The following is a 50,761-nucleotide window of genomic DNA, read 5'->3' as shown; positions in this document are numbered from 1 at the left end:
GGCTCTGATTATGCCGAGGTGCCGCATGGCGGATGGCCGAAAAACAAGTCCTAGCCAACGCCATGCGGCATAATCAGGGTTACGGCATTATGCCCTTTATGCCGATATCGGCATAAGACCCACTGGTCGGGCCATTCCAGCCGACTCGCACGGACCTTCGGCAAGCGCTTCGGCGACAAGGCCTATGCGTTCGAAGAACTGGTCGCCGAGATCGGGGCGGGGCTCTGCTGTGCTGACCTTGGTCTGCCCAACGTCCTCCATGACAGTCATGCGAGCTATGTGGCGCATTGGCTCGGTATCCTCCGCGGCGACAAGACCGCGATCATCCACGCTGCCGCCAAGGCTGAACAGGCTTTCGCGTATCTCAAAAGCTTCGGCGCGGCGAGCAAGGCGCAGCCGGCAGCCGACCGGATGCACGTCCATCGGGGCCACCCCCACGCCGAGGTTCAGTATTTCAGGCCGGTATCACAAAGCACCGTTGCCACGACGGCATCAGCCGTCAACCGCCCCGATGCCAGCAGCTTTGCCGCGGCGCAGACGTTCGCAGCGGCAGAATAGCCGACGTACAGGCCCTCGCGATGGGCCAGAGTACGCCGCCACTCTTCAGCTTCATCATCGCTGATGCCGACACTCATATCCATCAGCGACGGATCCCAGTGCGGCGGAACCGTGCCATAACCGATGCCCTGGAGTTTATGCCGGGCGTCGAGCACCGGTTCTCCGGCCAGCGGCCGCGCGTTCAGCGGTTCGACAGCGGCGCAGACCGTACCGGGATTGGCGCGCTTCAACGCCTTTGCAACGCCCACGAAGGTGCAGCCCGTGCCGACCGCTGCAACCCATCCGTCGACCGGGCCACCGAACTGCGCCAGGATCTCCGGGCCTGTCGTGGTCTCGTGCGCTGCGATCCCCTCTGCAGCGTTGAACTGATCGACGTAGAAACCGTCACGCGCCCGGGCGATCGCGCAAGCCGCCTGTGCGGCAGCATTGACATCGGAACCCGTCACCTGGCCCGGGCTTCCATCCACCTGGGCGATGAGCACCACTTCGGCGCCGAGTCCTTCGAGCATCTTCGCTCGCGCCGGACTGTTGCCTGCCGACATCGTGACGACGAGGGGATGGCCGAGCGCGGCGCATGCCACCGCCAGTCCGGCGCCCATGTTTCCGCTCGTCATTTCCACGACCGGCATTCCCGGCTTCAGCCGGCCATCCTCTCTTGCGGCAAGCAGGATCGCCTTGGCGGCACGGTCCTTCACACTTCCCCCGGGCAGCAGGAACTCGGCCTTGGCGATGATGCGACCAGGACCCGTGTAGATGCGATCCAGTGCGATCAAAGGCGTGCCGCCGATTATCTCAATGGCCGACGCGGCGAGCATGACTTCTCCGACAATGACGGGTGCGGAAGGTCACATCCGCACGACATGAAAATACTGCGACTTTGATACGCGGGCGTTCGCCTGCTGACCAGCGCTCGCGGCCCGACGATCCTCAAACCGGAAACGGCCAGCGGCCGGTTTCCTTCCTCAAGAAAGGACTCATCATGGGATGGCTCTTCATGCCCTTTACGTCGATGGGCGGCCACAAGACCGCCAAATCCTATCTCGACGCGCAGCTTACCTACGAAAACACGCTCGAGGACGGCACGAAACGCGGCCTCAGGGTGCTCGCGTCCTCCTGTCCGGGAAATCGGACCTATTACGCCGCAGCCCAGGAAATCGTGGACGGCATTGCCGGCAACGTTTTCGCGGTAGTGTGCCTGGTGCGCTGGAATCCACGCTCGCGCGATGGCCACCAGTTCGGGTACAAGGATAGTGCGCCGTTGCGGCGCTGAAATGGAGTATCAGTGATGATGAGGTAAGTTGAGAATGCCTCTGCTCGCCGGACTAACCTCGGGCCTCACAAGGTCTGAAATCCCGAAAGGGACGGGGAACAATAGCATGTTCGGAAAAGGCCAGATGCGTCTTAGTCGCAAATGGAGGCGATGACGGTCAGGGCAAGGTGCGTATGGTGAAGGCTACACTGCTTAAATCCCAGTCTGCAGCAATCTATATAGCGATACTGGCGAAAGCGACTGTCACGCCAGGTCCGGATGATGACAGCGGTCTCATGTCTTGGCCGCCTGTTTCTCAGCCCATCCGGTGCGCCTCTCGTCGAGGGGTTTAGTGGACGAACGGGACACCTAACCGCGCCGCATCTCCATTCAGCGTAACTACGGGATGCCCTAAACAGGCGGCTTCTGCCGGCCTGCATGGGTACGGAGCCGCCATATTACTCAAATGCCCGGGGTAATGCCCGGGACATCGACCTCTTCGGAGGCGGCGGTGCAACTGTATAAGGTCTCGAGCGATCGGGCCGAAAGCGGGGAAGACCGGGGGAAGGGCGGCAGCTGTGATTCTTCAACCACCGATCATGGGGTGTGCTGATGCTGCCAGAAACTGTGAAAGGCCGGTTGGAGGCCATTCCGGCGCTCGTTGCGTCGGGCAAAAGGGTGAATGGACTCTATCGTCTGATGGGGTCTCGCCTCCTTTGGGAGGAGGGGCTCCAGAAGATCGGATCCAACAAGGGTGCGATGACGCCGGGTATTGACGGCGAGACCTTCGCGGACTTCGGACCGGAAGACCTCGACCCGATTATCGCCAGCGTGACGGCAGGGACCTATGATCCCAAACCAGTGCGTCGGGTGTTTATCCCGAAAGGCAAGGGCAAACGGCGTCCGCTGGGCATTCCCACGCGCGACGACCGCCTCGTTCAGGAAGTGGCGCGGCAACTGCTCGAACGGATCTATGAACCGGTGTTCTCGAACGCCTCCCATGGATTCCGGCCGGGCCGGTCGTGTCATACGGCGCTTGAACACGTCAAAGCCGTATGGACGGGGGTGAAATGGCTCGTAGATGTGGATGTCGCGGGGTTCTTCGAGAACATCGACCACGACATCCTCCTGCGGCTGTTGCGGAAAAGGATCGATGACGAGAAATTCATCGGCTTGATCGGCAGCATGCTTAAGGCGGGTGTTATGGAAGACCGGGTTCACACCCGGACCTACAGCGGCACTCCGCAGGGCGGTATCGTCTCTCCAATCTTGGCCAACATCTACCTCCATGAACTCGATATGTTCATGGCGGAACGGATCGCGGCTTTCGAGAGGGGGAAGGTCCGTGCCACGAACCCGGAATATGGGCGACTGGCTGGGCGCATCCAGAAACAACGGAAGCGCGTCACCATGCTGCGGGCCAAAGACAATGTCGACGAGGTGAAGGTTGCGGCCTCCTTGGCCAAAATCCAAACCTTACTGCCGCAAAAGCGGTCCATCCCGTCGAGAGACGCGATGGACCCCGGTTATCGCCGACTTCGTTACTGTCGCTACGCGGACGACTTCATGATTGGGGTTATCGGTAGCAAGGAGGATGCACGAAGCGTGTTCGCCGAAGTCAGGGCATTCCTGACCGAGGCGCTGGCGCTCACGGTGTCCGAGGAGAAAAGCGGTATCCGCAAGGCGAGCGATGGAGCCGCCTTCCTTGGATATGAGGTCCGCACATATACGACACGCCAACGGGTTGTCCGGAGCCGACAAGGTTCCGTCAGCTTCCTTCGTAGGCCGCCGTCGGAAGTGATGCAGCTGCATGTCCCTTGGGAGAAGGTCCACGCGTTCGCTTCTGCAAAAGGTTATGGTGATCTGTCGGTGTTGAAGCCGCGTCATCGTAGCCTGCTGCTCAGCTGCAGCGACGTTGAGATCGTCCTAGCTTACAACGCCGAATTGCGGGGTTTTGCGAACTACTATGCTCTCGCCAAGGATGTGAGCTTCAAGCTGAACAGGCTTGAGTTTCTCCAGCGGTGGAGCTTGTTCAAGACCTTGGCCAGCAAGCACAAAACCAATGTGCGAGCGGTCTTGGCCCGCATGAGGACGGGGCAGGAATTCACCATCGGCTACGACGTCGATGGCCAGCCCCGATCGGTCAAAGTCTGGAAACTGGCTCATCTGAAACGTGATCCGGCCACCTCGTCCAGGATTGATATCCAGCCTTGGACGCAGGTGTTCACCCACTCACGTACGGACTGGGTTGATCGTCAGAATGCCAAGCAATGCGAGGCTTGCGGTCGATCCGATGTTCCGTGTCAGGTGCACCATATCCGGGGGATGGCCGATGTTTCGCACCGCGGTTTTGTCGTGAGAATGAAGGTGGCACGCGCCCGCAGGACGGTGGTCCTGTGCGAGCAATGCCACTGGGATACTCACAGAGGCCGCCTGCCCGATCTACGGCAAAGTGATGGTTCGTCACAGTGGAGAGCCGCATGCGGTGAAAGCTGCACGTGCGGTTCGGCGGGGGGATCAGGGCTGACTCCATGAGCAGCACCAATCCTACCCGACTGACCGAAAATATGGGGCCATGCGAGGCCGACTGCCCCGCGGCGATCCTCGATCTGCTGAGCCCGACCGAGCATGAATATGCGCTCGATTGGCGCGCACGTTGCCGGGCGAACCTTGCGCACCGCGCGCGCAAACTCGCGGACGGGGATCGCATCCGGCTTCCCGAGCCGGTGACCTTCACCGACGGTAATGTCGCGCAGGAGTTCGTCGTCTGCAAGCGCGGCCGGAGGCTCGTGCTTCGCGATCCGCAGAATGGCTGCTTCTACCGGATCAGTCGCCTCATGACGCGCGCCTGGGTGGTCGTACCGGTCACCAAGATCCACAAGACGCTGTTTGCATGAGCGTCAATCCTCGAGGAGAAAGGGATCAGGTCATGACGACGGCCATCGACAGGCGTTGTCTGTCTCCCAAACGCCAGTTGCTCTGCAGCCGCGAGAATGCCCTGCGCGTCGCCAGCCGGATTTTCGATCATTCGCAGGGTAAGGTAAGCATCCTGCGCACTACCGATCCGCTGCAGCCTTTCCGCATCTCTACCGACCCTGCGTCGTCGGGCCTGATCGTCCTCGAGATGGTCGCCTGAAGCCCTCTCCATTCATGTCTTCCGGAGCAAAGCCCATCCGCATGCTGACCGCCGCTGCAACGCAGCCAGGCCCATGATCCCGCCGCTCGCGACCCATGGCAAGAGGGAAGGGGGATGAATGACGGTGTTCTCCAAGCTGGAAGGATCCGCCATGGACACTAACTTTTACATTACCGCGCGGTCTTCGAAATTCCCCCTCGACTACGCACACAGCAGGGAGGACGCAGCCGCGCTGCTCGCGCGTCACCGCGATCGCCATCCCGACGCTGTTGTCGAGTCCACCAACGCCTATTTCGAACGCACGCGCGCCGAAACATTGGCGTCATTTCCTCTCAGCCGGATCACGCAGCGTTTCTACGACGCTATGCTGGGCGTTCTCCCGCCACAATATATCAAGGGCGTTGCGGGCTTCTTTCTCTCCGAAGCGGCGACCCAGAACATCCACGCCCAGTTCATCGTGCATGGCGGCTGCACCTACGGTGGTTACGCGGACCTGGCGCGCGAATCCCGCAAGATCTGGACCATTGCCGACGTCCTTGAACTCGAAAGCCGGGCCGGCGCGCGCACCTTGACGTTCGACTGGTTTCCTGGGGACTGAACTTCGTGTTCGACGCAATGGAAAAGATCAGCGCCCTTTGTCATAGACATCGAATGTATCGTTTTCTGTGTTTCCTATTCCTTGTCTCCGCATGCGACGTCCGGGGTGCTCCCGTCAATGAGCCGGGGTTTACCGCATCCGCTCGCGCGCTCGATGGCGACACGATTGCAGCCGATTTCCGTCTCCTTGGTGTCGATGCGTTCGAGCGCCGTCAGCTCTGTGAACGGGCGCGGTCGTGCTGGGAATGTGGCAAGGCGGCTCAGGATCATGCCGCGCGGATTCTGGGCGAAGCCGACGCCCAAATCCGGCTCACCAACCGCTCGAGCTATGGTCGGCCGGTGGCGACTGTGACCGTGAAAGGCCGCGATCTCGGAGAGACGCTGATCCGCGCGGGTCTCGCCATTCCCCAACCCCAATTCCTGAAAACCGATCCGGCGCGTGCGAAGCAATATACCGAAGCCTTTGCCGCCGCGCAGCGAAACAAGGCTGGCGCGTTCGCTGGCCAGTGGATCGAGCCGGCTCGGTGGCGGCGCGGCGACCGCCTCGCTTGTGAGCGGTGATCTCCAAGGCTGGAGCGGCGTACCGCGCGGTCCCGTCAGGCAGTGAGGCCGGGATCGGCCCACCAGGAACGGCCTTGCCTGAAGTTCTCGGTTGAGGCGACGACAGGGCCATCCGGTTCGTCAGCTACATAAGGCGAGACCAGCGGACGTGCCCTGATTTTCCGGCGGTGGATGCTGCCCGCGACGCGGCCGCGCGCTTCGAGCAGCTCTTCGAGCCACATCAGATCGTCGAGCATCTCGACGATGCCGCGGCCAGCGAGGCAGAAATAGATGCAGCGCTGGAAATCGTCGCCTGCCGGATTGCTCAGGATGGACGCGAGCTTGCGCTTGCCGCCCGTCTCACCCTCATGGACCCAGGACATCGCCTCGCGCAGTTCGCGCACCGAATAATAGGCATCCTCGACATGCATACCGATCGCCGCATTGGCCAGCATGCGGCGGGTGGGGCGGTTTTGATCGTCAAGCGCGGCATCGCGCAGCGTCACATCGAGATCGAACGGTTCAAAATAGCGGGCGGCCTGCTCGGTCATTAAAAATCTCCCTTGAATGGAACATAACATGAACAATTATCCGGTCAAGTCACGCTCGATCGCTGTCATGGTGGGACTGCCGCACCTTGCTGATGGGGTGCTCCTGCGGCGCGCCCGACAGCTTCAGCAGCCCGTCCTGATTTCCGCCAATGCCCTGTCGCGCTGGTCGACGAAGCGAGGTTGGCGCGAATGGGCCGGCTGGACGACGCGGCCACTCATGAATGCGCATGGTCTTCGCAGCCTCAGCCTCGACAGCGCGGGGTTCAGCGCAATGGTCACCTATGGGCGCTATCCCTGGACGGTCGATGATTATGTCGGCCTGGCCGCAGCCTATCCATTCCGCTGGTGGGCAAGCCTCGACTATTGCGTCGAGCAGGAAGTGGCCAGCGATCGCAACGAGGTGCTCGACCGCATGTCCCGTACCATCCGGGCCAACATCGAATGCCGGCTGCGCGCTGAAAATGCCGGGATCGATGCGACCTTCATGCCGGTCATTCAGGGACGTCATCCCGGTGATTATGAACGCTGTGCAGTGGCGCTCGCGCATATGATCGAGCGCGCCGGGCTTGTCGGTGTCGGCAGCATGTGCCGGCGCCCTGTCCATGGCGCGGATGGACTGATCGCCGTCGTTGATCGTCTCGACCAGGTGCTGCCAAGGCAGACCCGTCTGCATCTCTTCGGCGTCAAGGGCGCCGCCATCCCCTATCTCACCGCCTTCGCCCATCGTATCGCCTCGATCGACAGCCAGGCCTATGGGGTCAGCGCGCGCATCGCCGCGCGACGTTGTGGTCAAGCCAAGACCGACCGCTTGGTGGCGGACCATATGACGCAGTGGTTGCTCAGACAGCATGCTCGCCTTGATCGGCCTTCGCGACAGTTGCCGGTGCAACCTGAGGTGCCGCCACCTCCCGAACCGGCAGACCCCTGGGAGCGGGTGATCGCACAGGCGCGCCGCGAGATACGCGATCTCATCGAAACCGGCGATCTCGACCATGACGAGATGACGGCCCTGTGGACCGAGCAATGGGCAGCGGACATCTACGGCGCAGCATCAGCGGACTGAAGGTGAGGAGAGGGGGAACGGAGGTGTGAGCGGCCGAACCGCTCGAGACCCGGAGACTCTCATGAATTATGATCTCGCCTTCCGCTACAGTCAGGCTCTCGATCCCAGCGCGCTGATCACGATCGGCACGGCGCTGCATGCGATCCACGCCGCCATCACCGATTGCCGCAACGCCGGCATCGATCTCGAACGTGATCCGGCGGTTATTCTGCTTGCGCGCCATCTGGGGACGGTGTGCGAAACGCGTGCACCGGACGCGGATCTGCGGCGCGACTGCATCGCGCGGATCGCCGAGCTGCGGAACCGGCCGGTTCTGAAGACGCTCGCCTATCGCGGCGTTGCCCATGACGAGCCCGCCAAGCGCCTGTTTCATTCGGAGGGGCGCGCCGCCATGCGCCGCCTGGCCGACGCCCTCGCGCTCGACGAGGGCAGTTTCGATATCCGGTCCAACAAGGGTGGTCCCGCCGTGTCAGGCGAAGTGACGCTGCACGGCGAGGATGTCTGGGTGCAACTCTCGCTCGGCCTCTCCGGTCCCGATCGGGAAGTGTGCTTTCGCAAGGTGCAGGGCCGCGACGATCATCTTGGAGACCGTAATTGTTGGGCGTCAATCCGCGAACTTGTCGACCCGGGCCGCTTCGCCGCACGAATCCGGCGGGAGCTTCGCTTGTCCACATCGCAGCCCGTTGTTCCCCGTCTCGTCGCCTGAACGAAGGCGATCATGCGCATTCTTTTCGTCCGCGTCAGGATCGGCGTCCAGGAGTCGGGCTATTCCTATCGCCTCTATATACCTTTCACGGAAAGTTCGTTCGAACGGCAAGCGTTGATCTCGGTGCATTCCGATTTCGGGCGCGGGCTTGCGCGCGCGTATGCCAGTTGTGGGTGTGATCGAGAAACTGTCGGAGCGGTACGCTGTCCCCTCCGACCATCGCCGCCACGTCTCCTGGGATTCGCATCGAAGGAGACCGATGATGTCAGAGCCGTTTGACCCCGCTGACACCGACGCATGGATTGCCCATGGTCGAAGCCCGGTACAAGCAGCGGCGCTCGCTGATGCCTGGCGCCGCTTCCCGGACCTTGCGAACGATTCCCCACTCGATCAGCGCATGGCACGTATGCGCGAGCGTGTCACGGCACTGCGGCCGGTGATGGAAGCGATGGCGCACATGGTCGAGGCGGAACGACAGGCCCGCAATTTCGCCTTCACCGCAAGACGAGTCGCCGAGGGACGGGGGGATGATCGCGATCGTGCCATTCTGCGCGCGCGCGATCTCCATGGCCATGACTGGGATCGATCGGTCCGCTATGCCGATGGCTGGTATGCCGCGCATGCGGGCTGGGATCCCGAATGCCGCAAGCCTGGCCCACTCGATGCGGGCGCCGAAGCCTATGATCACGGCTTTTGCGATGGTGGCGGCAACCGCGATGACCTCTTCGACACCGCGCGCCGCGCCTTGATGGTGGATCGCACACCAACGTCTTCGGCCATTTTGCCCGCGCGGCCTCGTCCCAGCGAATGGCTCAAGCCGACTGACGTGCCGCGGCCGGCACGCTGGCATCGTCGCCTCCTCCTGATCGGTGCGCCCGAAGCCGGACTGGTCGCCGCGCCGGCAAAAACGGCCCTGCTTCGTCCGGCTCTCGATTCCTGCTCGGGCTGCGGGGAGGCGACCATCGTCGTCATTTCCGGAGCCGGTTTTCACCCTCTCGATAGAGCCGATACGGCGCTGCCCCTCGGTGGTCCCGAAGCACTGGAGGTACTCGCGTCCGATCGCGCACTCCAGGCCTGCTTGCGGGCGCTGCTCGGTGATCGCGACTTTGATGACATCCTTGTCGCTGCCCAAGGGTATTATCTGGCTTTGCTCGATGCACATGCTGCAGCGCTTCCGCTTTGCCGGACAATGGAACGAACGCGGAACACCGCGCTCCAGCAACGGACGCACTTTCGTATCTGGCTCGACCGTGGGTTTCTCGCGGGCCAGACGGTCGGGGCAGGCCACATTCGTTGGGGCAAGGCCGTCAATGGCCTGACGGGCCGGCTCGGAGAATTTACGGCCCGTTATGCCGGCAAGCTTCCCCCGCGCGGCCACCGCATCGTCATCGAAACCGCCGACGGTAAGCCTGCCGCGGGCTTCGTCACGGCGCGAGGCGAGCCATTGGCATGGGAAACCGTCATCGCAAATCGCGCCCGTCTGCGCAGCACGATGGCAGCGCGCCTGCGGGCATTCGGCGGTGCAACGCGGCTGGCATGGCCAAGGCCAGCAAACACGTCAATCCAGGGAAGGAACGATTCTATGGACGCCTCCCGCGCAAGGTAGTTTCTCGATGTTGCTCCGGCATTGGATGCGTGAATCTATCCGGCCTGTTGATTGAGGTGTTTTCGCCCCTGGCCATGATGGGAATCCGCGCGGTTCAGTGCCTTTTAAGATGAGCGGCCTCGAGGGCCATCGTTCCTTACAGGCTGTGAAGCGGCGGTCCGTGCCGTTACACCATCAAGTCTTCACCTCGCATTTGTAACCTCTGATCAGATTGCGGCCCGCTGCCCGAACGGTCACGCCATTTTGTAACTTTCGCCGCTTCGCAACATCGCCCAGGCCATGCGAGCAGTCTTGTTTGCCATGGCGACGAGTGTCTTGTTGTGGCCTGCCCTTGATTGCAGTTCCTGCGCCCATTTTGAACGCCGGTCGTCATGCTTGGCGATCCGCAGCAACGCAGACCGTGCACCATGTATCAGCTGGCGCCTCAGGTAATGATTGGCTCTGTTCCCGATACCACCGAGCCTTGGCTTTCCGCCGGTCGTGTATTGTCGCGGAACCAGTCCAATCCAGGCAGAAAGGGCTCGGCCGGATGCGAAGTGTCGGCCATCGTCAATTGCGGCGATGAGGGAGGTTGCGACAATCGGTCCTACCCCCGGCAGCGTAGTCAGACGTTTGCAACGATCGTCTCTCCGGCAGATATCAACCAGCATGTCATCCAGAGTGGATACTCTGGCATCCAAGTCGCGATACTCCTCGACGAGCTTCAGGAACAGGTCCTTCGCCAAGTGCGATAGTTCGGCAATTTCGATCATCTTGTCGACCTGCAGCCGGAACCGGGACGCACCTGCCGGCATGACGACGCCATACTCGGCCAAAAGACCACGAGTGTGATTGATCAACGCGGTGCGCTGCACGATCAGTCTGTCACGCGTTCGGTGCAGAGCTTGCAGATCCTGCTGTTCGACGCTCTTCAGCGGCACGAACCGCATGGTTGGCCTGTTGGCAGCTTCGAAAATGGCTTCGGCATCAACCGCATCATTCTTCGATCCCTTCACGAATGGCTTGACGAAACGCGGATGGATCAGGCGAACGGCATAACTCAGCGCCTCGAAGACGCGGCCCCAGTGGTGTGAACTGGCGCAGGCTTCCATCGCGACCGACTGCGGTTGCAATCTGGTCACCGCATCGACCAGCTTTGCCCTGCTAACCTTCCGCGAGATTACCTCACCTTCGCAAGTGATCCCGTAGATGTGAAAAGACTGCTTGCCCAAATCGATCGCTAGCATTTGCATGTGATGAACTCCTCTTCCCGGTCGCTGTGGCAACATGCTCGGCCCGCTTGCGGGAGGCGTCCATCCCATAAGATGAAAATCCGAAAGGTGACTATTGGCGTCACGCTGTTGATGCATGACAGCGATGAGGATCGCCTCTCGACCATGAGCCTCGCCCGTATCGGCGAGGAAATGGACTTCGGTGACATGGTTGGCGCCTTCGCCATCACATCCGCCGACGATGTCCCACCCCATGCCCTGCAGGCTGAACTCACCGCGCTCGGCAACGACGGCACCTTCTTTGACGACAGGATGGAGCACGCAGATGACTGACGGATCGTCCATGACGAAAGCATGCACAGTCGCCGCAGTGCTGTGCGAGTTGCTCGAGACCCACATGCAGGCATGCGACGTGGGAGGGCGGCCGTCAGGGGATCACCACCATCATATCGTCTCGGCTGTGCATGGAACCCGTGCTGACGTGGAAATCCTCTCCAGCTGTGAAAATGAAGACGGTGTCGAGATCGGGTTGACGCTCAATGATGGCGCCACCTTCCGGATACAGGTTGAGAGCCTGTCCGCATCTCCTGGTCAGGAATAGCCCCATGACCGAGGACGAATTCGATCAACTCGTTGATGATGCGACGCATGCAGTCAACAATCTAATCCCGGATCTCTATCTCGACGGCATGGGCGACACTGCCCATAGCGGTGTGCTTTACGCGATCAATGATGCCCTCAGCACTATATTGCGGGACGTCATCGAACCCCGCTGATGACTTCGGCCTCGATCGGGGCTGACGATGTCGGCCGTGCGCCAAGGCATCTGGGCCTGTCACCCGCGATCATTCCAATGCCTCAAAGGGAGATCAGCATGTCTGCGCCAACCCATTTCGTTCACGTCTATGCCACCGTGCGCGTCAAACTGGGCGTGACCGCACATGACCAGTTTGCAGCAATGAAGGAGGCAGATCGCCTTCTCTTTGCCAACGGTTTCGGTGTTCGTCTGATTCCGAGTGCTACAGGAGTGCTTGAAGCGGACTACGCCGAAGAAGTGTCCGGCTATCTTGTCGACGAAGCGGGCGACCACGAATACGACCGGAGCCGGACCTATGCTGCCGATGGTGCACCCATTTCGTGAAATATGTCACGCTGCGAGGCCTGACACTATCGAATTTGGGTAATGCTCGTCAGGCTTTCGTCAGACTTGTCGGCGATGTTCGCATGCGCCGAGCAAGGGGTTCTGCCTTCTTGTCCGAAATCAATCCCACAGCTGGGCCGATCGCTACAGGGCGAAGGGAACAATTGACGCAAGGGCCGGACAAGGATCGAAATGCGCAACCTGCGACTGACATTCTGGGGCCTGGCCGCCTTGGTCACCATGTTGTGGCTTCTTGCGGACCTGTCCATATTCCGGTCGTCCGGCTTTTTCGCGATCCGCAGCGCGGCGGTGCAGTATAGCGGCGCGCTGGCGATCGCCTGCATGAGCGTCGCGATGATGCTCGCCATCCGCCCCCGCTGGCCCGAACATGGGCTGGGCGGACTGGACAAGATGTATCGTCTCCACAAATGGCTCGGCATCGCGGCACTGGTCACGGCCATCGCGCACTGGCTGTGGGCGAAGGGTCCGAAATGGGCCGTGGGGTGGGGCTGGCTCGAACGACCGTCGCGTGGCCCGCAACCGCCCGCAAGCAATCCTGTCGAGGCCCTGTTCGCCAGTCTCCGCCACACGGCGGAGGGTCTGGGCGAGTGGGCCTTTTATGCCGTGGTTGCGCTGATCGCCGTCGCGCTCATCCAGCGCATTCCCTACCGCTTCTTCTATCGAACGCATCGGCTTCTGGCGCTGGCCTATCTCGTGCTGGTCTTTCATGCCGTGATCCTGACGACGTTCAGCTACTGGCTGTCTCCGTACGGCCTCACGCTGGCGGCGCTGCTTGCTTGCGGCACCGGGGCGGCGATCCTCATTCTGTCGCGCCGCGCAGGCCGGGACCGGCAGGTGCCGGGCAGGATTGCCGCCATCCACCATTATCCGGGCGTGCGGGCGCTCGAGACCATCGTCGACATGGGGGAGGGGTGGCCCGGCCACCGACCCGGCCAGTTCGCCTTTGCCGTGTCGGACCCGGCCGAAGGGCCGCATCCCTATACCATCGCGTCCGCCTGGCGCGAGGATGAGCGGCGGATCACCTTCATCACCAAGGGACTGGGGGATCATACGCGGCGCCTGCCCGAAAAACTCCATGTCGGCCAGGAGATCAGGATCGAGGGGCCTTATGGATGCTTCACATTCGACGATGATAGCGCCCGTCAGATCTGGATCGGTGGCGGGATCGGTATCACGCCGTTCATCGCCCGCATGAAGTATCTGGCCCAGAGTCCCGAAGGCGCGCGCGCGGAGATTGATCTCTTCCACTGCACGGCCGAAGTCGACGAGGAGGCTCTGGGCAAGCTGCAAGCGGATGCGGCGGCTGCCCATATTCGCCTGCATGTTCTGGTCGATGCACGCGATGGCCGCCTCGATGGCGAGCGAATACGCGCCGCCGTGCCGGAATGGCGGGAGGCGAGCCTCTGGTTTTGCGGCCCCCTTGGATTTGGTGAAACGCTGCGCCGGGACTTTGCCGCGCTGGGCTTTCCGGTAGCGAAACGTTTCCATCAGGAGCTGTTCGCGATGCGCTAAGTCAAGGCGATGTATGCGAAAAAATCCGACTTGTCACCTCGACATCAGCAGGACCGATTTCTAAAGACCGCTCCCGTGACCATGATCCGCTCCTTCCTTGCCCGGCATCGCTGGCTGGCCATCTGGCTGGCCGGGGCCGCGCTCATGCTGAAGGTGCTGGTGCCGGCCGGGTTCATGCCGACCGTCTCTTCGGGTACGATATTGGTCCAGCTCTGCTCGGGCCAGGGTCCGCAAACGGTCATGATGGAGCTTCCGGGCAGGTCCGGCGATCATGATCCCGCGGATCACAAGCAGGCCGACATGCCTTGCGCTTTCTCGGGTCTGTCGTCGCCGGCGCTCGCCGCCGCCGACCCGATCCTGCTGGCGCTCGCCATTGCCTTCATCCTGGCGATGGGCTTTCTTGGCCTATCTTTCGCCCTGCCCGGTGCCTCGCCATTTCTGCGGCCTCCGCCAATAGGACCGCCAACAGCCGCCTGATCCCTTTCGCCGTTCGTTTTCAACGGCGCGCGGACCGCCGCGCGCCCGGATCAGGATCCATCCATGTCTGTCATTTCCAAAGCCGCGAGCGCGGCTGCAATATTCTATGGCCTGTCGGCCGCGAGTGCCTTTGCGCAGGATACACAGGTTCTTCCGTCCATCGGGATCGATTCCGAGGATCGCCCTGCCGGTCCCGTGTCGTCCGAGATCCTTTTGCGTGACAAGGTCGCACCCCTGCAATCGGGAACAAGCGATACGGCGGCGCTGATCGGCCGCCTGCCGGGGGGCAGCAGCTTCGGCGCCGGTGGCTTTTCCAGCCTGCCGGTGATCCGGGGCCTCGAAAGCCAGCGGCTGACCATATTGGTCGACGGCGTGCCGATCGACATCGCCTGCACGAATGCGATGAACCCGCCTTTGTCCTACACCGATCCGCAGACGATCGACGCGATCAGCGTCATCACGGGCGTGACGCCGGTCAGCATGGGCGGTGACAGCATCGGCGGCGCGATTTCGGTGGAAACCCTGACACCGCGCTTCGCCAAGGCGGGCAAACGATTGCTGACGGGCGAACTGTCCACCTTCTACCGCAGTAACGGCGACGGCTTCGGCGGCGCACTTTCGATCACGGCGGCAAGCGACCGGCTCAGCCTCAGCTATGCCGGTTCCTTCACCCAGTCCGACAATTACAAGGGCGGCGGCCGTGACGGCACCGTCCGTTCGACTGAATACAAGAAGACGGACCATGCGCTGAGCCTGGCCGCGCAGACCGATATCGGGCTGTTCGAACTGAAGGGCGGCTACCATTTCTCGCCGTACGAGGGCTTTCCCAACCAGTATATGGACATGACATCCAACAAGAGTTGGTATCTGAACGGTCACTGGAAGGGCGCCTTCGACTGGGGCGATCTGGACCTGCGCGCCTTCTATCGCGACACCGATCATCGGATGAACTTCCTGGCGGACAAGGGCGGCACCGCGACCGGCGGCATGCCCATGAACACCGAGGTTCATAGCGCCGGCTATACGCTCAAGGGCGACATTATGCTGTCCAATCGCGACACGCTGCGTCTCGGGAGCGAATTCCACCACCAATGGCTCAATGATTACTGGCCGGCGGTCGCGGGCCACATGATGATGGGGCCCAACACCTATATCAATGTGAACGGCGCGAAGCGCGACCGGCTTGGCACCTTTGCCGAATGGGAGGCGAAGTGGACGCCGCAGCTCACCACGCTGGTCGGCGTGCGCAACGATCAGGTCTGGATGAACACCGGCGAGGTCCAGCCCTATTCCACCTCGATGATGAATATGGCCGACGCGATGGCGGCCACCGCGTTCAACGCCGCGGATCGCAAACGGCATGACAGCAACTGGAGCGCCACGGCCCTTGTCCGCTATGCGCCGAGCGATCAGGCGACGCTCGAATTGGGCTATGCGCGCAAGAGCCGTTCACCGGGCGTCTATGAGCGCTACAGCTGGGGACGCGGTTCGATGTCGAGCCGGATGATCGGCTGGTTCGGTGATGGCAACGGCTATGTCGGCGATCCCACCCTGAAGCCCGAAAGGGCTGATACGATAAGTGCCGCGGTCAGTCTGAAAGGCGCCGGCGCCAATGGCTGGACGCTCAGGATCGCACCCTATTACACGCGCGTCCATGATTATATCGATGTCGTGAAGCTGGCCGATTTCACCAATATGATGGGCACGCCGACGGGGTTCGTGCAGCTTCGGTTCGCCAACCGCGAAGCCGAGCTATATGGCGTCGATGTCTCGGGTTCGCTTGCGCTGTGGCAGTCGTCATCGGCCGGCACGGCGAAACTGACCGCAACGGCAAGCTGGTTGCGCGGGCGCAATCTGGACGACGGCGGGTCGCTCTACCATCAGATGCCGTTCAACGCGACGTTTGCGCTGGAGCATCGGCTCGGGGGCTGGGAGAGCGCGGTCGAACTGACGGTCGTGGCGGACAAGAACCGGGTCGACGCCACGCGCAACGAACCCCGAACGGACGACTATGCGCTCGTCAATCTTCGGACCGGCTATGCCTGGGGCAATTACCGGCTGGGCCTGGATGTCCAGAACCTGTTCGACAAGGGCTATGATCTGCCGCTGGGCGGCATGTCGCTCGGCGATTACAAGGCGACCGGCGACTTGCGGCCGGTGCCTGGTCGTGGCCGCTCCTTCAACATCGGCCTGACTGCGAAATTCTGAGGCATGGCCGCCAGTCCAGCATACCGGCTGGCCCAGGCGAGCGATACGAGGGCTTTCGGGTTCCTCGTGTCGCTTGCCCTGCATGCGGGTGTTCTTGCGGCCTATGGCCTGTGGAGCCACAGTCCGCGTCTAATCCCCGAAAGGCGGGAGGAACCCCGCACGGTCACGATCATGACGCTGCCTTCGCTCGAAACCGAACAGCCGTCTGCCCGCCGGCCGAAAGCCGCCCCCAGACCGGCAAATCAGCTGACGCCCCCCAGTACAACGCCAGCGACACGCGCGCGGCAAGGGCCGCAGGCGTCGCCCGACCGGCCTGCCTCCGATCAGGCTGCCTTGACGCTACCTGTCGCACCGTCGCCCTTGCCTGCCCGCATGAACGTCGACATGCCGCATCCCCAACCTGCTTCGCCGCAGGCTGCGTCATCAACGCTCAGCACTGCGCGTGCGGCCTATCTTCGGCGGTTGTGGGAATGGATTGCCGCCAGACGCCCGGCGGGCCTTCATCTTGAGGGTGAGGCGCTGATTAATTTTTCCATCGGTGCTGACGGCGCCTTGCGCGAGATCTCGCTCGCGCAATCCAGCGGCAATGCGCAGCTTGACCGGCTCGCCCTTCGCACGGTTCGCCTGGCGGCGCCCTTTCCGCGCCCGCCTGAAAGTCTCGGCGTGGGAACGCTCGATTGCGTCCTGCCTTTCCATTTCAATTAGCGCCGGAAATCACATTGCGTCAGGAGCTGGTCAGCAAATGCGGTCATGGTCTTGTGCCGACCCTTGGCTGGAGGACCCATGACCCGCTTGCACGCTCACCCCGAACGACATGCGGTATCACGTATCGGCTGGCTCCGCGCGGCGGTCCTTGGCGCCAATGACGGTATCGTTTCCACAGGAAGCCTCATTGTCGGCGTCGCCGCTTCGGGAACGGACCGATCAGGCATCCTCGTTGCCGGCATCGCGGCGCTTGTCGCCGGCGCCATGTCGATGGCCGCCGGCGAATATGTCTCGGTCAGCTCGCAGGCCGATACCGAGAAGGCGGACCTCGCCCGCGAAACGGCGGAACTGACAACGCAGCCCGGGCTCGAGCGGCAGGAACTGGCGGACATCTATATGGCGCGCGGCCTGGACCCCGATCTTGCGCTCAAGGTTGCCGACCAGCTCATGGCGGACGATGCGCTTGGGGCGCATGCCCGCGATGAGCTGGGAATTTCCGACATATCCACGGCGCGGCCGTTGCAGGCGGCATTCACATCCGCCGCGACGTTCAGCGCCGGGGCGATCATGCCGCTGGCGGTGGTTGCCGCCGCGCCGGGACAGCAATTGATACCGCTCGTCGTCGCCGTTTCGCTTCTGTGCCTCGTGCTGCTCGGGGCGCTTGGCGCGAAGGCGGGCGGGGCCCCTGTCATGCGGTCGATCGTCCGCGTCACGTTCTGGGGCGCCCTGGCGATGGCGTTGACGGCAGGCGTGGGCAGCCTGTTCGGAGCGGCTGTCTGACGTGATCGCTGCCCCGCGTTCGTCAGCGCGCCGTCAGCAATCTCTCTTATGGCCAAAGGCCAAGGAGACAAATGATGCTCATGGCAAAAACGAGCTACAGTGATAGTTTCAGGGTTTGGGATGCCCCGCTCAGGCTTTTCCACTGGCTGCTGGTCGCGGCGATCACGATTGCCTTTTTGTCCTCGGAAGGAGACAGCGGAATCGCGGACTGGCACATGGCGGCAGGCTGGACCGCCGCTGTCCTGCTTGTCTTTCGTCTTGTCTGGGGGTTTATCGGCGGCGAGCATGCGCGTTTTGCCAATTTCGTGCGACCGTCACGCCTTCTGTCCCACGTCCGGGAACTTGTGACGGGTCATCCACAACGCACGATCGGGCACAATCCGCTGGGGGCGCTCGCTGTTCTGGCCATGCTCATTGCAACCGGCGCGGTGCTGTGGACCGGCATCCAGGTCGACGCGGGGCAGGCCGACGAGGATCTTCATGAGGCGATTGCCTATGGCCTGCTGGCGCTCATCGGCGTTCATGTCGCAGCGGTGGTCCTGATGTCCGTCTTCACCCGCGAAAATCTCGCGCGCGCCATGGTTACTGGCCGCAAGAGCGTCGCTCTGCACCCTGGCGCCCACGATGCCCGTCGGCCGGCCGTCGTCGCGGTGCTGCTGGCCGTCCTGGTGATCGGGATGACGGTGTTTGGCATCCTGCGCTACGATTCCGCGGCGTTCAGTGCGCAGTCGCACGGCGAGGCAAAGCAAGGGCATGAAATCGAAGGTGGAACAGCCGTTCAAGGCGAGGATAATGACCGGGATTGAGACGGCCTCTTTCGATCCCCGCGCGGGACTGGTCAGATTGCAGGGCGGGAATTGAGGCGGGATCGTGCTAGGAAAGCCGGCATAGATGCGCGTTCTTGTCATAGAGGATAATGACCGGCTGGCGAAGCTGGTTGCGGACGGCCTTCAGCGCCGGGGCTTTTCGTGCGACATCGCCACGACCCTGTCCGATGCGGACAGCGCACTGGGTGGCGCGGTCTATGACGCGATCATACTCGATCTCGGCCTGCCGGACGGCGATGGCGTCGCCTGGCTGGCGAACCGTCGCCAGTATCGGCAAATGCCGCCCGCGATCATCCAGACCGCGCGCGGCGCGCTGGAGGACCGGGTCACGGGGCTTGACGCCGGCGCCGACGATTATGTCGTCAAGCCTGTCGAGATCGATGAACTGGCCGCGCGCATTCGCGCGTTGCTCCGCCGCCCCGGCCCGCGCGCGCAACCTGTGCTGGAAGCGGGCTGCCTGCGGTTCGACACGGCGGCGCGCACGGCGCACTGCGGGGACTACGCCATCGATCTGTCCCGCAGGGAGGCCGACCTCCTGGAATTGCTGCTACGGCGGGCGGGAACCGTCGTCCGCCGCGAGACGATCGAGGATGCGCTCTACAATTTCAACGAGCCGGTGACGCCCAATGCCGTGGAAGCGGCGGTCTCCCGCTTGCGCCGGAAGCTGGACGAGGCTGGTGCCACTGGCGCGCTCCACACCATCCGCGGCGTCGGCTATATGCTGAAGGATGTCGCGGCGTGACCTATCGGCGCTCCGTGTCGCGCAAACTTGCGCGAGGGCTTGCTCTCGTCGGCCTTGTCGGCACCATCTTGTTGCTTGCAGCGGTCGTCTTTTTCTACAGCCTGACATTCGACGATCTGACGGCGCAGGACGCGCTGATCAAGGCCGTGCGCGAGATGCTGGAGCATGTCGCGCTTCCACTGGTCGTGCTGATGGTGCCCGTCGCCTTCGTCGTGCGGCGCGTGATCCGACAGGCTTTTGGCTCCCTTGAGGAAGCCGCAACCGCGATCGAGGCCGCGCGTGGGCACGAACGCGGCTTTCGCATAGACACGTCCCATCTGCCGGCCGAAGCCCTGCCGTTCACGGATGCCGTCAATGATCTGCTCGGCCGGCTTGACGACGCCGCCATGCGCCAGGAAGCCTTTGCCGCCGATGTCGCGCATGAACTGCGCACGCCGCTCGCGGTGCTGTCGCTCGAATTTGACCGGCTCGACCATGACGACTCCGCGCGCCTGAAGCATGACGTCGCCGCGATGCGTCGCCTGATCGACCAGCTCATGCTGCTGGCCCAAATTGACGCCGCATCCGCCGCGCAATTCCCGCTGGAATCCGTGTCCCTTGTCGAGATCGCCCGCGATGTCGTCAGCCTTCTGGCGCCAGGCATCATCGCGGAAGGGAAAGCCATCACGCTCGATGCAGGTAGCGGGCATCCCGTGGCGCGGGGCCGGCGCGAAGCGATCGCCGCCGCCTTGCGGAACCTCATCGAGAATGCTGTCCGGGTGACGCCAACCGGGAGCACGGTGACCATAAGGGTTGGCCCAGATCCGGTGATCGCGGTGGGTGACGGCGGAGAGGGCCTGTCGACCGATCGGCTTCGCGAACTTGTGCGGCGGCATAGCCGGGCGGACCATGCCAGCACCAACGGCGCCGGGCTTGGTCTGGCGATCGTTGACCGGATCATGGCGGCGCACGGTGGAGAGCTGACCACCGATCCTGTCGCGCGGGAATTGTCATTGCACTTCCCCGGCGCCTGATCGCATTTTGGCCTCGTCAGGGTCTCGTCAGTTTCGCGCACTAGGCGAAGCCCATGTCGAAGCGGAACTATCTCCTTGCCGGCGTTGCCGTCATTGTGCTGGTGCTTGGTGTCTGGTGGTTTGCCGGATCCGGCACGGCCCCTGAGCCCAGCCTCCAACCCGCTGAAGCCGGGAAAGCGGCGCCGGGCATATTGCCGGTTGATCGCAAACAGGCCGCGCAGCTCGGTATCCGCCTTGTGCCCGCCATCGCCGCGATTGAAGCGCCCATCGCCGTCATTCCGGCGGTGATCCAGCCGCCCGCCAACGCGCGCGTGGCGGTGGCCGCAACGTTTCCCGGCGTGGTCATGCGGACGCTGGTGGTCGAAGGTGATACGGTCCGGCAGGGCCAGCCGCTTGCGATCATTTCCAGCCGCGATGTGTTGACCATGGGGGCCGACCTCACCCGCGCCAATGCGCGGGCGGGCGTGGCGCGGTCGAACGCGGCCCGGCTCTCGCAGCTTGCCCGCGAAGGCATCATCGCTGGCGCGCGCGCCGATGAAGCCAATGCGCTGGCGGCCGAAGCGGGCGCGGATGTCGCCGAAAAGGCGCGCATCCTCAAAATGGTCAATGGCGTGGGCGCGAGCGGCACTTATACGCTGACCGCGCCGATCGCGGGGCGCGTCACGACCGCCAGCGTCCAGACGGGCAATCCGGTGGACGGAACCACCGCGCCTTACGTGATCGACGCCGCCAACCGCTATGAGGTTGTCGGCCAGTTGCCCGAACGGCTCGTCGGCACGGCCCGCCCGGGCATGACCGTATTGATCGAGCCCGACATCGCCGGCCGGGTCACGGCCGTGGGGTCGACGATAGACCCTGCCACCCGCTCGGTCGTTCTCAAGGCCGAGATTCCTGCCGGGCCGGGCATCATCGCCGGCCGCGCGACCAGCATGTCGCTGTCCGGCCCAGCCCCGGCCGGTGCCGTCAGCGTGCCTTCTGGTGCGATCGCCATGATCGGGGACAAGACTATCGTCTTCGTCGCCACTGGCGGCGGATATGCGATCCGCGACGTAACGCTGGGTGGATCTGGGGGCGGTTCCGTCGAGGGACAAACCGTGCTGCTTTCAGGCGTCAGGCCGGGCGAGCAGGTGGTCATTTCCGGCACGAGCGCACTCAAGGCGCTCGCCTTGTCGCGATAGGTCCGGGCCATGTTGCGTTCGCTAGTCGCCGCCTCGCTGTCCTGGCGTCTGCTCGTTCTCGCGCTCGCCCTCGCGGTTGCAGGGCTTGGCGCCTGGGCCTTCGTGACGCTGCCGGTCGATGCCTATCCGAACATCGCCCAGACGCAGGTGAAAGTCATCCTGAAGGCGCCGGGCATGACCCCCGAGGAGGTGGAGAGCCGCGTCATCACGCCGATCGAGATGGAAATGCTCGGTATTCCCGATCAGGCCATCCTGCGATCCACCGCCAAATATGCCATTGCCGACATCACCATAGATTTTGTCGACGGCACCGACATCTATTGGGCGCGTCAGCAGGTTGCCGAACGCCTGTCGAGCGTGTTGCCCGATCTGCCCGCGTCGGTCAGCGGCGGCCTTGCCCCGATTTCCACACCGCTTTCGGACATTTACATGTTCACAATCGAGGGACCGCTCTCGCTTCAGCAAAAGCGTGAACTGCTCGACTGGACCATCCGCCCCGCGCTTCGCACCGTGCCGGGCGTCGCCGATGTGAACGCGCTGGGCGGCTTTGTGCGAACCTTCGAAGTCCGCCCCGATCCCGTTGCGCTTGCGGCGGCAGGCCTCTCGATCGCGGACATCCAGACGGCGATTGAAAGCGGCAACCGTAACGATGGCGCGGGACGGCTGAAAAGCGGCGAGGAATCGCTGATCGTGCGCGCGGTCGGCGCAATCCGGTCGGTCGAGGATCTACAGCAACTGGTGGTTCAAAGCCGCAACGACCGCATCGTTCGGCTGGGCGATCTGGCGACGGTCGGAACCGGCAGCCTGACGCGCTATGGCGCGGTCAGCAAAAACGGTCAGGCCGAAGCGGTTCAGGGGCTGGTGATCGCCCTGCGCGGCGCCGATGCGCGGCAGGTGGTGGATGGTGTCCGCACCCGCCTTGCGGAAATCGAAAGCACATTGCCCACAGGCACCCATGTCGATGTTTTTTACGACCGCTCCGACCTGATCGCGCGCGCCGTCGGCACGGTCGAGAAAGCCTTGCTCGAAGCGGCCGTCCTTGTCGTCGTGCTGCTCATCCTGTTCCTTGGCGACTGGCGTGCGGCGGCGATTGTCGCCGCCACTCTGCCGCTGGCGGCGCTCATCACCTTCCTCTTCATGCAGGGCATGGGCCTTTCGGCCAATCTCATGAGCCTTGGCGGTCTTGCCATCGCCATCGGCCTGCTGGTCGACGGGTCGATCGTGGTGGTGGAAAATATCGTCGAACGGCTCGGCCGGGCACACGAGGAGGGAACCCCGCGCCTCAACCTCGTCTATCAGGCGGCAAGTGAAGTCATCGTGCCGGTCTCGGCCGGTATCGCCATCATCGCACTGGTGTTCCTGCCGCTGCTGTCGCTGCAGGGCCTTGAAGGCAAATTGTTCGCGCCGGTTGCGCTCACCATCGTCTTTGCGCTGGCCGGCTCGCTCCTGCTCGCGCTCACGCTCGTTCCGGTGCTTGCATCCTTCGGCCTGAAAAGCGGCCATCATGGTGAGCCGTGGCTGATGCGCCAGCTTGGTCCCCGCTACCGGGGTCTCCTCGATGGCGCCTTCGCGCGCAAGCGGCTGGTTTATGGACTATCGGCGGCAGGGCTGGTCATCGCCGGCATCGCCTATGGCGCGGTCGGCAAGACCTTCATGCCGACGATGGATGAAGGCTCTATCATCGTCCAGCTCACCAAGCTGCCCTCCATCGATCTTGACCAGTCGGTTCAGGGCGACATGGCCGCGCAGCGCGCATTGATGCGCGTGCCGGAAGTGCAGGACGTGATCGCGCGCGTCGGATCGGACGAAATCGGACTTGATCCGATGAGCCCCAATGAGACCGACAGCTTCGTCCGCCTGAAGCCGCGCTCCGAATGGCGCGGCGACAAGGATCTCATCGTCGAGGATATGCGCAAGGCGATGGCAGGCCTGCCCGGCATCGAGCCGAGTTTCACCCAGCCGATCGAGATGCGGGTTTCCGAAATGCTGACCGGTGCGCGCGGCGATCTTGCCGTCAAGATTTTCGGGCCGGATCTGGCGACGCTGGGCGATCTCGCGGGTCAGGTGCAGGAGATTCTGTCAAACGTCGATGGCGCATCCGAAGTGCTGACCGTCGCCAATGACAGCGTAGACTATCTCCAGCTCGACATCGACCGCGCCGCCGCCGGGCGCTTCGGCATGCCGGTCGACCAGATACAGGATGCGTTGCGCGCGCAGATCGAAGGCGTCCATGTCGGCGTCGTCGCCGATGGCCAGAAGCGCGTGCCGATCGTCATTCGCGGCGATGAGACGCTGCGCGCCGATCCCGCCCGCTTTACCGATCTGCAATTGCACACGCCCGCCGGAATTGTCGCCCGGGTCAGCGACATGGCGCGGATCGAGCGGACAGAGGGGCCGGTCAAGCTTGACCATGAGAACGGGTCGCGCTTCGCGCTGGTGCAGGCGTTCGTCTCCGGGCGCGATCTGGTCGGCTATGTCGATGAAGCGAAGGCCGAGGTCGGCGCGAAGGTCAAACTGCCCGCCGGCTACAGCATCGTCTGGGGCGGGCAGTTCGAAAACCAGCAGCGCGCCTCGGCCCGGCTGGCGGTCGTGATCCCGATCGCGCTGCTCCTGATCTTCTTCGTTCTGCTGGCGACGCTGCGCTCGATGCGCGCCTCGGTGCTCATCCTTGTCAACATCCCCTTCGCCATGGTCGGCGGGATCGTCTCGCTCTGGGCTTCGGGAGAATATCTGTCGGTTCCCGCCTCGGTGGGCTTTATCGCCCTGCTCGGCATCGCGGTGCTCAACGGACTGGTCATGGTCACCTATTTCCGCCAGCTCCGCGCCGATGGGCGGAGCATGACCGAGACGGTGCGCCTCGGCGCCGAACGGCGCCGGCGTCCCGTCCTGATGACCGCCAGCATCACGGCCTTCGGCCTTGTGCCGCTGCTGTTCGCGACCGGCCCGGGATCGGAGATCCAGCGCCCCCTCGCCATCGTCGTGATCGGCGGCCTCATCACCTCCACCCTGCTGACGCTCATTCTGCTGCCGATCCTGTTCGAGCGTTTCGGCGAAAGCGCGGGAGAAACCGACAATGGCTGACATCCTGCTGACCTTCCATTGCGCCTCGCATGACGCCGATAGCGTGACTGACGCACTCCGCGCCGCCTGCGACGCGCCGATCCATATCGCCGAGCAGGCGGTGCGCGGCTGGGACTTCGGCGACGCCAGCACGGCGGAACGGGTGTCGGGCCTTCTGCGCCGCAACGCGCTGGAACTGATTGTCGATGAGGACGCTCTGGGGACACTGGTTGACGCGGTCACCCAATCGAAGCGGTCGCTGCCAGTGCGCTGGCACGTAGTCCCGGTGTCAGCCCGGGGGAGGATCGCATGAGATCGCCGATCATCCTCGGGGCGCTTGTCGCATTGCTCACACCCGCTGGGGCGCTTGCCCAGCGCGCCGATTTGCCGCCGAGCGAAAAGGTTGCCGAAGCGCTGGACAATCATCCGGCCGTGGCGGCCGCGCGGGCACGGGTGGACGCCGCCCGTGCCGACCGCGACATGCTGGCGAAGGGGACCCATGAGATTGCCGTTACCGGCAGCTATGTTCGCCGCAGCGTGGACAGGGAAGGCGGCTATGACGAGTTCGACGCCACGATCGCCCGACCGTTCCGCCTGCCGGGCAAGGCGGCGCTCGATCGCGAGGCGGGCGCCCTGGGCATAGAGGTCGCGGAAAACCGGATGGAGGATGCCCGGCATCAGACGGCTTTGCTGCTCTCCGGCTATTGGAACGACTGGCTGGTCGCCGGCGCGCTGTATCGCAACGACCTCGATACGGTGCGCTGGCTGGAAAAGGAGCTGTCCGCGCTGCGCCGGCGCGTGGCGCTGCGCGATGCGGCGGCGCTCGATGTTGATCAGGCCATGGCGGCAATGGCTCAGGCCCAGGCCCAGGCCGCGAACTCGCTCGCGGCGCGCGAACAGGCGCGTGTGGCGCTTGCCGCGAATTTTCCAGAAATACCGCTGCCCATCGAGCCGCCGGAAACGTCCGTCGCGATGGTTCCGGCCCAGAGACTTGCGGCGATGCGGGATCTGGTGATCGAACGCAGCCATGAAATCCGCGCCGCCGAGCGCGAGGCGCAGCGGCTGGCGGTCGTTGCGCAGCGTGTTCGCGCGGACCGGATTGCCGATCCGTCCTTCGGCGTCCGGCTGTTCAGTGAGCGGAGCGGCATGGAGCAGGGCGCGGGGGTGGTCATGTCGATGCCGCTGGGCGGCGGTCACAGACGCGCGGCGGCGGACCGGGCTTCCGCGGAAGGCAATGCCGCGCAGCTTGAGCATATGTCCGTCCAGCGGACCGTGAGGGCCATCGCGGATGCCGATCTGTCCAGCGCCACATTGCGGCTGGAGGCGTGGAAAAACACGGATCTGTCAGCGCAAAGCGCCGCTAGTGCGCTGGCCCGAACCGAACGTGGCTACCAGCTCGGCCAGATCGACCTTGCCGACCTGCTCTATGCCCGCCGTCAGGCGGGTGAAGCGCGCCGGTCCGAGATCATGGCGCGATCGGAAGCGGCCCGCGCCCTGCTCAAGCTGGAAATCGATTCGCATAGCCTGTGGGTGGTTCACGATGAGGATGGCGGTTGACGCCAGGTCACGCGCGGGCGCTCACCAGCCAGGCTTTCGCGCCCATGCGAACACCTTCATTATCGCAATTGCGCTCGAACAGTTCGACCAGGCTGCGGTGAACGGCTGCGCGTGTGTCGTCCCCGCTCGCCCGGACGAGATCGCCGACCTGCATGCCGTCGAGCACGAAGCGGGTGGCGCTCTCGGGATCGCTGCCGGGTCCGCCGACGCGCTGCTCGCCCGTCCAGGCGTCGAACGATATGTCACAGAAGCCGGCGCTTTGCAGAAGATCGGTGACATAATCCTGCTCGCCCAGCGCGAAGGGGCCGGGCTCGCGCGGCTGCGGCGTGGGCAGGTCGATATGCCGGCGGATCGCGGCCATGACATTGCGCTGCCACGGATTGTCGGCGATCGGCGCCCACACCGCGATGTCGAGCCGTCCACCGGCACGCAGCATCCGGCGCAGATTGGCGAATGCGGCATAGGGTTCGGGAAAGAACATCGTGCCGAAGCGGGAATGCAGCCGGTCGAAGGGGGCTTCTTCGGGCATGGCCGTCGCGGCGTCGCCTTGTTCGAAGCGGATGTTGGCAAGACCGGCGCGCTGCGCCCGATCCGTTGCCGCCGCCACCAGTTCGGGCGATATGTCGAGGCCGAGCGCCAATCCCGTGTTGCCCGTCCTTTCGGCGATCCGCCTCGTCGTCCAGCCGCCGCCGCAGCCGATATCGACCACCTTCTCCCCGGCAACATAGGCTGCTCGCGCGAGCAGCGCTGCGCCGATCGGTTCGATCATGCTCTCGAAACGGTCGAGCTGGGCGAGCCAGCGTGTGCCCGCTTCCCCCGCCCAGTCGTGCGCGGCCGGTTCCTTGCTGTTCCCGTCAGCGTCATTCATTGCCCTTCTCCCACTGTGGCACCAATTGAAACGTGTTTGGAAGTCGGCGCATCGGGCAAGTCCCAGCCCCCACCGATCGCCTTGTACAACGCCACCAGTTGCACCGCCGTTGTGGCATGCGCGCGGGCACAGGCGGTTTCAGCTTCGTGCAGGAGGCGCTCGGCCGCAAGCAGTTCAATCCCCGCGATATCGCCGGCGGCAAAACGGGCCTCGGCGTGGCCGACACTTCGACGCGCAGCGTCCAGCGCCGTTTGACGCCGCGCGAGCGCATCGCGTCCGGCGTCATAGTCGCTCAAGGCGCGCTCCGCGTCGCCCAATGCGGCCAGGACGGCCTGTTCATAGCCCAGCGCGGCCTGCCGCTGAACGGCCTCCCGCGCGCGTATCTCCGCGCGCACGCGGCCGCCGTCGAACAAGCGCCAGGAAATGAGCGGCAGGATGGAGTAGCGGGTGCTGGAGGTGTCGAACCAGTCGCCCGTGCTAAGCGCCTGAAATCCGCCGCCCGCTGCGATAGAGAGCTTGGGAAACAGTTCGGTGGTCGCCACGCCGATATCGGCGGTGCTGGCGGCGAGGCGCCGTTCGGCAGCCAGAACATCGGGGCGACGCCGCAATATATCGGCCCGTTCCCCCACGGGCAGCGCCGGCAGTATGAGAGACGATGCAGTTGCATCGAGCAGCTTGAGTTCACGTTCCGGCGGTGAGCCGAGCAGGACACCAAGGCCGAGCACTGCCGCACGCTGCCGCGCCTCTATGCCCGGCAGCAGGGCGTTGGCGGCGGCCCAGCGTTCATGGGTTGCGTCCACGTCGGCACCGGCAACATCGCCGAGCGCCGCGCGACCGCGCATGAGTTCCAGCGTCTGGTGCAGCGTCGCCACCGTCGCCCGCTGCGCGCGTAATTCTTCTCTGGCGCCGGTCGCCTCGAACCATGCGCGTGCGACTTCGGCCGCGATCCGCATACGCACGCCCTGCGCCTCCGCTTCACTTGCCTGCAAGCGGGCGTTCGCGCCTTCCAGCGCCCGCCGGTTCGCGCCGAACAGGTCGAGTTCCCAGGCCGCGTCGAAGCCGGCATCGTAGATCGTCTGAGACGCATCGAGGCCGGGAATGGACCCAACGGGCAGCGGGCCGTTCTCGCTTTGCCGACGCTGGTTCACACTGGCGCCAGCAGAAACCGTGGGCAGTTGCCGGCCAGCGGCGCGGTCTCGCAGCGCGCGCGCCTCGTCGATCCGTGCGGTGGCTTGACGGATATCGAGATTTTGCGCCAGTGCGGTATCGACCAGCCTCTCCAGTTCGGGATCGCCCAGGGCCCTCCACCAGCGGTCCAGGTCCGTTGGCGCCGACGCTTCCCCAACCGGCCGGCTCCAGCCACTACCCGTGTCAACGGCAGGTGGCGCCCGGTAGTTGGGGCCGACCATACAGGCCGTCAACGAACTGCAGCCAGCTATCAATATTGCGTAGCGCGACCATCGCGGGGAACGTCCGCCCGTATCAGACAATGACGGCGCATGACTGTGGCGGGGCGATCTCATTGCAGGCGTCCTCGAACGAAGATGGTGGCCATGGTGAGCGACACCAGGGCGATCATCGCCAATGGCCAGAGGCTGGCAAATATGTCGCCCGGCGCCATGGCTTTGAGAAAGCTGCCCTCGACGATGACCAGGAAATGGGTGAGTGGAATCGCCTGCGCCAGCCATTGCAGCAGCATGGGCATGTTCTCGACCGGCGTGGCAAATCCCGACATCAGGACGGATGGCACGCCGATGGCGAAGGCGCCCAGGATGGCCTGTTGCTGGGTCGCGCTGATCGCCGAAATCATCAGACCGATGCCCACCACCGACAGGATGAACAGGACCAGGCTGACAAACAGCAGCGCGAACGACCCGTTGAACGGAATCCGGAACGGTCCCGCGGCCGCGGCCATCATCAGAAGTCCGAGCATGGTGCCGATGACCAGCGCCGGCAAGGATTTGGACAGGATGATTTCCGGCGTGGAGGTTGGTGAGACCAGCAACTGGTCGAAGGTTCCCAGTTCGCGTTCACGGGCGATCGACAGCGAGGTTATGAGCAGTGCGCTGAAGAACGCCAGGATGCCGGAGAGGCCCGGGACGATGAACCAGCGATACGTCAGATTGGGATTGAACCAGTTGCGTACCGCCACTGGCGTCGCAGGACCTGTGCCGGGGTTGGCCTCCGCGCCGACTTCGGCGGCGATGGCGGAGAGATAACTGGCGGTGATCTGTCCCGAATTGCTGCGCCGGCCGTCGATCAACAGCTGGATACGGCCGCTGTCTCCGGCAGCGATTGCGCGCGAAAAGTCCGGCTGGATGTCGAGCGCCGCGATCACCTCGCCCTGGTCGATCAGGCGTCCCAGTTCCTGACCGTCGGTCACGCGATAGACCTGGGTAATGAAGTCGGCCCGATCGAGCCGCGCGATCAGTTCATGCGACCAGCGGCCCGCATCCTGATTATGCACGGCAATATCGACGTTGCGCACTTCGAGCGTCGCGGCGAAGGCGAACACCAGCAGTTGCAGCAGCGGCGGCATGAACACCACCATGCGGCTGCGCGGATCGCGCAGGATGCTCAGCACTTCCTTGACGAACTGGGCTCGCAGCCGGGTGAAAGAGAGATAGCCATTGTGCCGCGTCATGGCTCGTCACTCCAGATTCTTGCGCGTGGCGCGCTTGGCCAGGAGGAAAAACAGGACGCCGATGGCGCCCATCGCCAGCAGGTTCGGCACGAAGACGGCCCAGATGTCGCCGGCCAGAAAGACGGTTTTTAGCGAAGAGACGAAATAGCGCGCCGGTATCGCCCAGGTGATGGCCCGGATCGGCGCGGGCATCGCGTCGATCTCATAGAGAAAGCCCGACAGCATGAAGGCCGGCAGAAAACCGGAGAACAAGGCGATCTGCGCGGCCAGGAACTGGTTGCGGGTGACAGACGAAATCAGCAGCCCTTGGCCCAGCGCCGGCACCATGAAGGTGGCCGAAAGCAGCAGGAGCGCCGCCAGCGATCCGCGCAGCGGCACGCCGAACACGAAGACCGCCAGCGCGGTCGCACCGAGCGTGGCCAGCATGCCGAGCGCAAAATAGGGCAGGAGCTTGCCGATCAGGATCTCCGCGACCGATGCGGGCGTGGAGAGCACCGCTTCCATCGTGCCGCGCTCCCATTCGCGCGCCACCACCAGCGCGGTCAGCATGGTGCCGATGATGGTCATGACGATGGCGATCGCGCCGGGCACCAGCGCGCGGCGGCTTTCCAGTTCGGCGTTGAACCAGTAGCGCGGCTCCATCGTGACGGCTGCGCGTGGCGTCTCGCCATCAAGCCCGCCCCGCCAGGTCTGCACCACGCCCTGCGCATAGTTGGTGACATAGTTGGCGGTATTGGGCTGCGAACCGTCGGCGATGATCTGCACCAGAGGCCGCGTGCCGCGATCGGCCAGGCGCTGCTCGAAATCCTGCGGGATCACCACAAATCCGCGCAAATCGCCCGAGACGACCTGGTCGGCGACTTCGCGCCGGTCATGGGCGAAGGTGACGTCCAGATAACGGGTGCCGGCGAAGGCGGCGGCCAGCGATTGCGCCGAAGCAGATTCGGATTCCTGCACGACGCCGATGCGCACCGCGCGCACATCGAGTGATACCGCATAGGAAAACAGCAGCAGCAGCACGACCGGAAGGGCGAAGGCGATCAGCAGCGTGGACGGGTCGCGCATCGCCTGCAGGCTTTCCTTGAACACCAGCGCCCAAAGGCGCTTCGGATCGAAGCGGCGCATGGCTTGAAGGTCCGTTCGCGATCCGCCCGCGCCGTTCATGCGGCAACTCCGCTGCGGGCTTCGTCAGCGCGGTCCTCGGCTTCGACCAGATGAATGAAGGCGTCTTCCATGGTCGGGTCCGGACGGAGATCGCTTACCGCGCTGCGTTTGAGGGCGTCCGGCGTGTCGAGCGCGATCAGCCGGGCGCGATAGAGCATCGCCACCCGGTCGCAATATTCCGCCTCGTCCATGAAATGGGTGGTGACCATCACCGTCACCCCCTTGCGGGCAAGGCCGTTGATATGGGTCCAGAATTCGCGGCGCGTGATGGGATCGACGCCCGAAGTCGGTTCATCCAGGAACAGCACGGGCGGGCGGTGCATCACCGCGCAGGCCAGCGCCAGACGTTGCCTGACCCCGAGCGGCAGGGACTCCGGCGCCGCCGACAGCCAGGGTTGCAGCCCGAAGATGTCGATCATCTCGTCGATCCGCGCCTGCCGCGCGGCGCCTTTCAGGCCATAGACGCCCGCGGAGAACTCCAGGTTCTGCCGCACGGACAGCAAACCATAGAGCGAGAATTTCTGCGCCATATAGCCAAGCTGGCCTTTGGCAGCACCGGTCGCCCGGCGCAGGTCCAGCCCCACCACCTGCGCTTCGCCGCTGGTGGGTTTGAGCAGGCCGCACAGCATCTTGAAGGTGGTCGATTTGCCGGCGCCGTTCGGCCCGAGCAGACCGAATATCTCGCCCTTGCGGACCTCGAAGCTCACCATGTCGGTGGCGGTGAAATCGCCGAAACGCTTGGTCAGATCGCGGCAGGAGACGGCAACGTCTGAAGCCAGTTCGACCGGCGGCATCCCTTCGGCAAGCGCCGATGTGCCGCCCGGACCGCCGCCCAGAAGATCAATGAAAGCATCCTCGAAGCGGGCAGGCACCGCTTTCAGTTGTGCGCCGACCCGATCGGCGAGCGCGCTAATTTGCTCGGTTCCCGCATCGGCGCGCAGCACCACGCGGACGCCGGCGCCCTGGATCACCCCGTCGCCGACACTGTCCAGGCTGAGCACTTCGGCTAGCACGGCCCGCCGCCGCTCGCCGACCTGTTCCAGCCGAAAGCTCCGGCTTGTAAGGCGCGCGGTCAGCTCTCCGGGCGGTCCGTCATAGGCGAGCCGCCCTTCGTTGAGCAGCAGCACGCTGTCGCAGCGTTCGGCTTCGTCGAGATAGGCGGTCGACCAGACTACGGCCATCCCTTCGTCGGTCAGCGCCTGCACCATGCGCCACAGATCCTGACGGCTGACCGGATCGACACCGACACCCGGTTCATCGAGCAGCAGGACAGCAGGCCGGGCCATCAATGCGCAGGCGAGACCCAGCTTCTGCTTCATGCCGCCGGAGAGCTTGCCCGCCAGGCGTCCGGTAAAGGGGGCAAGACGTGTGAAGTCGAGCAGTTGGGCGAACAGGTCGGCGTGTCCATCGGCGGCCATACCGCGCAACTGCGCATAGAGCCGCATATTCTCCATGACCGACAGGTCTTCGTAGAGGCCAAAGCGTTGCGGCATGTAGCCGGTCGCGACATGGATGGCGTCATTGTCGTCCACCACATCGAAGCCCGCTACCCTGGCGTGGCCGCTGTTCGGCACCAGCAGTCCTGTCAGGATACGCATCAAGGTGGTCTTGCCCGCGCCGTCCGGCCCGACCAGCCCGGTCAGTCGGCCATAGCTTATCTGCGCGCTGAGATCCTGTAACGCAGGCGCACTGCCGAAATGCTTGCTCAACCTGTCGATGACGACCGCGACATCGCCATTTTGCTCCTGTGGCGCGGTGGCGGGCGGCACGTCAGCGGCCTTTGGCGCGCGCGCCGGAGGTTTGTCCGACTACGACCTCGATCGTTACCGGCATGCCCTGACGCAGCGCGGCATCGGCATTGGTGACCACGATCCGCAGACGATAGACCAGATCCGTGCGCAGATCGGTCGTTTCTACCGTTTTGGGCGTGAACTCGGCGCGAGGCGAAATGAACCCGATCTGGCCTTGATAGAGTTTGTCGGAGGAATCGCTGCGAACGCGCACCCGCATTCCGGGCGCGATACGCCCCAGATCCGGTTCGCCGACATAAGCCCGCACATAAACCGGAGCATCAAGGCTGAGGCTATAGACCGGGCTTTGGCTGACAGCCATGCTGCCGGGTTCGCGCACCCGTGCGATGATCGTGCCGGTGCCGGGTGCAAGCAGAACCGTGTCGGCGAGCGCGGTGGCGGCTTGAGCCCGTGCTGCCTGTGCGGCGGCGAGGCGCGCTTGCCCCGCCGCGATGTCTTCCTTGCGGAAGCCTTCGGCGGCTTGCGAATGCGCGGCCCGGGCCGCCTTGACACTGGCGGCGGCCTGATCGCGCGCAGTGCGCGCGGCATCGACCGTCTTTTGACTGGCGGCTCCCGACGCGAGCAACTGGCTCTGCCGATCAAAATTACGCTCCGTGTCCCTGGCGACGGCCAGGGCCTGATTGAGGGCCTCCTGCGCCTGCGCAATCTCCTGCGGCCGCAGCCCGCGGCGCAGTTTGTCGAGGTCTGCCTGTGCGGCCGCTACGGCGGCGTCGGCGGCCGCGAGCGCTTCCTCGAACGGCTGCGCGTCGAGAGTCGCCATATGTGCGCCCGGCTCGACATGATCGCCTTCATCGAACAGCATCTGCGCGACGCGGCCGGACTGGCGGAAGGCCAATTGCACCTCCCGGATGTCGACATTGCCGTACAGATTGAGGGCGTCGCCGTCGCGGCTGCCCCGCTGCATCCACAGCCATCCAGCACCGATGATCACGATGACGGCCGCAATGATCAGGATCCGCTTTGTCGTGCCGGACAGGCGGATGTTCTTCATGATGATGCTCCGACGCCGCGCAGATAGATGGCGAACACGCCGGGCGCATCGCTGCGGATGCGGGTCACATCGTCCGCCAGCATGGATTGCATGACCAGGCCCTGGACCGTGCCGATGAACAGGGTGGCCGCGGCTTCCGGATCGAGGTCCGCATGCAGTTCGCCCCGTGCCTTTCCGGCGTCGAGCAGGGTATGCAGCCGTTCGCCATAATGGCGGATCAGGGTCTGGGCCATGCGCTTGGGAAGCGTCTCGCCCGGTCGCTGCAACTCCCCGAACAGCATTCGCGGTACACCCGGGTGATCAGACACGAAATCGATATGCGTCATGAAAACCGCTTCAAGCGCGGCAGCCGGAGAGGCGGCTTCCTCGACCGCCTTGTCCACGCGGCCGAGCAAGCGCTCGGTCACCCAGGACATCACCGCCTGCAGGATGGCGTCCTTGGTCGGGAAGTGGCGGAAGAGCGCGCCCTGGGTCAGACCCATCCGCTGGGCGATGGCCGTCGTGGTGATGTCGCTCGGGTTCTGTTCCGCGGCCAGGCCGACCACCGCCTCCACGGTCGCCGCCCGTCGCTCGTCAGCGGGAAGATGTCTGGACCGCCCGTTCATAGCTTGCGCCTTCAAAAGATAGTAATCTATTACTATCTATCTGTCATGAGCGTCTGGCGCAAGATGGTTCCGCCTGGATCGAGGCTGTCGGCCCATCCGCATGAGTGCATCATGGTCACTCAGACCATCGGCCATCTCCATAGTGGTATATGATTCTATACTTCTCGAAATGTAGATTGACCGCGCAGGCGCCTACTATTATTCGATGAGTTTGGAAGGATGGAATCGACCGTGAAGGAGTTCAATCCGCAGGACTCGGCCGTCGAGGCGCTTGGCGCGCTGGCGCATGACACGCGCCTGTCTGTCTTTCGTATGTTGGTGAAGGCAGGGCCCGATGGACTGATCGCCGGCGCCATCGCGCAGGCCGCCAATGTGCCTCCGTCCACCATGTCGCATCATCTGGGTATTCTTGAACGGGCGGGACTCGTGGAGTCCGAGCGGGAAAGCCGGCTCATCCACTATCGCGCCGATTATGAGGGGATGCGCCGGCTGCTGGCCTTCCTGATGGAGGACTGCTGCCAGGGCGTCCCTGAAATGTGCGCCGATCTGTTCGGCGAGCTCGACTGCAAGGCCTGAGGTTACTCCCATGTCCGACACGATCGGCCCCGGCAAGACCTACAACGTGCTCTTCCTGTGCACCGGTAACAGCGCCCGCTCGATCTTGGGCGAAGCCATCATGAACAAGCTGGGGGAAGGGCGTTTCCGCGCCTGGAGCGCCGGCAGCCAGCCCAGGGGCGAAGTCCATCCGATGGCGCTCTCGGTTTTGAACGGGCTTGGGTTCGACACAGCGGGCATGCGTTCGAAAAGCTGGGACGAGTTCGCCGTGCCGGACGCGCCGCAATTCGATTTCATCTTCACCGTCTGCGATAACGCCGCAGGCGAAACATGTCCCGTGTGGATCGGCCATCCGATGACGGCGCACTGGGGCATCGAGGATCCGGCCGCCGTCGAAGGCGATGATCAGCGCGAGGCCTTCATGCAGGCCCTGCGCTACTTGCAGAACCGTATTTCGCTGTTCCTCGCGCTCCCGCTCGCCAGCCTCGACGAGATGGCGATGCGGCGCAAACTCAGGGAAATCGGCCAGAGCGAGGGCGCCAGCGTCAGGGCAGGAGCATGCGAATGACCCACCCGGAGACGCCTGTCGACATCGTCATCTACCACAATCCTGAATGCGGAACCTCGCGCAATGCGCTGGCCATGATCCGCAATGCCGGCATCGAACCGCATGTCATCGAGTACCTCAAGACTCCGCCTTCGCGTGCCTTGCTGGCAAGCCTCATCGTCCGCGCCAGCGTCACCCCGCGCGCCCTGCTGCGCGAGAAGGGCACGCCCTTTGCCGAACTGGGACTCGACAATCCGGATCTCACTGATGCGCAGTTGATCGATGCGATGATGGAACATCCGATCCTCATCAATCGGCCGCTGGTCGTCTCGCCGCTGGGCGTGAAGCTTTGCCGTCCGTCCGAGGAGGTCCTCGACCTCCTACCGGCTGACCAGCGCAGCGCCTTCGCCAAGGAAGACGGCGAACAGGTGATCGATGCCGCCGGCAGGCGTGTCACCGGTTGAACGAGGGATCAAGATGACCGCACAGCCCAGGCGTGAACGCCTGTCGTTTCTCGATCGGTATCTCACCTTGTGGATTTTCCTCGCCATGGCGCTCGGCGTGGGTCTGGGATCGACCTTCGAAGGATTGCCAAGGGCGATCGACAGCCTGTCCTGGGGGACCACCAACCTGCCCATCGCCATCGGCCTGATCCTGATGATGTATCCGCCGCTCGCGCGGGTGCGCTATGAGGAACTGCCGCGCGTGTTCGAAGACAAGCGGGTGCTGGCGATCTCGTTGATCCAGAACTGGATCATCGGCCCGGTGCTGATGTTTGCGCTCGCCGTCATCTTCCTCAGCGACAAGCCGGAATATATGACAGGCCTGATCCTTATCGGCCTCGCCCGTTGCATTGCCATGGTCATCGTCTGGAACCATCTCGCCAAGGGCGACAACCAGTATGTGGCTGCGCTGGTCGCGTTCAATTCAATCTTCCAGATCCTGTTCTTCAGCGTTTACGCCTGGTTCTTCCTCGCCTTTTTGCCGCCGCTGCTCGGGCTGGAGGGCAGCGTTATCAATGTCAGCTTCTGGACCATCGCCGAGGCGGTGCTGATCTATCTCGGCATTCCCTTTCTGGCTGGATTTCTCTCCCGCAAATGGCTGGTCAAGGCTAGGGGGAATGAATGGTATGAAACCTGCTTTCTGCCCAGGATCGGCCCGATCACGCTCGTCGCGCTGCTGTTCACCATCGTCGCCATGTTCAGCCTCAAGGGCAATGAGATCGTGACACTGCCGGGTGACATACTGCGGATCGCCATCCCGCTCACCATCTACTTCGTGGTTCAATTCAGCATCAGCTTCTTCATGGGCAAGCTGATCGAGAGCGACTATCCGCGCACGACGGCGGTGGCGTTCACGGCCGCGGGCAACAATTTCGAACTGGCGATTGCGGTCGCCATCGCCGCCTTTGGACTGGCTTCCCCGGTCGCCTTCGCTGCGGTGATCGGGCCGCTGGTCGAGGTTCCGGTGCTGATCCTGCTGGTCAACGCCGCCTTCTGGTTCGGGCGGCGCTGGTTCCCCGACAGCGTGCCGGCGGAGGTCCGGGCATGAACGAGACGAACCACAGCCGATTGCGGACGCTTGCCGATCCCGACCGTCTTCCAGCGCTCAAGCCTGACTATGTTCATCGGCGTCCAGCCCTGGGCCTGGGGGATCTCAATCCGCCGCCGCGCATCCTGCTGCTCTACGGATCCTTGCGCGAACGGTCCTATTCGCGGCTTGTGGTGGAAGAGGCGGCGCGTCTGCTCCAGTTCTTCGGCTGCGAAACGCGGATTTTCGATCCCTCCGATTTGCCGATGCCCGATCAGGTCCAGGATGACGATCATCCGGCGGTTCACGAACTGCGGGCGCATGCGCTCTGGTCCGAGGGCCAGGTCTGGTGCAGCCCGGAACGGCACGGCCAGATCACCGGGATCATGAAATCGCAGATCGATCACCTGCCGCTGGCTTTGAAGGGCATGCGCCCGACGCAGGGTCGCGCCCTTGCCGTCATGCAGGTCTCCGCAGGTTCACAATCGTTCAACAGCGTGAACAGCTTGCGCGTCCTCGGCCGCTGGATGCGGATGTTCACCATCCCCAACCAGTCGAGCGTCGCCAAAGCCTTCACCGAGTTCGACGAGGCCGGGCGGATGAAGCCGTCGAGCTATTACGACCGGATCGTCGACGTGATGGAGGAACTGGTGCGTTTCACTGTCCTGCTCCGCCCGCATGTCGATCAACTGGTCGATCGCTATTCGGAGCGGGTCGAAACGGATCGACCGGTCATTGCTCCGGCGGAAATCCTCGCCTCGATCGATGGGACTCTGGTTCCGCCACGACAGAAGGCATGATGCCCAATGGCCCCGCGCGTCTCGGTATCCAGAACGAACTGGCAGACATTTATGGCCGTTTGAGTGCCTTCGACTGACCGGGTCTGGACGAGGGCGTGACGGCTTGCTGCTATGCCGAGTCCGAAAGGAGCTGGATCGCCGGTGCCCAGGATGGGGCGTGGGCGGCTTTCTACATCAGCGGCGATGCGACGGATTATGGGAATGGTTCGAGGCTGAGCGCACTTTTCCGCAAAACGCCGCCGATGACGCCTGTTGTGCGCCGGCGGTGCCAATAGCGAAATCAGGCTGCCGCGGCCAACGGCGCGCAACAATATCTCATGGACGTGGATCGATGCCGGAGCCGTCCAGATGAGAGGGGAGTGGGAAGGAGTGATCGAGCCAAAGCTCTGCTCAAGCCCATTTGGATATCCCCATGTGCGATCTCACCTCAATCCCGGCCGAGGCCGGCTCCGCTCCCGCGCGCCTGCTCGATTATATTCGCGTCGATGCGCCGCAGCCCGTCGTCCTGGCCTATGGCATCGGTGTCGACAGCACCGCGCTTCTTCTCGAACTTGAAAGCCGGGGCACGCCGCCTGACCTCGTGATCACCGGGGATCCTGGCGTCGAGAAGCCGGAAACTTATGCCTATCAGAAGATGATCGCCGCCTGGATGGCGGCGCGAGGAATTCCCTATGTGACGGTGCGCTACACACCGCGCCGTTTCAAGCATTGGCCGCCCTATTTCGATCTGCTGTCCAACGTTCTGACGAACGCCACCTTGCCGAGCATTTCGCTGGGGCGCCATTCGTGCTCGTTAGGTCCGGCTTCGGCGACTGTCTCTTTTGCTCGCGATGAGTGACGGGCCGACCGCCGCGCTAACCCAAAGAGCTGGCGGTGGTCGGCCCGTCACTCGCGTCGCGCAGCGACGCCTGATTGCCGGATGAACCCGCTGGGCCTCAACTACCGTACTCCATCCTCGAGCAGATCGCTTCAGAATCGATTTCTCTGGCGAAACGAAGGCTGGGCTTGTAGAAGGCCGGAGAACAAAAGGGGGCCTTATGGCGCGGCGCGTTTTCTTCAGTTTCCACTTCGCGAACGATTTTTGGCGCACCCAGCAAGTGCGCAACATCGGTGCTCTTGAAGGGCAGTCTCTTTGCACCGCGAATGCGTGGGAAGAGGTCAAGCGGAAGGGCAAGGCCTCGATCGAAAAATGGATCGATGACAACATGTACGGCAAGAGCTGTGTGGTGGTGCTTGTCGGCTCTGAAACAGCGAACCGGCCTTGGGTAATCCGCGAGATCGTTAAAGGCTGGGATGCCGGCAAAGGAGTGGTCGGTATTCGGATAAACAAACTTCTCGGCCACGACGGGAATTCGTGCACGGCTGGTAGCAATCCGTTTGACGAAGTGGGCTATGGAAATACCGGGAAAAAGCTATCATCTATAGCGAAGCTGGTCACCCCTTCCGGCTCAGATAGCAAGGCAGTCTATGATTCGATCAAGAACGGAATCGAGAGTTGGATTGAGGACGCGATAGCGATCCGCTCAAATAACTGAGGTAGCTCCGTGAGTTCGGTCTATATCCGATAATAGAGTTTCGATTATGATCGAATACATTACAAAATCCGAGCTTCGGAATTTCGCTGATAAGTTAAATGTTAGCGAACAGGCAAGCCTCAGAAAGTCTGCTGCTTCCCGTAGCCTCTCAGGCACCACATTTCTTTCACACTCGAGCAAAGATGATGATCTGGTCGTTGGCGCTATTCGTGTGTTGGAAGGGCACGGAGCTAGGGTCTATGTCGATGAAATCGACCCGGAAATGCCCCCATACACGACGGAGGAAACGGCGGGGCTGCTAAAGAGCCGTATTCGCCAGACCAAGCGCTTTGTCCTTCTTGCAAGCAAGAATAGCAAGGACAGCCGTTGGGTGCCCTGGGAGTTGGGCGTGGCCGATGGTTATAAAGGGTTGACGAAGATCGCGCTGTTCCCGGCATCCGACAGCGCGCATGAGCAGGCATGGGCGTCGTGGGAGTATCTGGGATTATACCGCCGCATCGTCTGGGGGGATCTACAGGGTCATCAAAAGCGCGTCTGGATGGTCCTTGACGAGAAAAGGAACACAGCTACGGAGCTTAGCGAATGGCTTGCTGGCGACTGATGAGTTCCCACCCCGTTTAAGCAGTGGCAGGGGGCTGCCAAAATCGCTCCTCAACGACAGCTGGTTGGAGGGCCGGGCTTTCGAAGCGCTCCTCTCGGACGGAAACGTCAAGGTGGCGGTGAAATAACGCAACATAGTCCCGGTCTTCCGTTAGGTCGGGCGCTAAAGACTCAACTTGCGCTCCTACGTCAAGCGTCGCGCCGCCCGTGGAGATTACCGGTATCACTGCAGCCTCGGGTTGCAGGCGTCGAAACATCTCATATTCTTGTATAATTCCTCCCATGCCTCCAATAAAAACTGCTGCTTTGAACTTGTGTTCGGAAAACATGCGTTCACGCATGTTCAGCAAGCTCTTCTCCCGATCCCTTTCGATCTCTTCCGTATAAACCACGTTGTTGAACCGCTCATTATCCTCGGGATACTCATCCTTGAAATGGCGAGACTGGTAGAGCCGGACCCAGTGTCCGTAATTTATTCCGATGTCTTGCGAGACCACCCAGATCATCGGTGTGATTGCGGGTTGACCACCCCAGACAAGCAGCCTGCGCCCTAGTGTAACGTGCACCAAAGCGGAGACTGCGGCTGTAATCGCGACGGTGTCAGCAGTCGCTGCATATTGTGGGCCTCGCTTTGGATCTGGCACGCCCGCCGAAAGAAAAATGGCCTCAGTCATGGTCAATTCTCCCATGCCGCAAGAGCCCATCCGGCTTCGGAAACTTTAATCGTACGGACCGCGCGAATATGATCCCCAAGCCATCGGAGATGAGCATTCCATGCATCACGGATGCCGATATGATCGTAGACCAGTACCGGTATCTCCTGCTGTTCCGCTCGTCGCGCCTTATCGGCCACGTCGTTCAAAATTTCAGCCGTGGGGATTCCGACGATCGGATATGCCCAGATCTTTTCGCCGTCCAGCAACCGCACGGCGACGGCCCGATGTGCACCGACGCCTTCCACTGACGCACCAATTTTTTCGACGTCAGCGCGAAGCTTGCCGGTAATCGACATATATCGAGATGCGATGCTGCGGCTTCTTAGCCGCTCGACCTCCAGGACGATTGTATCTGCCGTTTGGGCTACTATTGGGCCATCCGGCCCTTCGAGTTCCTTTGGGTCAAGATATATAGTCTCTGCAAGATCGGTCAGCTTGTTTGGCGTATGCTCAGGCCAAATTACACGAAGGACCTGGATCTCTTTCGCGCGTGCTCTTCCTATTTCCTGTCGCGTCCAGCGGCTATCGAAATAGGTAGGCGTGTCGAGCATAACCATAACATCAGAATCAACGAGCCTATGCCAAAGCACATCTTGGAACGGATCGCCGGGCCTAATGTCGTGCGTGTCCAAGAATACGTCGAATCCGCGGGACGCAAGGAGATCGTGAAGTTGCAACGCAGCTGCTCGGGATTCCACCCGCCGATAGCTCACAAAAACCCGTCGCTGTCGACGAAGTAAACCCACACATTCCAGCATTGTCGACGCGAGTTCAGTCATATTTGGATCGTCAGCGCGCCGCGTTAGCCCATTGATGGGCTGGAGACACTGGGGGATCTGAGCATTGAAGTCTGCGCCAGCGGCAATCGTGGGAATGATGGGCGCGCTCGCTCGGATCAGGTCCTGGGCCGCTTCGAGATCTTGTTGGGCATTTCCTCCAAAATATGCACCTGCGAATGCTGCTGGCTTGTGCCGCCCACCCAGCGTTTCCGCATTATGCACAACTATATCGTCCCCCAACGTCAATCCAAAGTCGGAAACGATATCGGTGAGCGTCGCTGTCAGTGTCGCGCGCTCCTCTGGCGTTGCGGCGCCAAGTATGGCGAGTTCATAAATACTCATTGATGTCAGCGACCGGCCGCTTTTGCTGCAGTTTCGATCCAAGCCGGCATGTTGGCATAGCCGTTATCCCGAACCCAATCATACGTCCCGTATAGGTTTGACAGCGGAATATCTCGACCATTCTGCTTTATTGTAAAATAGCTGAGAGGGTTGGTCCCCTGTCGATCAGTCCCGAGTTGCGGATCTTTTACGCTATGGATGTCGATGGCCAATAGGCCTTTCCCAAGCTCGTAGCTTCTCTTGATCTCGTGCCGGACCCATTCGCGGTCATACGTCTCCGCGCCAAAAAGCACCACCGTCACGGACGTGCCTTTGAGCTGCTCCTCGATCCATTTTTCTATGCCGCCCGCGCGTCTTTTTGCCTCTTCGAACTCTGCCTTGTCATAGAAAGGCTGCGCTTCGCCACCTGGACGAACCACCCAGGAATTGCGGACTTGCACGACCCGTCGAACGTCACGGTCATAGTGAAAGCTAAAGAATACCCGACGCGCCACCGCTTCCCCCCCTTGATCCTCGTTCACTCATATCAAGGCGGGCGCCAGGTGTCAGCAGGCACGGTGAGTGCTTGGGGTAGCTGGTCGCAGCGACACCCTTCGGCATGGCGAGGAAAGCGCCCATTCCATCGAAATGCTTCGGCCAAATCGAGCATGTTGCTCTACTTTCGAAATTGCACCTGTGCGGGCGAGGGAGATGGCCCGTGGTATCAGTGATTCGGGCTGCCTCTGGCGTGCCCAATGTCCCCGCCGGCTTCCCGATTCTGTTCGACGCCGACATGGCGATCATCGAGCCGGCCTTCGTCTGGCTCATGGAGCATGCAGAGCTAAGCGGCCGCGCCCACGCTACGGAAACTGTGCGGACCTACGGCGAGCATCTCCACGATTGGTTCGACTCGCTCGAACAATCGGGGATCGAATGGCGCGAAGCCGACGAACGCGTCATCGCTGCCTATCGCAACCGGATGCTGGAGAACCCCAGCGCACACACCGGGAAGCCCTATGCCCGGACCACGATCAACGCGCGCGTCTCGACCGTCTGCCGGTTCTATGGCTGGGCGCTCGATAAGGGCCTGATCGACCACTGCCCGTTCCGGTTGACCGAAAAGATGACGCTGATGCTCGACGGCGCTTATCGCCCAGGCTTGCAGCGGCGCCAGGTCAACGAGCTGATCGTCTCACGCCCGGAAAAACTGCCGCGACCTCTGCGCGCCGACGAACTGGCACGGCTGTTCGCGCATCTGAGGCCTACCGCCCGACTTGCCGCGCAATGGGCGCTTGGGGCGGGACTGCGCCGCAAGGAGCTTTGCGCGCTCGCCATCGACCAAATCCCGGATAGCTGGCCACTCGACCTCGACAGCGATCCACTTGTCGGCGTGCCGATCCATATCACCAAGGGAGACCGGCCAAGGACAGTCTATCCGCCGATTCGGCTGCTCGATCATACGGACTGGTATGTGGGAGAGGATCGCGCCCGGATCGTCCGCCGTGTCCGCCGTTCCGACCGGGGCTATCGCGCGCCGCCCAATCTCCTGCTGAACGAGCATGGCCGGGCTATGACGCGAAAACTCCTGACGGCGCAGCTCGCGGAAGCTTTCGCGGCTGCGAGACTTCTGGGTACATTGCACTGCCTGCGGCACACCTTCGCGATGGCGATGCTGGCCCGCCTTCAGATCCAGGCCCGCACCAATCCCGATCTCAACCCGCTCAAGGTCGTGCAGGTGCTGCTGGGCCATGCTTCGATCACGACCACCGCGATTTATCTGCGCTGCGTCGAACTGCACGAGCGCGATCTGAGCGAAAGCCTCGCCTATCTTTATGGCGAGCTGATCCCCGCCGATGGCTAGGGGCCGCCTCGATCGGACGCTGAGACTCGATCCGGCACCGGCGAACCATCCGGCGCAGGTCGCCGAAATCCAGTTCCGCGACGAATGGGGCAAGATCGTCCAAAGCTTCAGCCCGGCGCTGTTCGGAATGCCGGACGATATCAGCGCCGCCATCGCCCGGGCTTTCCGCGATCATGATGTAGCATCCAGCGCCGCGACCCGCACCGCGCACTGGTTCGCGCTGCGCGTGTTCGGGAGGTTCCTGCGCGAAGACGCGCGTGTCAGGCGCGCGGCAGACCTCGACACGGCAACGATCCGCCGGTTCATCACCTGGCTGGCGATGCCCACCAACGGGCGCAGGCGCGGCGTCCGCTCACAATCCGGTCAGCTCGGTATGATCCGGCCGGTCCTCAAGCGCGCGATCGCGGACAATCCAGGCTTGTTCGCACCGGGCTTCGCCGTTCCCAACAATGCGATCCCGCTGGCCGGCGTCCAGCGGCTACCGCAAGACCGGCTGACACCTGCCGCAATGCGCGCCCTGCTGGCAGTCTGCTATGCCGAGATCGACACTGCGTGGGACAAGTTCCAGCACGGGCAAGCCATCGTTGGTCTTCCGAATGTGCCGCTCCATGGTGGGCGGACCGTCGAACGGGATCGCTGGATCTGGAAGCTCCATCGCCGCGGCCACGGCATCATGCCGACCGACCGAGGCTTGGACCTTAATAAGCCCGATCGGCAGAGGATCGCCGAGGTAGGCGGGTTCCGCGAGCTCGAGGGTTATCTCCACCTCACGACCGACACGCTGGTTGCGTTCTATATCGTGCTGCTGATCCAGACGGCGGCCAACGCCGGTCCGCTGCGCCAGATCAAGCGGGACTGCCTCGTGCCGCATCCGCTCGAGCGGCATCGCGTCATGGTCGAGTGGGTGAAACCCCGCGCCGGCGGTAAGGTGAAACGCATGCAACGGCGCTCGTTCGACAATCGCCGACCCTATGCGGCGCCGCGCCTGATCGAAAAACTGCTTGCGATGACGGCACCCCTATTGCCGCATGTGGAGCCGTCCAAACGCGACCGACTGTTCCTCCACCGCTTCCTCATGACGACAGGACGCCTCGAGCGTGAGCATCGCGCCGGTCATATCGTGCAGGCCACGTTGCGATCGGCAATGTTGCGCTTCTACGAGCGGCACAATGGCGCGATCGCTTCCTGGAACGAAGCGCATCCCGGCAAGTCCCGTTCCCTGCTTCCCGACTTCTCGCCCAAGCTGTTCCGCAGCAGCATGGCAAGCGCCCATTACACAGCGTCGCAGGGCGATATCATGGCGGCCAAAGCGGTCCTCAATCATGCGAATGTCGCCACCACCGACATCTATGTCGATGGCGAGGCCGTCCGCCGCCTCGAACGCGATACGATCGCTCGGCTCCAGTCGCTGATGATCACATGGGTCACCGGCGAGACGCCCGCCCATGACTCGCAACATCAAGGGCCAGATACCAGCGCGCGGGTGACGGCGCTGTTCGGCCACGACTGCCTTCGACCGGTCGACGGCGGGCAGGCACAGCCTGGCCGCGTGTGCCCGAAACTGGGAGGCTGCCTTGCCTGTCCAGGCCTGATCGTCCCGATCGACCCGGATCATCTGGCGCGCATTGTCCAGGCCACCATGCATCTTGAAGCGGCGCGGGAACGCATCGACCCGATCCGGTTCAGCCTCTTCTATGCCCCCAGCCTTCGGGTGCTGACACAAGACCTGCTGCCGGCGTTCCCGCCCGAAATGATGCCGGACGCGGAACGGCACATACCCGCCTTGCCGCCGCTGCCGGACCTGGAATAGCCTCATGGCCTCCGTCCCGACATCCACGCCTACCCAACTTCCGGCGCCATTGCTCGGAAACGAAGGCATCCCCGCCGCCACGACGTTCAACTGGGGCTTCGAAATGCCGGACGGGAGCCGGTTCCGGGACGATCGGTGGACGCCGCTCCGGCACGCCGCCGAACTGTTCCTGCTCTCGCTGCGGGCCGATCCGCCCGAAGGGCGGAGGCCACTTCGCAAGGAAGCGATCGATGGTCACTTCAGCCACATCCGCTTCCTCGTTCGATGGATGGCAGCCGAGAACGTCCGATGCTTCAAGGATCTCGATCAAGACGCCGTCGACCGGTTCGTGGCCATGTTGCGCGCTCGTCCCGGCAGGAACGCTTCACGGCTCTCCCTCAGCACCGCCGAAGGCTATCTCGGCACGATCCGCACGTTCCACATGCAGCGCGACAAGCTGGACGACGCGCCGCTGATGGCGCCGCCTCGCGCCGGTTCGGTTGGGAAGCGGCACTGGAAACCTTATGGCGGCCATCCCTATACGCCCGACGAGATCGCCGTGCCTCTCATCAGCGGCGCTATGGAACTGCTCGGTGACCCAGCGGACCAGATACTCGCGCTGCGCGACCGTCTCGAAGATCTGTATGAGCAGTTCCGACCACAGCATCAGGGGCGAAGGCTCCACTGGCATATCAGACGCGCCATGTTGGCTGAGCCATGCCCCTACGCGGATCTGTATCCGAATCCGGAATGGCCGCTGCGCCGCCTGACGTTCATGCTGGATCGGCTTGGCGACGCCTGCTTCGTCGTCATCGCCTATCTCGTTGGCGCGAGAGCCTCCGAAATACTCAGGCTTGAGGAGGGTTGCCTCGAACGGCGCGCGGCCGATGGAGACGGTGAGGAACACGTCTATCTGGTCGGCACGATCACGAAGACGTCGCTGACGGAACATGGGGACATCCATCGATGGCTTGCGCCCGAGCCGGTCCGGCGGGCGATCCACATCCTCGAACGTCTCTCCGCACCGCTTCGCGAACTTAGCGGGAAGAGGAACCTCTGGCTCCACCAGCTCGGCCGGGGACGCTCGCCGCTTCCGACGATGATGCCCGTCGCCCTACTGCGATCACCCATGGTCAATATCCGCTTGAACGAACGACTTGCGCCGTTCCTTGCCTTGCCGGAACACCAAGGCGGCACCTGGCACCTGACCACCTATCAGGGTCGCAAGACGTTCTCGCGGTTCATCGGGCGGCGCGACCGCACCGGCCTGACGGCGCTGCAACGCCATCTCGGCCATGTCCACCGCGCGATGACCGACCGGGCCTATGTGGGCACCGACTTCGAGCTTGCCCAGCTGATCGACGACCAAGCCGCCGAAGAAACCCGCAAGGCGCTGGAAGACCTGCTCCTGGCGCCGAACGTCGCCGGGAAGGCGGGCGTCATGCTCTCCGAGCGATCGCCGTTCCGCGGGCGCACGCTATCGGGCGACGTCGATGGCTATATCACCGATATCCTCGCCGAAACGGATATGCGCCTCGGCGTGTGCGACTGGGGCTACTGCCTCTACCGCCGGGAAACCTCGGCATGCCTCGGCGGCGAGCGCGAGCCGAACCCGGTGCTCCGCACGCAAAGCACTTGCTCGACTTGCGCCAACTTCGCCGTGACCGGCAAGCATAAGCCGGTCTGGGAAGCGCGCCTTGAGCGCAACAGCGCTTTGCTCCAGCGCGATGACCTCGACTCCGAGAGCCGTGCGCTTGCAGAAGCCCGCATCCAGGAATCTCGCCGTATCCTGGACCAGTTAGACGAAGGAAATACCGATGGCGACCGAAATTGACCTGTCCAGCCCGCAAGCTCGACGGCGGGCAAAGACGGATGCGCGCCTGCGTGAAGCCCTTGCAGGCCTCGCCGGCAATCCCTCCGCAGAACCCACAGTCGCTGCGCTCGCACGGGCAGCCGGGGTCGGCCGCAACATCATATATACCCATCATGCCGGCGTTCTCGACGGCCTCCGCGCGCTTCAGTCGCAGCGTGCCGGCGCGAACGAGACGACCGCCAGAGAGGCCGATCGCACACGCTCGGCTCTTCGGGATGCCGAAGCTCGAAGCGCCGCCCTCGCGACACATAACGCTAGCCTGTTGAAACGCGCCGTCGACGCCGAGCAACGTGCCGAGAGGCTTGAGCGGCGCAATGCCCAACTCGTGCAGGAACTCGATCGGATACGTAGACCAATCCCGATCCGCCCCAGCGCTGAAGCGCACGATCCTTCCGCTGTCTGACGTCGGTCACGCCCTAATCGGGCGTCCCGAAAGGAAAGGGGGATGAGGAACGCTGGAAATGCGGGCTTTGTGAGGCAAAGGAGACAGGCCCGTCCAGACCTAATGCTCGCTCAAATGGAAGGTCGCCCCGCAGGACGCCTTTCTCAAGCAGTGGGAACCGGCCAAGGACGCCTGGGCGCGCGGCCAGAAGGTCGTTCGCCTTATCGGCTACGACGCATCGCCGGCTGACACGCGGCGCTATACCCATGCCTCGACCATCACGAGCGATCTTTTCGAATGCCGCTACCCACTGCGCGAATGGGGCTGGGATCGCGCGGCCTGCATCGCCCGGATCGAAGCCGCTCAGCTTCCCGTCCCGCCAAAATCGAGCTGCTTCATCTGCGGGGCGATGAAGCCGGACGAAGTTCGCGCCCTTCCGTCCTGGTGTCTGCGCCTCATCGTGCTGGTCGAGGCGAGAGCGGCCCCGCGTCTCAGGACCGTCGAAGGCCTGTGGCGCCGCTCGACGCGCACGCGGCCCGGGCGCATGACCGATTTCATCCGCGCCGAAGAGTTGCTGCCGGCCGCCGACATCGACGCGATCATCCACGACGCGCCTGCCGACCTCATCCGGTTCCAGGATGTGGCGGCCCATGTCCCGCTCCCCGACCGTCCGGCCATGGCGGAGTGGCTCGAGCAGTTCAACGCCGGCCTGAAGGAGGCAGCATGACCATCTCCGTTACAGAACAGATCGCCCGTTTGAACGACCGTTGCCGCCAGGGTTTCGATCCGACCGCTCGCCTTGTCGTGACCCGCGCCTGCCTCGCTCGTCTCGCAGGCGAAGAAGACGCGGTTCGTGAAATCATTGCCCAGGCTGAACTCCTCGCCGCCGTCCGCCGGTATGACTTTGGCCCCGGCGACGGCCCGGAACGAGACTTCGGCGCCTTCGATCTTCGGGGCGAACGCATCTTCTTCAAGATCGACTATTATGATCCCGCCCTCGAATTCGGATCGGAAGATCCAGCGGACGCATCGCTCACGCGGCGCGTGCTCACGATCATGCTCGCCGAGGATTATTGAGGGCTTCGATCGCGCCCTTCGGCGGTCCGGGAAAAGGGGAGGGGGACTGCAGGCGGAGAATTTCCACTTGTCGAGGAGCCCCAGATGTCCCTTCCCGCCACGATCAACAGCCAGGTCGATCCTGCCGCCGTCACCAGAGTCACCCGCCTCTTCAATAACACGCTCGGCGATATTCTCTCCGAGCTTATCCAGAACGCACGCCGGGCGGGTGCGAGCGCGGTCGACCTCAAGGTCATCGACGCCGATGGGACTGCGTTTCTCGCCATTGCCGACGATGGCGCCGGGATCGAGGATCCATCGGTCATTCTCGCCCTCGGTCGGTCGGGTTGGGGTGACGAGATCGCGCGGCGGGAGGATCCTGCCGGCATGGGCGTGTTCAGCCTTGCCGGTCGCGATGTCGAGATTCGCTCCTGCCCGCGCTCGACTGGCGAGGGCTGGTCGATCCGCATCGCTTCAGGCGATTGGGAGTCCGGCGCGCCCATCGCCGTTGCGCCCTGCACCCACCCGTTCGGAACCGAGATCCGGGTGCCGATTGACGCGCAATGGCTCAAGTCACTCGAGACTATTGCACAAAGCGCCGCGCGTTATTGCCCGCTTCCGGTTCGGCTCGACGGCCAGGATCTACTCCGCGAGGACTGGCTGAAGGGCGCAGAGACGATCATCGAGCAGGACGGCGTCCGCATCGGCATCTATCGCAACTATCTTCACCGGCATTTCAGCCCGAGCATCAACTTCCATGGCGTGACTGTCGCGTCGCTCCTTCCAACGGTCGCGGAAAAGGATCGCCACTGGGCGGCCAAGATCGACATCGTCGATGCTCCGGAATTGCAGCTCGTACTCCCGGCCCGCAAGGAGATGGTCGAGAATGGCGCGCTGCAGAGCCTGCGCGCGGCGATCCGCCTCGCCATCTACCGGCATATCCAGGCGCTCGGCAGTCATCGTCTGGCCTTCGCGGACTGGTGAGAGGCGGCCGATCTCGATGTTCAGCTTCCCGAGGCACGGGGTGAGCTATTCTCATGGACGCCGGCGGTCGCCGACTACAATAGCGGGTCCGGTCGCCAGCACCTGACCTCGACGGACGATCTCGTCCTGATCGATGATTTTGGGCCACCGCTCGAGCAGTGCGCTGCTTTCGCGCTCTCGAAGGACGGCCGCTATGAGGGACGGCTCGCCGAATCCGACGAGGCGATGGTGGGCTATGGCTGGTATGACCGGCTTCCCCGGATCACTGATCTCCGCTTCGAGATCGACAAGGGGGGCGAGACGCTTGTGCTCGGTGGGTCGGACCTTCCCGGTATCGACAGCGGCACGGTCGAGCGACTGGATCTCGTGCTGACGATTTCTGGCCCCGCCCCTGAAACGCTTCATATACCGGCGCCTGTCGCCATCGAATATGACGATGGCCTCTTCTGGAGCTTTGAGGAGGCTAATATTCTCCTGGCGGCACCCACGGCCGTCACGCCTGCCGAACTGGTCGATCTGCTCGACGGCGCCTGCTTTTGCGCCAGCGACGATCGCGAGGCTGATAGCTGGGATACGCAGCACGATCGTTTCCTGCTCGATGCGCAGGAAATGGCGACCCGTCTCCTTCTGGGCGATGAAGCGGCCCTGCTCGAGCGCCTGCGCGCCGTCCTCGCCTACCGGACCCAATGGTTCGTTCCGGAAGGCTCCCGGTTCGTCGCCGTTATCGGACGCGAGGCCATGGATCTACGGATTGAGCGGGTTTCGGCGAGCAGCTGATCTGCTGCCCGACGATTGGCGTCGGGGGTGGGGTTGATCAGGCCGGGACCAGGCGGGGGCTGTTCGGATCGATCCATGGATCGACCGGATCGTCCCGAGGCCGCGGACGCGGGCCTCGGCTATGGCGCTTGCGCG

The 50,761-nt window shown here is 63.2% G+C and carries 50 protein-coding genes and 5 pseudogenes; 42 read left to right on the top strand and 13 right to left on the bottom strand.

Annotation, left to right across the window (positions count from 1 at the left end; all coding sequences use genetic code 11):
• Window positions 1–111: 111 nt before the first annotated feature.
• Window positions 112–405: pseudogene (locus tag B5X69_RS22065) on the top strand (zincin-like metallopeptidase domain-containing protein); the annotation flags it as partial.
• Window positions 406–446: 41 nt separating this feature from the next.
• On the opposite strand, the gene B5X69_RS16065 reads toward B5X69_RS22065, so the two are convergent.
• Window positions 447–1,373, bottom strand: a complete 927-nt coding sequence (locus B5X69_RS16065; protein WP_020819407.1) for a PLP-dependent cysteine synthase family protein — start codon at window positions 1,371–1,373, stop codon at window positions 447–449.
• Between the two features lie 164 nt (window positions 1,374–1,537).
• Between B5X69_RS16065 and B5X69_RS16060 the strand changes: the two are divergent.
• The 6 genes and pseudogenes from B5X69_RS16060 to B5X69_RS16035 form a co-directional block, all read left to right on the top strand.
• A pseudogene (locus B5X69_RS16060) lies at window positions 1,538–1,807 on the top strand (DUF6927 domain-containing protein); the annotation flags it as partial.
• A 612-nt stretch (window positions 1,808–2,419) separates the two neighbouring features.
• Window positions 2,420–4,342 (top strand): reverse transcriptase domain-containing protein, encoded by a 1,923-nt coding sequence (locus B5X69_RS16055; protein ID WP_020819409.1) that lies wholly within the window; start codon window positions 2,420–2,422, stop codon window positions 4,340–4,342.
• 20 nt (window positions 4,343–4,362) lie between these two features.
• Window positions 4,363–4,704, top strand: a pseudogene (locus tag B5X69_RS16050) (DUF6927 domain-containing protein); the annotation flags it as partial.
• A 32-nt stretch (window positions 4,705–4,736) separates the two neighbouring features.
• Entirely contained in the window at window positions 4,737–4,943 is a 207-nt protein-coding gene (locus B5X69_RS16045) for a hypothetical protein (RefSeq protein ID WP_020819411.1), read from the top strand.
• A gap of 118 nt (window positions 4,944–5,061) precedes the next feature.
• Window positions 5,062–5,541: a hypothetical protein gene (locus B5X69_RS16040; RefSeq protein ID WP_020819412.1), complete on the top strand. Its 480-nt coding sequence runs from the start codon at window positions 5,062–5,064 to the stop codon at window positions 5,539–5,541.
• Between the two features lie 53 nt (window positions 5,542–5,594).
• Window positions 5,595–6,101: a thermonuclease family protein gene (locus B5X69_RS16035; protein ID WP_020819413.1), complete on the top strand. Its 507-nt coding sequence runs from the start codon at window positions 5,595–5,597 to the stop codon at window positions 6,099–6,101.
• A 35-nt stretch (window positions 6,102–6,136) separates the two neighbouring features.
• Here the strand turns inward: B5X69_RS16035 and B5X69_RS16030 are convergent, their stop codons facing one another.
• Window positions 6,137–6,631, bottom strand: coding sequence for a hypothetical protein (locus B5X69_RS16030; protein ID WP_020819414.1), 495 nt, complete (start codon window positions 6,629–6,631; stop codon window positions 6,137–6,139).
• Between the two features lie 28 nt (window positions 6,632–6,659).
• Here B5X69_RS16030 and B5X69_RS16025 point away from each other — a divergent pair, with 28 nt between their 5' ends.
• The 3 genes from B5X69_RS16025 (at window position 6,660) to B5X69_RS16015 (ending at window position 10,006) form a co-directional block, all read left to right on the top strand.
• Window positions 6,660–7,694 (top strand): deazapurine DNA modification protein DpdA family protein, encoded by a 1,035-nt coding sequence (locus B5X69_RS16025; protein ID WP_020819415.1) that lies wholly within the window; start codon window positions 6,660–6,662, stop codon window positions 7,692–7,694.
• Between the two features lie 61 nt (window positions 7,695–7,755).
• Entirely contained in the window at window positions 7,756–8,400 is a 645-nt protein-coding gene (locus B5X69_RS16020; RefSeq protein ID WP_020819416.1) for a hypothetical protein, read from the top strand.
• Window positions 8,401–8,662: 262 nt separating this feature from the next.
• The gene (locus B5X69_RS16015) at window positions 8,663–10,006 is read left to right on the top strand and encodes a hypothetical protein (protein ID WP_335339766.1); all 1,344 of its coding nucleotides are present in this window, start codon (window positions 8,663–8,665) and stop codon (window positions 10,004–10,006) included.
• Window positions 10,007–10,239: 233 nt separating this feature from the next.
• Here the strand turns inward: B5X69_RS16015 and B5X69_RS16010 are convergent, their stop codons facing one another.
• Window positions 10,240–11,238 (bottom strand): IS110 family RNA-guided transposase, encoded by a 999-nt coding sequence (locus tag B5X69_RS16010; protein ID WP_020819418.1) that lies wholly within the window; start codon window positions 11,236–11,238, stop codon window positions 10,240–10,242.
• Between the two features lie 72 nt (window positions 11,239–11,310).
• Here B5X69_RS16010 and B5X69_RS16005 point away from each other — a divergent pair, with 72 nt between their 5' ends.
• From B5X69_RS16005 to B5X69_RS15935, 16 genes are all read left to right on the top strand, one after another.
• Window positions 11,311–11,550 (top strand): hypothetical protein, encoded by a 240-nt coding sequence (locus tag B5X69_RS16005; RefSeq protein WP_020819419.1) that lies wholly within the window; start codon window positions 11,311–11,313, stop codon window positions 11,548–11,550.
• Window positions 11,543–11,818, top strand: coding sequence for a hypothetical protein (locus B5X69_RS21060; RefSeq protein ID WP_025160948.1), 276 nt, complete (start codon window positions 11,543–11,545; stop codon window positions 11,816–11,818). Before B5X69_RS16005 ends, B5X69_RS21060 begins: the two co-directional genes overlap by 8 nt.
• A 4-nt stretch (window positions 11,819–11,822) precedes the next feature.
• Window positions 11,823–11,993 carry a hypothetical protein gene (locus tag B5X69_RS21565; RefSeq protein ID WP_020819421.1) on the top strand — a complete coding sequence of 57 codons (171 nt, stop codon included), beginning with the start codon at window positions 11,823–11,825 and terminating at the stop codon, window positions 11,991–11,993.
• Between the two features lie 98 nt (window positions 11,994–12,091).
• Window positions 12,092–12,358, top strand: coding sequence for a hypothetical protein (locus tag B5X69_RS15995; protein ID WP_025160949.1), 267 nt, complete (start codon window positions 12,092–12,094; stop codon window positions 12,356–12,358).
• A 192-nt stretch (window positions 12,359–12,550) separates the two neighbouring features.
• Window positions 12,551–13,891 (top strand): ferredoxin reductase family protein, encoded by a 1,341-nt coding sequence (locus B5X69_RS15990; RefSeq protein WP_020819423.1) that lies wholly within the window; start codon window positions 12,551–12,553, stop codon window positions 13,889–13,891.
• 81 nt (window positions 13,892–13,972) lie between these two features.
• Window positions 13,973–14,368 carry a hypothetical protein gene (locus tag B5X69_RS15985; RefSeq protein WP_020819424.1) on the top strand — a complete coding sequence of 132 codons (396 nt, stop codon included), beginning with the start codon at window positions 13,973–13,975 and terminating at the stop codon, window positions 14,366–14,368.
• A 63-nt stretch (window positions 14,369–14,431) separates the two neighbouring features.
• The gene (locus tag B5X69_RS15980) at window positions 14,432–16,576 is read left to right on the top strand and encodes a TonB-dependent receptor (RefSeq protein ID WP_020819425.1); all 2,145 of its coding nucleotides are present in this window, start codon (window positions 14,432–14,434) and stop codon (window positions 16,574–16,576) included.
• 3 nt (window positions 16,577–16,579) lie between these two features.
• Window positions 16,580–17,281, top strand: a complete 702-nt coding sequence (locus B5X69_RS22060) for an energy transducer TonB family protein (protein WP_021224255.1) — start codon at window positions 16,580–16,582, stop codon at window positions 17,279–17,281.
• Between the two features lie 78 nt (window positions 17,282–17,359).
• A complete protein-coding gene (locus B5X69_RS15970) occupies window positions 17,360–18,061 on the top strand; it encodes a VIT1/CCC1 transporter family protein (protein WP_020819427.1) in 702 nt (233 codons plus the stop codon).
• Window positions 18,062–18,135: 74 nt separating this feature from the next.
• Window positions 18,136–18,867 carry a cytochrome b/b6 domain-containing protein gene (locus B5X69_RS15965; protein ID WP_245656672.1) on the top strand — a complete coding sequence of 244 codons (732 nt, stop codon included), beginning with the start codon at window positions 18,136–18,138 and terminating at the stop codon, window positions 18,865–18,867.
• 85 nt (window positions 18,868–18,952) lie between these two features.
• Window positions 18,953–19,630: a winged helix-turn-helix domain-containing protein gene (locus tag B5X69_RS15960; protein ID WP_020819429.1), complete on the top strand. Its 678-nt coding sequence runs from the start codon at window positions 18,953–18,955 to the stop codon at window positions 19,628–19,630.
• Window positions 19,627–20,643, top strand: coding sequence for a sensor histidine kinase (locus B5X69_RS15955; RefSeq protein WP_020819430.1), 1,017 nt, complete (start codon window positions 19,627–19,629; stop codon window positions 20,641–20,643). Before B5X69_RS15960 ends, B5X69_RS15955 begins: the two co-directional genes overlap by 4 nt.
• A 53-nt stretch (window positions 20,644–20,696) precedes the next feature.
• Window positions 20,697–21,821 (top strand): efflux RND transporter periplasmic adaptor subunit, encoded by a 1,125-nt coding sequence (locus tag B5X69_RS15950; RefSeq protein WP_020819431.1) that lies wholly within the window; start codon window positions 20,697–20,699, stop codon window positions 21,819–21,821.
• 9 nt (window positions 21,822–21,830) lie between these two features.
• Window positions 21,831–24,902, top strand: coding sequence for an efflux RND transporter permease subunit (locus B5X69_RS15945; protein WP_020819432.1), 3,072 nt, complete (start codon window positions 21,831–21,833; stop codon window positions 24,900–24,902).
• Window positions 24,895–25,194, top strand: coding sequence for a DUF3240 family protein (locus tag B5X69_RS15940; RefSeq protein ID WP_020819433.1), 300 nt, complete (start codon window positions 24,895–24,897; stop codon window positions 25,192–25,194). The genes B5X69_RS15945 and B5X69_RS15940 overlap by 8 nt, the downstream gene beginning before the upstream one ends.
• Window positions 25,191–26,438 (top strand): TolC family protein, encoded by a 1,248-nt coding sequence (locus tag B5X69_RS15935; RefSeq protein WP_020819434.1) that lies wholly within the window; start codon window positions 25,191–25,193, stop codon window positions 26,436–26,438. The genes B5X69_RS15940 and B5X69_RS15935 overlap by 4 nt, the downstream gene beginning before the upstream one ends.
• Window positions 26,439–26,445: 7 nt before the next feature.
• Here B5X69_RS15935 and B5X69_RS15930 read toward each other — a convergent pair whose 3' ends face one another.
• The 7 genes from B5X69_RS15930 to B5X69_RS15900 form a co-directional block, all read right to left on the bottom strand.
• Entirely contained in the window at window positions 26,446–27,306 is an 861-nt protein-coding gene (locus B5X69_RS15930) for a class I SAM-dependent methyltransferase (protein ID WP_020819435.1), read from the bottom strand.
• The gene (locus B5X69_RS15925; protein ID WP_237229880.1) at window positions 27,303–28,727 is read right to left on the bottom strand and encodes an efflux transporter outer membrane subunit; all 1,425 of its coding nucleotides are present in this window, start codon (window positions 28,725–28,727) and stop codon (window positions 27,303–27,305) included. Before B5X69_RS15925 ends, B5X69_RS15930 begins: the two co-directional genes overlap by 4 nt.
• 98 nt (window positions 28,728–28,825) lie before the next feature.
• Window positions 28,826–29,950: an ABC transporter permease gene (locus B5X69_RS15920; protein WP_079639622.1), complete on the bottom strand. Its 1,125-nt coding sequence runs from the start codon at window positions 29,948–29,950 to the stop codon at window positions 28,826–28,828.
• Between the two features lie 6 nt (window positions 29,951–29,956).
• Window positions 29,957–31,114, bottom strand: a complete 1,158-nt coding sequence (locus B5X69_RS15915) for an ABC transporter permease (RefSeq protein WP_021223102.1) — start codon at window positions 31,112–31,114, stop codon at window positions 29,957–29,959.
• Window positions 31,111–32,883, bottom strand: coding sequence for an ATP-binding cassette domain-containing protein (locus tag B5X69_RS15910; RefSeq protein WP_020819439.1), 1,773 nt, complete (start codon window positions 32,881–32,883; stop codon window positions 31,111–31,113). The genes B5X69_RS15915 and B5X69_RS15910 overlap by 4 nt, the downstream gene beginning before the upstream one ends.
• A gap of 1 nt (window position 32,884) precedes the next feature.
• Window positions 32,885–33,916, bottom strand: coding sequence for a secretion protein HlyD (gene hlyD, locus B5X69_RS15905; RefSeq protein ID WP_020819440.1), 1,032 nt, complete (start codon window positions 33,914–33,916; stop codon window positions 32,885–32,887).
• Window positions 33,913–34,521, bottom strand: coding sequence for a TetR/AcrR family transcriptional regulator (locus tag B5X69_RS15900; protein WP_020819441.1), 609 nt, complete (start codon window positions 34,519–34,521; stop codon window positions 33,913–33,915). The genes hlyD and B5X69_RS15900 overlap by 4 nt, the downstream gene beginning before the upstream one ends.
• Before the next feature lie 219 nt (window positions 34,522–34,740).
• Between B5X69_RS15900 and B5X69_RS15895 the strand changes: the two genes are divergently transcribed.
• The 8 genes and pseudogenes from B5X69_RS15895 (at window position 34,741) to B5X69_RS15860 (ending at window position 40,089) form a co-directional block, all read left to right on the top strand.
• Window positions 34,741–35,097, top strand: coding sequence for an ArsR/SmtB family transcription factor (locus B5X69_RS15895; RefSeq protein WP_079639621.1), 357 nt, complete (start codon window positions 34,741–34,743; stop codon window positions 35,095–35,097).
• Window positions 35,098–35,107: 10 nt separating this feature from the next.
• Window positions 35,108–35,644, top strand: coding sequence for an arsenate reductase ArsC (locus tag B5X69_RS15890; protein WP_020819443.1), 537 nt, complete (start codon window positions 35,108–35,110; stop codon window positions 35,642–35,644).
• A complete protein-coding gene (gene arsC / locus B5X69_RS15885) occupies window positions 35,641–36,087 on the top strand; it encodes an arsenate reductase (glutaredoxin) (RefSeq protein ID WP_020819444.1) in 447 nt (148 codons plus the stop codon). Before B5X69_RS15890 ends, arsC begins: the two co-directional genes overlap by 4 nt.
• Before the next feature lie 13 nt (window positions 36,088–36,100).
• A complete protein-coding gene (gene arsB, locus B5X69_RS15880) occupies window positions 36,101–37,174 on the top strand; it encodes an ACR3 family arsenite efflux transporter (RefSeq protein WP_025160954.1) in 1,074 nt (357 codons plus the stop codon).
• Window positions 37,171–37,953: an arsenical resistance protein ArsH gene (arsH, locus tag B5X69_RS15875; RefSeq protein WP_021223100.1), complete on the top strand. Its 783-nt coding sequence runs from the start codon at window positions 37,171–37,173 to the stop codon at window positions 37,951–37,953. Before arsB ends, arsH begins: the two co-directional genes overlap by 4 nt.
• Window positions 37,954–38,365: 412 nt before the next feature.
• Window positions 38,366–38,749, top strand: a pseudogene (locus B5X69_RS15870) (hypothetical protein); the annotation flags it as partial.
• A gap of 241 nt (window positions 38,750–38,990) precedes the next feature.
• Window positions 38,991–39,488: a TIR domain-containing protein gene (locus tag B5X69_RS15865; protein WP_020819448.1), complete on the top strand. Its 498-nt coding sequence runs from the start codon at window positions 38,991–38,993 to the stop codon at window positions 39,486–39,488.
• A 46-nt stretch (window positions 39,489–39,534) separates the two neighbouring features.
• Window positions 39,535–40,089, top strand: coding sequence for a toll/interleukin-1 receptor domain-containing protein (locus B5X69_RS15860; RefSeq protein WP_021224402.1), 555 nt, complete (start codon window positions 39,535–39,537; stop codon window positions 40,087–40,089).
• Window positions 40,090–40,105: 16 nt separating this feature from the next.
• Here B5X69_RS15860 and B5X69_RS15855 read toward each other — a convergent pair whose 3' ends face one another.
• From B5X69_RS15855 to B5X69_RS15845, 3 genes are read right to left on the bottom strand one after another with little or no spacing between them, the layout of a single operon-like run.
• A complete protein-coding gene (locus tag B5X69_RS15855; RefSeq protein WP_025160956.1) occupies window positions 40,106–40,762 on the bottom strand; it encodes a Thoeris type III anti-phage system protein ThcA in 657 nt (218 codons plus the stop codon).
• Between the two features lie 2 nt (window positions 40,763–40,764).
• Window positions 40,765–41,925 (bottom strand): Thoeris type III anti-phage system protein ThcB4, encoded by a 1,161-nt coding sequence (locus tag B5X69_RS15850; protein ID WP_020819451.1) that lies wholly within the window; start codon window positions 41,923–41,925, stop codon window positions 40,765–40,767.
• Window positions 41,926–41,930: 5 nt separating this feature from the next.
• A complete protein-coding gene (locus tag B5X69_RS15845; RefSeq protein ID WP_020819452.1) occupies window positions 41,931–42,419 on the bottom strand; it encodes a TIR domain-containing protein in 489 nt (162 codons plus the stop codon).
• A 203-nt stretch (window positions 42,420–42,622) separates the two neighbouring features.
• Between B5X69_RS15845 and B5X69_RS15840 the strand changes: the two genes are divergently transcribed.
• From B5X69_RS15840 to B5X69_RS22045, 8 genes and pseudogenes are all read left to right on the top strand, one after another.
• Window positions 42,623–43,765, top strand: coding sequence for a tyrosine-type recombinase/integrase (locus tag B5X69_RS15840; RefSeq protein WP_025160957.1), 1,143 nt, complete (start codon window positions 42,623–42,625; stop codon window positions 43,763–43,765).
• Window positions 43,758–45,575, top strand: a complete 1,818-nt coding sequence (locus tag B5X69_RS15835) for a site-specific integrase (protein ID WP_020819454.1) — start codon at window positions 43,758–43,760, stop codon at window positions 45,573–45,575. The genes B5X69_RS15840 and B5X69_RS15835 overlap by 8 nt, the downstream gene beginning before the upstream one ends.
• A gap of 334 nt (window positions 45,576–45,909) precedes the next feature.
• A complete protein-coding gene (locus B5X69_RS15830; RefSeq protein ID WP_245798777.1) occupies window positions 45,910–47,388 on the top strand; it encodes a site-specific integrase in 1,479 nt (492 codons plus the stop codon).
• On the top strand, window positions 47,372–47,830 hold the full coding sequence (locus B5X69_RS15825; RefSeq protein WP_020819456.1) for a hypothetical protein: 459 nt from the start codon (window positions 47,372–47,374) through the stop codon (window positions 47,828–47,830). Before B5X69_RS15830 ends, B5X69_RS15825 begins: the two co-directional genes overlap by 17 nt.
• A gap of 103 nt (window positions 47,831–47,933) precedes the next feature.
• A pseudogene (locus B5X69_RS22055) lies at window positions 47,934–48,536 on the top strand (hypothetical protein); the annotation flags it as partial.
• Entirely contained in the window at window positions 48,533–48,886 is a 354-nt protein-coding gene (locus tag B5X69_RS15815) for a DUF3768 domain-containing protein (protein WP_020818778.1), read from the top strand. The pseudogene B5X69_RS22055 and the gene B5X69_RS15815, both read left to right, overlap by 4 nt.
• 84 nt (window positions 48,887–48,970) lie before the next feature.
• Window positions 48,971–49,849 carry an ATP-binding protein gene (locus tag B5X69_RS22050; protein WP_020818777.1) on the top strand — a complete coding sequence of 293 codons (879 nt, stop codon included), beginning with the start codon at window positions 48,971–48,973 and terminating at the stop codon, window positions 49,847–49,849.
• 228 nt (window positions 49,850–50,077) lie between these two features.
• Window positions 50,078–50,626 (top strand): hypothetical protein, encoded by a 549-nt coding sequence (locus tag B5X69_RS22045; protein ID WP_245798776.1) that lies wholly within the window; start codon window positions 50,078–50,080, stop codon window positions 50,624–50,626.
• Window positions 50,627–50,761: the final 135 nt, after the last annotated feature.

It is taken from the genome of Sphingopyxis flava (genome assembly GCF_900168005.1).
GTDB classification, from domain to species: domain Bacteria; phylum Pseudomonadota; class Alphaproteobacteria; order Sphingomonadales; family Sphingomonadaceae; genus Sphingopyxis; species Sphingopyxis flava.
The sequence above is the reverse complement of the archived record's forward strand: the minus strand, read 5'-3'. Positions and strand labels throughout refer to the sequence as shown.

Bases quoted from the DNA above. Each gene is read 5' to 3' on its own strand.
- B5X69_RS16065 (WP_020819407.1), bottom strand. From the start codon at position 1,373: ATGCTCGCCGCGTCGGCCATTGAGATAATCGGCGGCACGCCTTTGATC.
- B5X69_RS16055 (WP_020819409.1), top strand. From the start codon at position 2,420: ATGCTGCCAGAAACTGTGAAAGGCCGGTTGGAGGCCATTCCGGCGCTC.
- B5X69_RS16045 (WP_020819411.1), top strand. From the start codon at position 4,737: ATGACGACGGCCATCGACAGGCGTTGTCTGTCTCCCAAACGCCAGTTG.
- B5X69_RS16040 (WP_020819412.1), top strand. From the start codon at position 5,062: ATGACGGTGTTCTCCAAGCTGGAAGGATCCGCCATGGACACTAACTTT.
- B5X69_RS16035 (WP_020819413.1), top strand. From the start codon at position 5,595: ATGTATCGTTTTCTGTGTTTCCTATTCCTTGTCTCCGCATGCGACGTC.
- B5X69_RS16030 (WP_020819414.1), bottom strand. From the start codon at position 6,631: ATGACCGAGCAGGCCGCCCGCTATTTTGAACCGTTCGATCTCGATGTG.
- B5X69_RS16025 (WP_020819415.1), top strand. From the start codon at position 6,660: ATGAACAATTATCCGGTCAAGTCACGCTCGATCGCTGTCATGGTGGGA.
- B5X69_RS16020 (WP_020819416.1), top strand. From the start codon at position 7,756: ATGAATTATGATCTCGCCTTCCGCTACAGTCAGGCTCTCGATCCCAGC.
- B5X69_RS16015 (WP_335339766.1), top strand. From the start codon at position 8,663: ATGTCAGAGCCGTTTGACCCCGCTGACACCGACGCATGGATTGCCCAT.
- B5X69_RS16010 (WP_020819418.1), bottom strand. From the start codon at position 11,238: ATGCAAATGCTAGCGATCGATTTGGGCAAGCAGTCTTTTCACATCTAC.
- B5X69_RS16005 (WP_020819419.1), top strand. From the start codon at position 11,311: ATGAAAATCCGAAAGGTGACTATTGGCGTCACGCTGTTGATGCATGAC.
- B5X69_RS21060 (WP_025160948.1), top strand. From the start codon at position 11,543: ATGACTGACGGATCGTCCATGACGAAAGCATGCACAGTCGCCGCAGTG.
- B5X69_RS21565 (WP_020819421.1), top strand. From the start codon at position 11,823: ATGACCGAGGACGAATTCGATCAACTCGTTGATGATGCGACGCATGCA.
- B5X69_RS15995 (WP_025160949.1), top strand. From the start codon at position 12,092: ATGTCTGCGCCAACCCATTTCGTTCACGTCTATGCCACCGTGCGCGTC.
- B5X69_RS15990 (WP_020819423.1), top strand. From the start codon at position 12,551: ATGCGCAACCTGCGACTGACATTCTGGGGCCTGGCCGCCTTGGTCACC.
- B5X69_RS15985 (WP_020819424.1), top strand. From the start codon at position 13,973: ATGATCCGCTCCTTCCTTGCCCGGCATCGCTGGCTGGCCATCTGGCTG.
- B5X69_RS15980 (WP_020819425.1), top strand. From the start codon at position 14,432: ATGTCTGTCATTTCCAAAGCCGCGAGCGCGGCTGCAATATTCTATGGC.
- B5X69_RS22060 (WP_021224255.1), top strand. From the start codon at position 16,580: ATGGCCGCCAGTCCAGCATACCGGCTGGCCCAGGCGAGCGATACGAGG.
- B5X69_RS15970 (WP_020819427.1), top strand. From the start codon at position 17,360: ATGACCCGCTTGCACGCTCACCCCGAACGACATGCGGTATCACGTATC.
- B5X69_RS15965 (WP_245656672.1), top strand. From the start codon at position 18,136: ATGCTCATGGCAAAAACGAGCTACAGTGATAGTTTCAGGGTTTGGGAT.
- B5X69_RS15960 (WP_020819429.1), top strand. From the start codon at position 18,953: ATGCGCGTTCTTGTCATAGAGGATAATGACCGGCTGGCGAAGCTGGTT.
- B5X69_RS15950 (WP_020819431.1), top strand. From the start codon at position 20,697: ATGTCGAAGCGGAACTATCTCCTTGCCGGCGTTGCCGTCATTGTGCTG.
- B5X69_RS15945 (WP_020819432.1), top strand. From the start codon at position 21,831: ATGTTGCGTTCGCTAGTCGCCGCCTCGCTGTCCTGGCGTCTGCTCGTT.
- B5X69_RS15940 (WP_020819433.1), top strand. From the start codon at position 24,895: ATGGCTGACATCCTGCTGACCTTCCATTGCGCCTCGCATGACGCCGAT.
- B5X69_RS15935 (WP_020819434.1), top strand. From the start codon at position 25,191: ATGAGATCGCCGATCATCCTCGGGGCGCTTGTCGCATTGCTCACACCC.
- B5X69_RS15930 (WP_020819435.1), bottom strand. From the start codon at position 27,306: ATGAATGACGCTGACGGGAACAGCAAGGAACCGGCCGCGCACGACTGG.
- B5X69_RS15920 (WP_079639622.1), bottom strand. From the start codon at position 29,950: ATGACGCGGCACAATGGCTATCTCTCTTTCACCCGGCTGCGAGCCCAG.
- B5X69_RS15915 (WP_021223102.1), bottom strand. From the start codon at position 31,114: ATGAACGGCGCGGGCGGATCGCGAACGGACCTTCAAGCCATGCGCCGC.
- hlyD (WP_020819440.1), bottom strand. From the start codon at position 33,916: ATGAAGAACATCCGCCTGTCCGGCACGACAAAGCGGATCCTGATCATT.
- B5X69_RS15900 (WP_020819441.1), bottom strand. From the start codon at position 34,521: ATGAACGGGCGGTCCAGACATCTTCCCGCTGACGAGCGACGGGCGGCG.
- B5X69_RS15895 (WP_079639621.1), top strand. From the start codon at position 34,741: ATGGAATCGACCGTGAAGGAGTTCAATCCGCAGGACTCGGCCGTCGAG.
- B5X69_RS15890 (WP_020819443.1), top strand. From the start codon at position 35,108: ATGTCCGACACGATCGGCCCCGGCAAGACCTACAACGTGCTCTTCCTG.
- arsC (WP_020819444.1), top strand. From the start codon at position 35,641: ATGACCCACCCGGAGACGCCTGTCGACATCGTCATCTACCACAATCCT.
- arsB (WP_025160954.1), top strand. From the start codon at position 36,101: ATGACCGCACAGCCCAGGCGTGAACGCCTGTCGTTTCTCGATCGGTAT.
- arsH (WP_021223100.1), top strand. From the start codon at position 37,171: ATGAACGAGACGAACCACAGCCGATTGCGGACGCTTGCCGATCCCGAC.
- B5X69_RS15865 (WP_020819448.1), top strand. From the start codon at position 38,991: ATGGCGCGGCGCGTTTTCTTCAGTTTCCACTTCGCGAACGATTTTTGG.
- B5X69_RS15860 (WP_021224402.1), top strand. From the start codon at position 39,535: ATGATCGAATACATTACAAAATCCGAGCTTCGGAATTTCGCTGATAAG.
- B5X69_RS15855 (WP_025160956.1), bottom strand. From the start codon at position 40,762: ATGACTGAGGCCATTTTTCTTTCGGCGGGCGTGCCAGATCCAAAGCGA.
- B5X69_RS15850 (WP_020819451.1), bottom strand. From the start codon at position 41,925: ATGAGTATTTATGAACTCGCCATACTTGGCGCCGCAACGCCAGAGGAG.
- B5X69_RS15835 (WP_020819454.1), top strand. From the start codon at position 43,758: ATGGCTAGGGGCCGCCTCGATCGGACGCTGAGACTCGATCCGGCACCG.
- B5X69_RS15830 (WP_245798777.1), top strand. From the start codon at position 45,910: ATGTTGCGCGCTCGTCCCGGCAGGAACGCTTCACGGCTCTCCCTCAGC.
- B5X69_RS15825 (WP_020819456.1), top strand. From the start codon at position 47,372: ATGGCGACCGAAATTGACCTGTCCAGCCCGCAAGCTCGACGGCGGGCA.
- B5X69_RS15815 (WP_020818778.1), top strand. From the start codon at position 48,533: ATGACCATCTCCGTTACAGAACAGATCGCCCGTTTGAACGACCGTTGC.
- B5X69_RS22050 (WP_020818777.1), top strand. From the start codon at position 48,971: ATGTCCCTTCCCGCCACGATCAACAGCCAGGTCGATCCTGCCGCCGTC.